The organism is Streptococcus sp. VTCC 12886 (genome assembly GCF_049893425.1).
Taxonomy (GTDB): Bacteria; Bacillota; Bacilli; order Lactobacillales; family Streptococcaceae; genus Streptococcus; species Streptococcus suis_AA.
On sequence record NZ_JBMVJB010000014.1, the window covers coordinates 1 to 55,003 of the forward strand.

The following is a 55,003-nucleotide window of genomic DNA, read 5'->3' on the forward strand; positions in this document are numbered from 1 at the left end:
CCCCGAGCTAGAATAGCGAGGGTTATAATAAGAACAAGTCTGGAAATAACCAGACTTGTTTTTCGCAGTACAGTGTATTAATTTATCCCCGAGTTAGTGTAACGAGGGTTATAGTTAAAACAAGTCCGAAAATATTCGGACTTGTTTTACAATGTCTGGGAGACTGTTTTATCCCCGAGCTAGCCTAGCGAGGGTTATAATATGGTTCTCTTGGTTTTTCCTAGGGAGTTTTCTTTGCCTTGAAATTGATAAAATGATATTCTAAAAAGACTGATCAACTTAAGTATTCTCATGTTGAAAAGTGATGGAGAATGGGATGATAGAGTGGATATTTTTTGATTTGGGTTCGACGCTTTTAGATGAAGAGGCTGCTTATGGTTATTATATAGACAAGTGTGTGAAGAAGTTATAGTCTCTGGATATAGAGGTTTCATCAGATTCTTATAAAAAGAAAATGGTGGAGTATGCTCATAAGTCGCTGGACCCAATTCGTGCAACTTGGCAATATTTTGCATCGACCGAGCCACGTCCTCTATGGACAAATGAGGGTGTGAGCCTGTATCCTGAAACAATAGATGCTCTAGAGAAGTTATCACAAAACTATCAATTGGGGATAATTGCAAATCAATCTGCTACAGTAAAGGCTTTGTTGGAGGAATGGGGAATTGAGTCTTACTTTCAACTTATTATCCTCTCTGAAGAAGTTGGACTATCTAAGCCAGATTCGACTATTTTCAAACTTGCATTGCAAAAAGCAAACACCACAGCAAATAGAATTGTCTATGTTGGGGATAGGTACGATAATGACATTGTACCAGCTAAATCGCTGGGTATGAGGGCTGTTCGCATATTGACAGGAATGGGAAGATTTGCTGTTGAGGATATGGAGTGGAAGAGTGACTGGCAGCTGCATTCAATGCAAGAACTTACGACTATTTTCAAAGAAAAAAGAAAACTAGACTGCACATTCTCAGCCTAGTTTTTACATGTATTAGAACAAGCCTTTAACTTTATCTAAAAGACCGTTAACACCTTCCGAACCTGATAACAAGCCTTTTGCTTGTTCCAGATATTCACCGAATTGGTCTTTATTGTCTTCGATAAATTGTTTTGCACCTTCAAAATCTTTGTTTGCGATTAATTCTTTTACTTGGTTGAAAAGATCAACTGGATTCATGTTGAATGCACCTCCTATGGAACTATTAAACCAAAATGGTCTCAATTTCACAATTAATATGTCTAATTAAAATGTGACGCAAACAGCTTCAGGAACGTAGAAATCATGATATAGTTCTGTTAAACGACCGCTCTCTTTATCTCTCGCAAAGACTGTCGCATTGTCAGAATCTTGATGAACGACAATTAAGTGATTTTCATCAGGACTAAGTGTGAAGTCACGAGGAGTTTTACCATTAGTCGGAACGATTTCAACCAACTCTAAGCTAGCGTCGCCGAGGGTTTTGTATACTGCGATAGAGTCGTTCCCACGGTTTGAACCATAGACAAATTGACCATCTTTCGTGATACGAATAGCAGCAGTACCATTGAAACCAGTATGGTCCTCTGGAAGAGTTGAGATGGTTTGCATCAGTTCAAATTGACCCCAGCCATCATAGATGAGTACTTCAATAGTAGAGTTCAGTTCACAGATGAGGTAGGCAATTTTTGCAGTTGGATGGAAAACGATATGGCGTGGTCCGCTACCCGGTGTAGCTTGATAAGTTGCTACTTTTTCTAATTTTCCTTGATTGTCCACTTTATATGTAACCACTTGGTCACATCCCAAATCACAGGCCACTAGAAATTTATCTGGTGTTAAATCAGAGAAATGAACGTGAGCAGAAGCTTGGTTTTCATGTGGACCAGAGCCCTCGTGCTGAGCAATATCTGCAAGTTCAAGAGAACCATCTGTCAAACGCTTGTAGACCAGCAATTGCCCTTTGTGGTAATTTGAACCAAAGACCAGGTCTTTTTCTTCATCAACGGAAACATAGCAAAGTGGTGCACCTTCAGCTACCACATGATTTAGTGGAGTAAAGTCAGCAGAAAAGGCCGCGATACCACCTTGGCCATTTTCAGACCCTACTGAGTAGAGATGACCAGCTTGGTCAAAAGCTAGATACGTGGGATTTGGTTCTTCCGCAACCAATTCTAAATTGCTAAGTTGTCCTGTTTCAGAGTCAAAATTTGCTTTATAAATTCCTTTTGATTCGCGTTTGGTATAGGTACCGAAATAGATTGTCATGGGCTTCTCCTTTTGGAAATGATTGATAAAATTATACCACTTTTTTCTGATAAAATCGCATAAATTCTGTAGTTGATAATGACAAAATTCTTTTCTACATGATACAATAGTAAAAAAAGAATAGGGGTGGGCAAGTTGGAAGATAAAGATCAAAAATTTAATCTGAGCTGGTTTTTTCGTTGGTTTCTAAATAATCAGGGTGTCACTATATTGTTAATCACTTTACTGTCTTTCTTAACAATCCTTGTATTTAGTAAAATTAGCTTTTTATTCAAACCTGTTGGAAGTTTTTTGGAAATAGTTCTTTTACCAATGATTTTAACTGGTCTTTTGTATTACCTGCTAAATCCAATGGTTGACTGGATGGAGAGACACAAGGTTTCTCGAACAGTTGGTATTTCAATTTTATTCGTTCTTATTGTCTTACTAATTGTTTGGGGGCTAGCTGTTGCAATTCCAAGTATCCAAGAGCAAGCAAGCTCTTTTGTTCAAAATCTACCATCCAATATTCAAAAAATTGAAAGTCGGATTACAGGATTGTTAGAAGACGAGCGATTTGAACAATTTAGACCAACCGCATTGGAAATGCTTGACAAAGTTAATGACCAGATAATCACTTTTGTGCAGAAATTTTCTTCCAGTGCTGTTAACTGGGCAAGTAATTTGATTTCGACTGCATCTCAGATTGTTGTTGCTGTTCTTATCATGCCTTTTATACTCTTTTACCTTTTACGGGATGGACAATACTTGAATAAACATATTACCCAATATTTACCGACTAAGTGGAGGGTGCCTATTGGAACTGTTTTGTCAGATGTGAACAGTCAGTTATCAAATTATGTTCGTGGTCAGGTAACTGTTGCAGTAATTGTAGCATTTATGTTCTCTATTTTATTTTCAATTATTGGTCTAAACTATTCTGTGACTTTAGGAGTGATGGCCGGATTTTTAAATTTGATTCCCTACCTAGGTTCATTTTTGGCAATGATTCCAGCAGTGATTTTGGGGTTAATTGCTGGTCCATTTATGTTGCTAAAAGTATTGATTGTTTTTATGATAGAACAAACCATTGAAGGTCGTTTTGTAACACCTTTGATAATAGGTAGCTCGCTCAATATTCATCCAATTACGATCTTGTTTGTACTCCTGGCTGCAGGCCAAATGTATGGTGTACTTGGGGTGCTTTTAGGGATTCCAATTTATGCTTCTATCAAAGTTTTGGTGAAAGCAATTTTTGAATGGTACAAAGAAAATAGTGCTTTATATTATGAGGAATCTAATGAGGTAAAGAATGAACAATAGTGAAAAAATGGTGGCTTGTATCAGTCAGCAGGATTTAGAGAAAGCCAATAAGTATTTTAAACGAGCATTGGCTGAAGATGATGTTGAGACTTTATTGTCTCTAGCGGAATATTTGGAGGGAATTGGTTTTTTCCCACAGGCTAGTCAAATCTATGCTCAAGTGAAAGATGATTTTCCTGAAGTAGGCCTGAATTTGGCTCAAATTGCCTTTGAAGACGGTTTGGTCGAAGAAGCCTTTGCCTATTTGGAGGAAATTCCAGTGGATAGTCCTGTTTATGTGGAGGCTTTGTTGGTCAAGGCTGATTTATATCAAGCTGAGGGATTATCTGATGTTGCGCGTGAAAAAATGTTGGAAGCAAGTTACTTGTCCGATGAGCCGATTATTCTTTTTGGATTGGCTGAATTGGATATGGAATTGGAATTGTTTGACGAGGCCATTTCTTATTATGCACAGCTAGACAATCGTGACATCTATGAACTAACTGGAGTTTCTACCTATCAGCGAATTGGTATTGCCTATGCCAGTTTAGGGAAATTTGAAGCGGCCATTGAATTTTTGGAAAAAGCTGTTGAGTTGGAATATGATGACCAGACTGTTTTTGAATTGGCTGCTCTGCTATTTGAAAGTGAAGAATACCAGAAGGCAAATCTCTACTTTAAGCAACTGGATACGATTAATCCTGATTTTGATGGCTACGAGTATGCCTATGCTCAGTCACTTCATGCCGAGCATAAGATTGATGAAGCCTTGGCTATGACGGAAAAAGGCCTGGCAAAAAATGATTTTGATGCCAATCTCTTACTTCAAGCTTCTCAGTATGCCTATGAATTACATGATGAGGAAAGAGCAGAAGACTATCTGCTCCGAGCAAAAGAGGTGGCTGAAGATGGGAATGAGCTCGCTTTGCGCTTGTCTAATTTGTATCTTGAGCAGGAACGATTTCAAGAGGTTGTGGCTTTATTTGATGAAGAGGTTGAGAATGTCTTGGCTCGATGGAATATTGCAAAAGCCTACCAGGCATTGGAGCAAGAAGATGCGGCTATTCAATTGTATGATGAATTGGCACTTGATCTAGTTGAAAACCCAGAATTTTTGGCTGATTATATAGAAGTGTTGCGCCAACTTGGTCGTTTGGATGAGGCAAAAGAGCAAGCTAGTCGTTATATCCAATTGGTTCCGGATGATTTGGCCATGCAAGAATTTTTGAATGAAGAGTAGGTTATGCAAGTAAATCGATTATTTCAATATAACACCTTAGGTGCCTTGATGGCGGGGCTCTATGGCGGTTCTTTAACGGTTGGTGAATTGTTGGAACATGGTGATTTGGGGTTGGGAACCCTGGATTCCATTGATGGAGAGCTGATTATTTTAGATGGAAAGGCCTATCAGGCCAAAGGAGCAGGGGAAAAACCAGAAGTGGTTGAAGTTCCTGCTGATATGAAAGTTCCCTATGCGGCTGTTATTTTTCACGAAGCAGAAGTTATTTTCAAACAACGCTTTGAAATGACTAGCGATGAATTGCATCAGCGGATTGAGTCATATTATGATGGTGAAAATCTTTTTCGTTCCATCAAAATAAGAGGGACGTTTTCGCATATGCACGTGCGCATGATTCCAAAATCGGCTTCTGATGTCCGTTTTGCGGAAGTGGCAAGTCGCCAGCCTGAGTATACCGCTGAGAAAATTTCAGGCACCATTGTTGGTATTTGGACACCAGAAATTTTTCACGGGGTCAGTGTGGCTGGCTATCATTTGCATTTTATTTCGGATGATTTGGCCTTCGGTGGTCATGTTATGGACTATGTTATCTCAGAAGGAATGGTTGAAGTGGGGCCAGTAGATCAACTAGACCAACGTTTCCCTGTTCAAGACCGCCAGTATCTTTTCGCTAAGTTCAACGCTAAGGAAGTCAGAGAAGATATTGATAAAGCAGAATAGATCTAGCAATCGAGCCTAAAAAGAGAGAAGTTTCTTATTGGAACTACTCTCTTTTTTATATTTTCTTGCAATTTTACAAAAACTTTACAAAAAATAGGCAATATATTTGATAAAGAACTTGTAAAATGTATTCATAAAGAAAAGGAGTTATCTATGAAACACACATTTCGTTTTGCAAAAATTGCTGCAGTAGGTTTGGCTAGTTTGGGTCTTCTTGCTGCTTGTGGACAATCTTCAACTGATACATCTGATCAACCAATCACGGTAGTTTCGCGTGAAGAAGGTTCAGGAACTCGCGGTGCCTTTATTGAATTGTTTGGAGTAGAAACCAAGGACGCAAATGGTGAAAAAGTTGATAACACAACAAATCAAGCTATTGTAACAAATTCAACAGCTGTTATGTTGCAAACTGTAGCTGGGGACAATACTGCAATTGGTTATGTTTCACTCGGTGCCTTGGATGGAAATAGTAAAACACTTGAGATTGATGGCGTTGCTGCAAGTGTTGATACCATCAAATCTGGTGAATACAAAATTGCCCGTCCTTTCAATATTGTTACACAGGCAAGTGTCTCAGAAACAGCTCAAGACTTTATCAATTTCATTTTAAGTACAGAAGGTCAAGCAGTAGTCGAGAAAGCTGGCTATATTCCAGTTGATGCAAAAGGATCCTACCAAGCAAGTGTTACTTCTGGTAAGGTAACAGTTTCAGGTTCAAGTTCAGTCAACCCAGTGATGGAAAAACTGAAAGAAGCATATCAAAAAGTTAATGCTGGTGTAACTGTTGAAGTTCAGCAAAGTGATTCATCGACAGGTGTTACAAACGCTATCGAAGGTAGTGCAGACATCGGTATGGCTTCACGTGAATTAAAAGATTCTGAAACATCAGCTGGTGTATCAGCAACAGCGATTGCTATCGATGGTATTGCAGTGATTGTGAACAAGGATAATCCAATTAATGGATTAACAAGTCAAGAAGTACAGGACATCTTTACTGGTAAAAAAACTAAGTGGTCAGACTTTACTTCAAACTAAGGGGAGTTTCATGCGTCAATTCAGAGAAACCGGTATGCAAGCAGTCTTTTTTCTAGCTGCCTGCATTTCCGTTTTATCAGTTATTTTTATTTGTGCCTTTCTATTTTCAGCAGGTTTACCAGCTATTCAAGAAATTGGATGGGGCAATTTTCTATTTGGTCTAGAGTGGAGACCTTCTAATCAAATTTTTGGTATTTTGCCAATGATTATTGGGTCTGTTTATGTTACTTTTGGTGCCTTACTGATTGGGGTTCCAATTGGTATCTTAACAGCACTCTTTCTTGCTTTCTTTTGTAAGGAAAAATGGTACCCCATTTTTAAACGAGCAGTTAGCTTGATGGCAGGAATTCCCTCAGTTGTATATGGATTCTTCGGTTTGGTAGTCTTAGTGCCATTTGTTCGGAATAATGTTGGTGGGCATGGTATGGGAGTGTTGACGGCATCAATTCTCTTGGGAATCATGATTTTGCCAACAATTATCAGTGTATCCGAAGCATCGCTACGTGCTGTTCCAGAATCTTATTATCAAGGTGGGCTTGCTTTAGGTGCATCGCATGAACAGAGTATTTTTTTCGTCGTTCTACCAGCAGCACGTAGAGGTATTTTAGCCAGTGTCATTTTAGGTTTAGGTCGTGCTATGGGGGAAACAATGGCTGTCATTATGGTAGCCGGTAACCAAGCGTTGATTCCAACTTCCATTACATCAGGTGTACGGACATTAACAACAAACATTGTAATGGAAATGGGATATTCAACTGATTTACATCGTGAAGCCTTGATTGGTACAGCAGTCATCTTGTTTGTATTTATTTTAATCATCAACTTGGCTTTCTATCTCTTATATAAAAAGGAGGACTAAGTAGTGTCATTTTTTAAGAAACAAGATAGTGATGACCGCTTGTCGCTCTTTTTGAGACTGGTAGTCTATCTATCTGCTAGCCTTGCAGGATTAGCAACCGTATTTATTGTGGGCTATATTTTACTGAAAGGGATTCCTTTTCTTAGACCAGAATTATTTTCCTGGACCTATAATAGTGAAAATGTTTCAATGTTACCAGCCTTACTAAATACGATTTTGATGGCTATTTTAGCCTTGTTGATTGCCCTACCAATTGGTATCGGTGCTTCTGTTTACCTAACGGAATATGCTAAGTCAGGTAATCCACTTGTCACAGTTGTTCGGCTGGCAACAGAAACCTTATCCGGAATCCCCTCTGTTATTTATGGATTGTTTGGAGCGCTCTTCTTTGTAAAATTTTTAAATCTAGGCTTATCGATTATTGCTGGTGCAGCGACGTTAAGTATTATGATTTTACCTTTGATAATGCGTACAACAGAAGAAGCTTTATTATCAGTTGAAGATGGGTATCGTGAAGGTAGTTTCGCACTCGGAGCTGGAAAGTTACGTACAATTTTTCAAGTTGTTCTACCATCAGCCTTGCCTGGTATCTTTTCAGGTGTTGTTTTGGCTTTGGGGCGTGTGATTGGTGAGTCTGCAGCTCTTATCTTCACTGCAGGCACAGTGGCGGAGGTTGCCAAGAGTTTAACAAGTTCAGGACGAACATTGGCTGTACATATGTACTTGATTTCTGGCGAAGGTATTTATGTTAATCAAACCTACGCTACAGCAGTTATTCTCTTGATTCTCGTTATCGTGATGAACCTTTTATCCGAATGGATTGCAAATAAATTAGGAAGAAATAAGCATGAGTAAATTTAGCATTCAGGACTTTGATCTGTACTATGGAGAATTTCAAGCCTTGAAAAATATCAACTTGGATATTCCAAGTAATCAAATCACTGCCTTTATTGGCCCATCTGGTTGTGGTAAGTCAACCCTCTTGAAAAGCCTGAACCGGATGAACGATTTAGTGAAAAATTGCCGTATCACTGGTAAAGTATTATTGGACCAGAAAGATATTTATACGGACATGAAAACAACAGTACTTCGTAAAAAAGTAGGAATGGTTTTCCAGAAACCAAATCCTTTCCCGATGAGCATTTATGATAACGTGGCTTACGGTCCTCGAACTCACGGAATTCACAATAAATTAGAGTTGGATAAAATTGTTGAAAAATCATTGCGTCAAGCAGCTATCTGGGATGAGGTAAAAGATCGTCTTAATAAGTCGGCTTTAGGTTTGTCTGGTGGCCAGCAGCAACGTCTCTGCATTGCGCGTGCGCTTGCTACTGAGCCAGAAGTTTTGTTGATGGATGAACCAACAAGTGCTCTTGACCCAATTTCCACAGCTAAAATTGAGGAATTGGTGCTGGAATTAAAAAAAGATTATACCATTATCATGGTGACACACAACATGCAGCAGGCTTTGAGGGTTTCAGACCAAACAGCTTTCTTCTTGTTGGGAGAAGTTGTGGAATGCAATAAAACCAGCACTCTCTTCAGTATGCCTGAAGATCCACGTACAGAAGATTACATTACAGGGAGGTTTGGATAATGCGGTCACGATTCGAAAGTCAGTTAGAAGATTTGCAAAAAGATATGGTCTTTATGGGGGCCCTCTGCGAAGAGATTATCAATCGTTCACTCGAAGGGCTCAATGGTCCTGAAAGTCTCGATCAAGAGCGTATTCAACAAACCTACCTGCAAATTGAGGAGTTAGAGCGAGATATCGAAGCACGCTGTATCAAATTGCTCTTGCGCCAACAGCCAGTTGCTAGAGACCTACGAACTGTTTCCTCAGCCCTAAAAATGGTGTATGATATGAAACGAATAGGAGCTCAATCCTCTGAAATTGCGGATTTAATCAGCCGTAACACGATTGATTTGGTGGATGAAATTCCTTTGGTTAAAAAAATGGCAGAGCAGGTTACCCAGATGGTTGTTGGTAGTTTGGATGCCTTTGTAAAGGAAAGTGATCGTTTAGCACATGAAGTGATTGAAAAAGACGATACAGTTGACCAATATTTTGGTACAATAAAAGAGAAACTAGCCAATTATTTAGGGAACCATTCTGCAAATGGGGACCAGGCCATTGACTTGTTGATGATTGCTAAGTATCTAGAACGCATTGGAGATCACGCTGTAAATATTGCTAAATGGGTTCATTACGCTATCACAGGTCAATTAGAAGGGTAAAATAAATGATCTACTGTGTTGAAGATGATGATGCCATTCGTGAATTAATGATCTATAGCCTCAAGACCGCTGGTTTTGAGGCTAGAGGTTTTGCTGACGCTGAAGCCTTTTGGCCAGTCATTGAACAAGAATTACCAGACTTGGTTTTATTAGATGTAATGATGCCAGGACAGGATGGAATTTCCATTTTACAGCAACTAAGAAGTCAGTCCTACACACGCGATCTCCCTGTTGTGATGGCAACGGCTAGAGGAACGGAAATCGACAAGGTTCAAAGTCTGGATCTTGGTGCTGATGATTACCTGGTCAAACCCTTTGGAATGATGGAAATGATTTCACGTATTAAGGCTGTTTTACGGAGAAGTCAGCGAAATCAACCATTGGATCTTTGTTACTTTGGCGATATTCAGATGGATGTAGAGCGACATAAAGTATCGGTTAGAAAACGGAAAGTTGAACTGACATTGAAGGAGTTTGAATTGCTCCATATGCTCCTAAAAGCACCCCAGAAAGTATTTAGTCGTCAAGAATTATTGGACAGGGTTTGGGGACAGGACTTTCTCGGTGAAACCCGTACAGTTGATGTGCATGTTGGAACCTTACGTCAGAAACTGGGGAGTGCAGGTGGTTACATAAAGACTGTTAGAGGTGTTGGTTACCAACTGGAGGAAGAGGATGACTAAGAAAATTTTTCGAACAGTTTTGCTGTCTTCGATGTCCATCTCCTTAGGTACCATTATCCTTATCTTAGGCTATTTATATCACTACTTTACAAATTCACAGTTAGATCAATTAAGGCTCCAAACTAGTCTCATTGCACAAGCAGTTGAGGAGGATGGACAGACCTATCTGGATCAAATTGATTTGCAAGATTTGCGTGTTACCTGGATTGCACATGATGGTCAAGTGCTCTATGATTCCGAAAAAGATGTCAAACAATTACACAACCACAGTAATCGTGAAGAAGTGGTGGAAGCACTCGAAACTGGTTATGGTGAGAGTATTCGACAATCAGCCACTTTAACCCAGCGATTGCTCTATACTTCTCAACGCTTAAATGATGGTACAGTGATTCGCTTAGCTATCGCACAGAAAACGATTGTTGTTTTATTATGGAATTTAGCACCATGGGTTAGTCTACTATTTTTGATTTCTGTTTTTGCAGCAATCCTCCTAGCAAGAATAACCTCAAAAAAATTACTTGCACCTTTAGAAGCAATAGATTTGGATAAACCATTAGACAATGAAGTCTATGCGGAACTCCACCCTTTGCTGAAGCGTCTGGATTACCATCAATCACAACTTGCTGAAAAAGAAACCTTATTGCAACAAAAGCAAGATGAGTTTGACACAATTATCTCCAAGATAAAAGAAGGAATGGTTATTGTGGATGCCAAGGGGCATTTGGTTAGTTACAATGGAGCAGCCAGCCAACTACTAGATTTTCAATCTGATGATTTTGGCCAATCCTTGCCTTTCTTTCAACGGAATCTTGGCCTGAAAAGTCTGATGGATACTGTTTTGAATGGGCAAAAAGTGGAGTCCATTTGTGAAATAAAAGATAGTCAGTACAAGGTTATTGCTAGACCTATTTGGACAGACAAACTCCAATCCGGAGCAGTTTTTCTATTTTTTGATGTGACAGAACAATATCATCTTGATAAGTTACGGAGAGAATTCACAGCAACAGTATCACACGAACTGCGGACGCCTTTACATATTTTATCAGGCTATTCTGAAATTCTCAGGGCCAATGTGGTTTCTCCTGAAAATATACAATTATTTTCTGAAAAAATATATCAAGAGTCACAGCGGATGATCCAATTGGTTGAAGATATTCTTCAATTGACGCAACTAGACGAGGGGCGGATAATCAGTAAAGAACCAATCCACTTTAAAGGAGTCATCCAACAGGTGGTTGCTAGTCTACAAGAAAAAGCAGATCAGCGAGGGATCTCAATTCAATTTAATGGGGATGAGGTTGATTTTACAGGCAATCCCGCTCTCTTGCAATCCATTGTGTATAATTTATGTGACAATGCCATCAAATATAATAGAGATGGTGGTCAGGTTACAATTGATCTATATCAAGATCAAGAACACATTAACCTAGAGGTTCGAGATACCGGCATTGGTATTTCGAAAGCTGATCAGGAACGTATTTTTGAACGTTTTTATCGTGTGGATAAAAGTCGTTCAAAACAAGTGGGGGGGACAGGCCTTGGACTTTCAATAGTGAAACATGCCTTACAGGTTCATGGTGCAAGTGTCCAAGTATCTAGTCAACTAGGTCAAGGCACCACAATGACTGTTCACTTTCCAAAAAATGAGTAAAGAAAAGAACCATAAAAATCAATTGATTTTCATGGTTTTTATTTTTTCTTCTGTTGGGGTGACACGGAGGGTTTTCTGACCGCGGTAGGTCACAAAACCTGGCTTGCCACCTGTTGGTTTGTGAAGTTTCTTAGCTTCAATCATATCCACTTGAACCAAGTTAGAATGCCTTGCCTTGGAGAAGTAGGCAGCTAGTTCTGCCGCATCTGTCTTGACTTCGTCACTTGGGTCCAAGTTGTCTGTGATGACCACATGACTGCCTGGAATGTCTTTGGCATGGAACCAGAGTTCGCCCTTTTTAGCTATTTTGAAGGTCAATTCATCATTTTGCAGGTTATTCTTTCCAACCAGAATAATGGTTTTCCCGTCCGTCGCCAAGTAACGCTCAGGTTTCTGACGTTTATGGATTTTCTCACGGTGGCGACGCTTGAGGTAGCCTGTTTCAATCAATTCCTCGCGGATCTCATCAATTTCAGCCAGACTAGCCTGTCCCAGCATGGTGTCAACGGACTCCAGATAGACAATGGTCGCCTTAGTCTCCTCAATCAAGTTGGTTAGGTGCTTGGCCGCTTCCTTGAGTTTCTGGTATTTCTTAAAGTAACGTTGCGCATTCTGGCTAGGAGTAAGTGCTACGTCCAACTCAATTTCCAGCTCCTGGCCCGTATAGTAGTTGTCTAATCGCACGCTCGGCTGGTCGTTGGGTACCTGATGCAGATAGGTGGTCAGGAGCTCACCTTTTTGCCGCACCAACTCCGCTGTCTCCGTATCCGCTAATTCCTGCTCTTGCTTGACCAGCTTCTTGCGATTCTTCTCTAATTCACTGGCCACCCGCTTGATCAGCTCATTGGCCTGTTGGGCCACCCGATCCCGCTCCGCTTTGTCCTGATAGTAGAAGTCCAGCAGACTGCTCAGGCTTTCAAAGTGTGGCTGGTTTTCAGGGCTATTAGCAAATGGCAAAGCAGCATAGGACTTGTCTGTCAGGCTAGGATGTGTAGCCTGGTCAAAAAAGGCACGGAAGTTCTTCAGGCGGTCTGTCTGCAAATGACTGGCCAGTTCAGAAGCCGTATCCCGCCCCAAACCTTGAAAGACCTGTTGGAGATTTTTAGGACTCAGTTCCTGAGTCGATAGGATTTCAAATAATTTCTCGTCAGATACCGTGTAAGGATTGAGAGAATGCTTCTCCGGTGGTCGAATGTAGGTGGAGCCAGGCAAGATAGTTCGGTAGGAATTTTGCGAGAAACCAACGTGCTTGATAGCCTCTATAATCTTCTGTTCAGACTTATCTACCAAGATGATATTGCTATGTTTTCCCATAATTTCTACTATCAAGGTAGCTTGGATATGGTCTCCGATCTCGTCCTTGTTGGATACCGAAAACTCTAAAATCCGATCGTTTTCTAGCTGTTTAATTTCCTCGATAACCGCTCCTTGTAAATACTTCCTTAGAATCATGGTAAAGGTATTAGGCACCTTAGGATTTGTAAATTCTGTTTGAGTAAGTTGGACACGGCCCAAAATGGAATGTGCAGACAGGAGCAATTTATGGCTCTGACGGTTGCTTCGGATGTTCAGAACAATTTCCTGTTCAAAGGGCTGGTTGATTTTCTGAATCCGCCCACCTTCTAAATTGGCCCTTAACTCAGCCGTCATGTGATGTAAAAAAAATCCGTCAAAAGACATGGTTTTCCTCTTTCTAATAGCTATAACTCAGTCTAGTATATCATATTTCATAGATTTTTTGATGAGACTCAGTAGGTAGCCGGAAGAAAAATTTTCAGAAAATTTAATCAAAAGCCTTGACAAAGACTTTTTGATGCCGTATAATTTTTTTAATCAGAAGAAGTAGTAAAGCAGAAGTCTTCAGGGAGCCTGTGGTACTGGGAACAGGTGGCGGAGTTTTATGAAATGGGCTGATGTGTATTTATGTCTATTTTATGACGTCGTTAGTCGGTTTTGCCGTACCACCAGTACTGCCTTCACCCGGCTCCTTAGTCCTAAAATACCCTAAATTCACAAGGATTGTTTGGTGTAACATACTTTGCGTAGACTGTTTTGGCTGAGTACGAGGCAGGTCGACGTAGCTTATACTAGTGGTATATAAAGTTTTCAGCCAAATCAATCACGCAAATGAACTTAAAAAAATGATAGTTCGGTCCGCACACCTTACAGTGCAACTCCTTGTTAGAGGAGATGAGATATGGGAGGATTCTATACAATTCCCATAAGTGAGGTGGCACCGTGTCATTGACGCCCTCGCAGGTTGGTTTTTCCTGCGGGGGCTTTTTCCTTTAGTCATTCAGTTTATCTTTTATTACGTCGACGAATGAGGAAACTTCGTTTCCGTATTTCCAACTTCAAATAATTTCATCATTATTTGAACTCGCTTTGCCGTACTTTAGTACTGCCTGCAGCTCGTTGCCTAGTACTAAAAGCAAACTGAAAGACTATTATCTAAACGAGGTAATCATGATGAAACGATGGCGATGGTGGAATAGTATACTGATGATGTAGGATTTGTTTATTAAAAAGGAGAATTAGACATGATGAAAAATAAGAATTTACTTGCTACAATTATTGCCCTTACTGTGATGGTGGTTGTTGCCTTGTTTTTGACGCAAAAAGAACAGAACAATTCAACGAATAGCACAGAAAAAGTTAAAATTGGGGTTCTCCAATTTGTGACGCATGATTCACTAGACGAAATTTACAAAGGAATCAAAGCAGGACTTGAAGAAGGTGGCTATACAACAACTGAGAATCTCTCCATTGATTTTATGAATGCAGAAGGTGATCAGTCACAGGTTCAAACCATGAGTAAAAAATTGGTGGACAATGGTAATGAGCTATTGATTGGTATTGCGACACCTGCTGCACAGGGATTAGCAAACGCTACGACAGAATTACCTATTATTATGGGGGCTGTAACAGATCCTGTTGGTGCTAACTTGGTAACTGACTTGAAAAATCCTGGTGGAAATATTACAGGAGTATCTGACCAAACACCAGTAGCAGATACAGTTTCTCTCATTAAAGAAATTACACCAGATGCAAAAACAATCGGTGTTCTTTACTCCTCAAACGAAGACAATTCAAAAATTCAAGTTGCTGAATTTAAGGCAGCAGCAGAAGAGGCTGGCTATACAGTTCTTGAATATGCAGTTGCATCAAGCAATGAATTGGCTTCTACTGTAGAGGTGGCAAGCAGCAAGGTAGATGCCCTTTTCACCCCAGTAGATAATACTGTTGCATCTGCATTTTCAACAGTTGTTTCTGTCGCGAATAAAAGCAAAACACCGATTTTCACAAGCGTAGAAGACATGGTCGAAGGCGGTGGTATCGCATCTGTTACCCTCAGTCAATATGACTTGGGTGTCGCAACTGGTAAAATGACTGCAAAAATTCTTGATGGTGCGAATCCAGCGGATACACCTGTACAAATTTTTAATGAAGGAACCGTTGTCGTTAACCAAAAAGTTGCTAAAGAATTAGGAATTACATTGTCTGATGATGTGATCAATCAGGCAAGTAAAGTTATTGAATAAAACAAAGGATAGTTATGATTGTATCAACAGTTTCACAAGCTCTTTTATGGGCTGTACTTGGTTTAGGAATATTCGTCACGTTTAGAATATTGAATTTTCCAGATATGACAACCGAAGGCTCTTTCCCTCTAGGTGGTGCAGTTGCTGTTACCTTGCTCACTCAGGGAGTTCATCCTGTTTTGGCAACTTTGGCAGCTGTTTTGGCAGGGTGCATGGCAGGATTAGTTACGGGCTTGTTATATACCAAGGGGAAAATCCCCACGCTTTTGGCTGGTATATTAGTGATGTCTTCCTGCCACTCTGTTATATTATTCATCATGGGTCGTGCTAATTTGGGCTTGTTGAATACGAATCGTTTACAAGATTTACTTCCTTTTTCTGATCAGGTCAATAGCTTGTTGTTAGGTTTGGGAAGTGTTGCCTTAGTGATTTCAGCTTTGATGTTCTTCCTATATACAAAACTTGGACAAGCTTTTATCGCGACAGGGGACAATCCAGATATGGCGCGTAGTTTTGGTATCTACACCAGCAGAATGGAATTGCTCGGTTTAGTACTTTCAAACGGGATTATTGCTCTTGCTGGAGCCTTAATTGCACAACAGGAAGGCTATGCGGATGTTTCTCGTGGTATTGGTGTCATTGTCGTTGGAATGGCAAGTCTCATCATCGGTGAAGTTCTTTATGGAAATCTAACCATGCTGGAGCGATTATTGGCCATTGCTGTAGGTGCTATCTTTTATCAATTCTTAATTCTCGGTGTTATTTCACTAGGAATCAATACTAGCTACCTTCGTATCTTCTCTGCTATGATTTTGGCAATCTGTCTCATGGTTCCCGAGTTGAAAAACAAAGTGTTGAAAGGAGCTAGTTTGTCAAGATGAAAGCAATTGTAGAATTAAAAAATACTACTAAAGTGGTGACCAATGGATTTAATGAAGAGCGTGTCATCTTAGATAAGGTAAATCTGAGCATCTACCAAGGGGATTTTATTACAATTTTAGGTGGTAATGGAGCTGGAAAGTCAACACTTTTTAATGTCATTGCAGGAACCTTGCCCTTGACCAGTGGTTCGGTTCATATTCTTGGTGAGGATGTAACCAATTGGCCTGCAGAGAAGCGAGCAAAATACTTGGCTCGTGTCTTTCAAGATCCGAAAATGGGAACAGCTCCTCGTATGACGGTGGCTGAAAACCTGCTCATCGCAAAATACCGTGGCGAGGGACGGGGGTTGGTACCACGTAAATTATCTCAACAGATAGAGGAATTTGCTCAACTCTTACCACGAGTTGGAAATGGTTTGGAAAAACATTTGGAAACGCCAGCAGGGCTTTTATCAGGTGGTCAACGTCAGGCATTGAGTCTCTTGATGGCGAGTTTGAAACAACCAGAATTATTGTTATTGGATGAGCATACTGCTGCACTTGACCCCAAAACCAGTCAATCCTTGATGCAGTTAACGGATGAATTGATTGCGACCAAGGGAATGACTGCGCTTATGGTAACTCATCAGATGGAAGATGCGTTGCGTCACGGCAATCGACTGATTGTCATGAAAAATGGACAGATCATTCAGGATCAGACTGCTGAAGAAAAATCTAAGATGAAACTGGAAGATTATTATAAATTGTTTGATTAAGAATCTGTATTCATAGTTCAGTACTTCTAAGTCTAGTAAGTCTAGTTTTAGCAAAAACTATTTCTTAACCCAAAGCCGCATTTCACTTGTGAATACAGGTCCTAAAGTCTGGAGCAATCCAGGCTTTTCTTTTCCTTTGAGTGATCTAAAAAATGAAGTATACTATACTTAAATATAGTCATTTGAATTAGTTTTGATACATCGTCACTTTCGGTTTGCCGTACTCTAGTATTGTCTGCACCTCAGTTCCTTATCTGAAAGCTAATTCATTCGACTATTCATAGAGAGGTGGCGTCATGGAAAACCTTCTTTTTAATAAACTGGCAGAATTAGGAATTGATTACGAGTTTATTGAGCATCCAGCTGCTTTGACCACAGAAGATGCGGACCGCTTTACAAAAGGATTAGAAGGAGTCCGCACCAAGTCTATGTTTCAGACAAACAAAAAGAAAACAGCTTTCTATTTGTTGATCATGGATGACCAGAAACAGTTAGTTATGGAGCACTTTCGTGATTTGGTTGGAGTCAATCGTATTCGGATGGCCTCCAGTAATAGTTTGATGGAAAAGATGTGCTTGACAGCTGGAGTGGCCTCTATTTTTGGTTTGTTGCATAATGTTGAAAAGGATATTCAAGTCTATTTTGACAAAGAAATTTTAGCTCAACCCATACTAACCTTCCATCCAAATGTGAATACCAAAACAATTTTTGTCAAGACTGAGGATGTTTTATGTTTTGTTGAGAAAATTGGTTTTCATGCCCATATCGTTGAATTGCGAGGAAGTATGAAGTAGTTTGTTTTTCAATTTTTGAGAGTATCTATGGATTTGGTTCGCATGGACGTCATCAAATGGTGACAAAAGAGATTTTGTTACAAATTTATTTATAGGAACTTCGTTGATTTTCAGCGGAGTTTTTGTAAATTTTCTTAAAAAAATGTATAATAGAAACGATAGCTATATAGAAATATGGATTTAGAAATAGTTTTGATGATGGATTTTTCAAACTCATTTCATAAAAATTGAAAATTCGGATATAGCAGACTGTAATTCGACTTGGGAATCCCAAGGACCGTTGGTAAGAAAAATAAAATGGACACCTGTGGGATGTCCAAAAGGAGTAAAGATGAGCACAATTAAAATTATGGCTCTTGGTGGTGTTCGGGAAAATGGGAAAAACCTCTATATTACCGAAGTAAATGAGCATATATTTGTTTTGGATGCGGGTGCAAAGTATCCAGAAAATGAACAACTTGGTGTGGATATTGTCGTTCCGAACTTTGAATATTTGGAAGAAAATAAGCACCGTGTAGCAGGAATTTTTTTATCGCATGGGCATGCGGATGCTATTGGGGCGCTGCCATACCTTCTGGAAAAAGTGAAGGTGCCGGTATTTGGTTCGCATTTGACGATTGAATTAGCAAAATTGCTTGTTAAAAATAATAATGCAACGAAAAAATTCAATGATTTTCATGTGATCAATGAGAAGTCTGAAATAGATTTTGGGGATTCGGTTGTTTCTTTCTTTCAAACAACTCACTCCATTCCTGAAAGCTTGGGAGTGGTGATTAAAACGGATCAAGGCAATATTGTATATACAGGTGATTTTAAATTTGACCAGGCGGCAGATAAATTCTACAAGACTGATTTTAGTCGCTTAGCTGAGATTGGTAATGAGGGAGTTTTAGCGCTCTTGTCTGATTCTGCCAATGCAGACAGCAATGAACAGGGTGCAAGTATGCATGAAGCAAGGGAAGAAATTCTTAATACAATTGCCGATTGGGATGGTCGTATCATTGTTGCAGCAGTTGCCAGCAATATTGTCCGTATCCAACAAATTTTTGATGCTGCGGAAAAAACAGGTCGCCGTATTGTCCTAACGGGTCATGACGTGGAGAACATTGTCCGTACAGCAATTCAACTGAAGAAGTTGCATCTTGTCAGTGAAAAACTACTTGTGAAGCCGAAAGACATTGCGAAGTATGAGGACCATGAGCTCATTATTCTTGAAACAGGTCGTATGGGTGAGCCTTTGAATGGCTTGAGAAAAATGGCTATCGGTAGACACAGGTATGTTGAAATCAAAGATGGAGATTTAGTTTATATTGTTACGACTCCAAGTATTTCAAAAGAAGCTATGGTAGCCCGTGTTGAAAACTTAGTGTACAAAGCTGGTGGTGTTGTACAATCCATTGCGAAGAAATTGCGCGTGTCAGGTCACGGGAATTCTAGAGATCTTCAATTGATGATGAATATCATGAAGCCCAAATATCTTTTCCCAATCCAAGGGGAATACCGTCAATTGGAGGCTCATGCAAAAGCTGCTATTGAAATCGGTATGTACCCAGAGAATATTATCATCGTCAAACGCGGTGATGTGATGTCCTTCGAAGATGGAGACTTTGTTCACAATGGTGCCGTACCTTCTGGTGATGTGATGATTGATGGTAATGCAATTGGGGATGTTGGAAATATTGTTCTGCGTGATCGTAAAATTCTCTCTGAAGACGGCATCTTTATTGTAGCAATTACAGTTAATCGTCGTGAAAAGAAAATTATTTCTAAGGCAAAAGTCAATACCCGTGGATTTGTCTATGTCAAGAAGAGTAAAGATATCTTGCGTGAGTCCTCAGAGTTAGTAAATGCAACAGTTGAAAATTACTTTACAAAAGATAGTTTTGACTGGACAGAGTTGAAAACTGCTGTTCGCGATGACCTCACTAAATTCCTATTTGAACAGACTAAACGTCGCCCAGCTATTTTGCCAGTGATTATGGAAGTTAAATGAGATTAATGAATTTGTGAAGAGCCGAGGATAACTCGGGCTCTTTCCAATAAGGAGAAATATATGGCTATTATGAAAATAGAATATCACTCGGAAGTATTGGATATGTCTAGGCAGGTCAATGTCCTTTATCCAGACCGGAATCAGGTTGAAAATCCAGATGATAAAGACATTCCTGTTTTATATCTCCTACATGGAATGGGAGGGAACCATGACTCCTGGCTCAATCGGTCGACAATTGAACGACTGGTTCGCTATACCAATCTCATTGTTGTTATGGTCAATACAGATAAGGGCTGGTATACCAATACTACTTATGGTATGAATTACTATGACGCCTTTGCGATTGAATTGCCTCAGATTTTGAAACGATTCTTCCCAAATATGTCTGATCAGCGCGAAAAGAACTTTATAGCTGGTTTGTCAATGGGTGGTTATGGTGCTTTTAAATTGGCACTGGGGACAAATCGTTTTTCTTATGCAGCATCTTTGTCAGGAGCTCTCCAGTTTGATTTTGACAATCCCGCCTCAGCGTCCTTAGGAAATATGGCCTACTGGCAGGGAGTTTTTGGGGATATTTCTGACACAAAAAATCCAAATAGCTTGCTAGAGATGGTCAAACAATCGGATAAAAAAACAAAGTTCTATGTCTGGTGTGGGGAAGAAGATTTTCTCTTTGATGGCCATCAAAAGGCGATTGTTGCTTTAAAAAAAGCTGGTTTGGATATTGAAGCAAGTGTTGGTCCAGGCAAACACGAATGGTATTATTGGAACCAGCAGATTGAAAAGGTTTTAACCTGGTTACCAATTGATTTTGAATTGGAAGAAAGATTATCTTAGGTTTTAAGAAAAGATTTAGAAAATTTAGCTATACTGAAAACTATTTCTAGGTAGGGGTATAGTTTATGAATGTTATTAAAAGTATTTTTCTGTGGTGTTGGCGAACGATTTGGGGCTTAGTTTGGTTATCAATGGTGGTCATCGTCTGTGGTTTGGGATTGTTGTTCTATTTTCAAAAAGATGTGGCCCCTCAAATGCTTCAAACATTGGCACAAGAAGTTCAATTGATGGTCAATGGACAATCAGAAGTTTCTTTAGAAGAAGGTGTTGATACCATTAAACACCTCACAACTGATACGGTGAATACAGCTCATCATGGCCGTTGGGAAAGTAATACTGCGACCATTTATATCGAAACTCAGAATCCAACGTTTGTTGCTGCCTATCAGACGGCTATTGCAAATTGGAATGCCACGGGTGCCTTCACATTTGTTGTGACGACTGATCCGGGTCAGGCCGATATTATCGCAACTGAGATGAATGATGGAAATACGCAGGCAGCAGGCGAAGCCAGTTCGACAGCGAACTTACTTACGAATTATTATAGTTCAGTAACGGTTCGCTTAAATAGTTATTATTTGTTAAATGAACAATATGGTTATGACATGGACCGGATTGTTCACACAGCTGAACACGAATTGGGACACGCGATTGGTCTAGACCACAAAGAAAATCAAACCTCTGTCATGGAGTCAGCGGGTTCCAATCATGGTATTCAGCAGGCAGACATTGACGCAGTTGTCCAGCTTTATACTACTTATTGACTGATAATTGAATCACAAAATAAATAAATAAAGGAGTCTATCTTAACATGTTTCGCAATTTATTAAAGCGATATCCTGAGCAAGCTCTGCTATTTCTATATAATGCCGGCATTTTTGCATGGCTGAAGACAAGTGGGCAGTCAATTATGAATCAATTGGGTCTATCATCTGACTGGGTGGAAAAAATTCCTGCCCCGGTGCGTGATTTGGCGGGGAACAGCCTTGCTGGAATGGAATCATTATTGAATTCCTCTGCATGGGGATGGTTGATTGTCTCTATGATATTGCTAGTCATCATTCGATTTGTGAAAGGCTTGATTAAGTTTATGATCATGGTCATCATTATTGTTGGTGGTCTTTACCTGCTTTGGCAGAATAAGGAACTACTGAATGGCTTAGGTTAGAAAATGTGAAAATAACGTAAAAAACAGCAACTGAAAAGTCGCTGTTTTTTGCGGAATTTAGAAATAGGATACCGCACTACAATACTAATTTGTGGTACAATATTTTTATGATTATACTAAGCGGAAACAAGATTGAGCGCTCCTTTGCGGGCGAAGTTTTATTTAACAATATCAACATTCAAGTAGATGAACGGGATCGGATTGCCCTTGTCGGAAAAAATGGCGCAGGCAAGTCCACCTTGCTAAAAATCCTCGTCGGAGAAGAAGCAGCAACTAGCGGTGAGATCTCTACCAAACGGAATCTATCCCTTTCTTATCTGGCGCAGGACAGTCGATTCCAGTCGGAAAATACCATTTACGATGAGATGCTCCATGTCTTTGACGACTTGCGGACGACAGAAAAACGTCTACGTGGTATGGAAGAGCAGATGGGCAGTTTGTCTGGTAGTGAACTTGACCAGTTGATGAAGACCTACGATAGCTTGTCAGAAGAATTTCGTCTGGCTGGTGGTTTTAACTATGAGGCAGACATCCGTGCTATTTTGAATGGTTTTAAGTTTGACCAGACCATGTGGGATATGAAAATCTCTGAGCTCTCTGGGGGGCAGAATACTCGTCTTGCACTGGCAAAAATGTTGCTTGAAAGCCCAGAATTATTGGTGCTGGATGAGCCAACCAACCACCTGGACATTGACACGATTGCCTGGCTGGAAAACTACCTAGTGCATTACAAAGGAGCCTTGATTATTGTCAGCCATGACCGCTATTTCTTAGATAAGGTAGCAACTGTCACTCTGGATTTGACCAAGCATTCCTTGGATCGTTATGTGGGGAATTATTCTCAGTTTGTTGAGCTAAAAGAACAGAAGCTGCAGACCGAGTTGCAAAACTATGAGAAACAACAAAAGGAAATTGCCAAGTTAGAAGAATTTGTCCAAAAAAATATCGTTCGAGCTTCGACCACCAAGCGTGCCCAGGCTAGACGCAAGCAGTTGGAAAAAATGAAGAGACTGGACAAGCCAACAACTGGTAAAAAATCTGCTAATATGACCTTCCACTCGGATAAGACTTCTGGCAATATCGTCTTGACAGTGGAAAATGCTGCGGTGGGTTACGATGGAGAAATACTTTCTCAGCCTATTTCCATTGACCAAAGAAAGCTGGATGCCATTGCCATTGTCGGCCCAAATGGAATCGGAAAAACAACCCTGCTCAAATCCATCATCGGAGCTCTGCCATTTATCAAAGGGGAAGCCAAGCTAGGTGCCAATGTGGAAGTGGGCTACTACGACCAGACTCAGTCGGCCCTGACGCCTTCCAACACTGTCTTGGAGGAGCTCTGGTCAGCCTTTCCGACTACACCTGAAGTGGAAATCCGCAATCGCCTTGGAGCTTTCCTTTTCTCAGGTGACGATGTCAAAAAGTCTGTCTCTATGCTATCTGGTGGGGAAAAAGCCCGCCTGCTCCTCGCCAAGCTGTCCATGGAAAACAACAACTTCCTCATCCTTGATGAGCCGACAAACCACTTGGATATTGACAGCAAGGAGGTCCTGGAAAATGCCCTCATCGACTTTGACGGCACCCTGCTTTTTGTCAGCCACGACCGCTATTTCATCAACCGCGTCGCCACCAAGGTGCTGGAAATCTCGGAAACTGGATCCACACTCTATTTGGGCGACTATGATTATTATTTGGAGAAAAAAGCAGAGCTGGAAGCAGAAGCCCATCCTGACCAGATAGAAACGGCTAACCAATCAGCCGGAGCCATGGACTACCAAGCCCAAAAGGAGAATCTAAAAGAGCAACGCAAATTGGCCCGTCGCATCGAGCAAATCGAGGTAGAAATTGAGAATATCGAAAACCTTCTGAGTGAGCTCAACCAAGCCATGCTAGAAACCAATGACATTGGTTCGCTGACCGATTACCAAAAAGAAATCGACCAACTGACAAACCAACAAGAAAGCCTCATGGAAGAATGGGAAGACTTATCCGATCAGTTAGGCTAGATTGACAGGAAATTGACACTAGCCTAATGCCTTGATAGAACAGACTTGCAAGCAGGACTTGCGGAGTTAGCAAGACCACCTTTCGCTAAAAAAGTCCAGAGCAAGCCAACCATTCTTGGAAAACATCGACCGACAAGCTAAGATAAGTATAGAGATTAGCATCACTTCTCGAAGTTGGTGTCAACATCTCAGCGCAGTGGTTGATTGGCAGATTTGTTCGTGTTGCACACTTCAAATCTGACCTAACGAATGTTGCGAACTTTGTTCGCTTTATTCCCAACCTTAAACTGTCCCCCAGACAGTTTAAGCTGTGCGGGGGCGGGAGTAAAACGGTCTGGGGATAGACCGTTTTAGCTCAACAACTAGAAATAAAGACTTGTTGACGAACTCTTTTTCATTTTTCGAGTTCTGTCCCGCTCCCCGAAAAGGAGAAAGAAATGAACTTTGGACAACAAATCAAAGACTTACGCAAGAAGGAAGGCTTGCCCCAAGAACAGTTTGCCCTCAAACTCAATGTGAGACGGCAGGCTGTTTCCAACTGAGAAAATGACAAAAACCTACCCAACTTGGAACTCTTAATTCTCATGTCCTCTGTCTTTTCAATCTCCCTAGATCAACTTATCTTAGGAGGAACTGCCATGAACAACATGACAGAAAAACTAGTCAAGGACGGTCGCGAAGGCCGTCGTACCCAGATGCACCTGACCATTACCATTATCGGAAGCTTTCTCATGGTTTTAGGACTTGTCTGCTTTATCATCAAGGCCAATTCCGTCGAATATGTCGATTCCAATGGCATTCTACACGAAAACTTCTACCTGCTCCCAATTGGCTACTTGCTAGTCATTTACAGGAGCCGTTGCCTCGCTCCTATCAGGACTAGCCCTGCACCTCTTTAGAAAAGAAAATACTTAACATGACCAAACACCCACGTTTTAGCAATAGCGACCAATTTTTCGCCTGTCCACATTGTGGGCAGGCTCTTGGTCTTGACCAGAACATTCTTCGCTGTCCCAACCGTCATACTTTTGACATTGCCAAGCAGGGCTATGTCAATCTGGCCCCTCAAGTCAAGCAGTCTGCCAACTACCACAAGTCTAGCTTTGAAAATCGCCAGGCCTTTTTAGAGGCAGGCTATTACAATCATCTCTATGAGGCTTTGGAGGGAAAAATAGCAGAGCTGGGCTTGCGGTCTGTCTTGGACATCGGCTGTGGAGAGGGCTTTTATTCTCGCAAATTAGCCGAGAAAATGGACTTGGACATTCTTGCTTTTGATATTTCTAAGGATTCCATTCTCTTGGCAGCAAGGACAGACAGCACCAAGTCGGTCAAATGGTTTGTCGGTGACTTGACCAAGTTACCTATTCAAGATCAAGCAATTGAAGGGATTTTGGATATCTTTTCTCCAGCCAATTATCAGGAATTTGCCAGAGTGCTGAAAGCTGGTGGGGCTATTCTCAAACTAGTCCCAGGCCCCAATCACCTCAAGGAGCTCCGCCATTTAGCCAAAGACCAACTCCGCAAGGAGTCCTATGATAACCGTGATATAGTGGAGCATTTTAAGGCTTATGTGGGACAGGTTGAAGAGGTCTTTGTCAGTCGTACCCTGCCGATTTCTGTCGATCATGCTCAAGTATTGGCAGATATGACCCCCCTCTTTTTCCAAGTGGACCAGTCTAGGCTGGATTTAAAGCAGTTGACTGAAATTACCATTGAAGGTGAGCTCTTGGTTGGCTGGAAGTGAACGAAAGGATGATTGTGAAGTTCTATGATAACAGTGGAAGAGATGTTAACTCAATTATCGCCAAATCAAAAGGTCAATTATGACAAGGTTTTTCAGAAAATGGCAGCATCATGGCGGTCATCTGGAATTCGTCCCAAGATTCTCATGCATGTTTGTTGCGCGCCATGTTCTACTTTTACGCTGGAATATTTGACACAATATGTGGATGTTACCATCTATTTTGCCAATTCCAATATTCATCCAAAGGTGGAATACCAACGGCGAGCAGCTGTGACGTGTAAATACATGGGTTTTAGCCAAACGAAACAATCCAAAGGCGGAATACCAACGGCGAGCAGCTGTGACTGCCCAGTTTGTCAATGATTTCAACCAGAAAACAGGTCAAACTGTGGGGTATTTGGAAGCTGACTATAGCCCTCAGGAATTTTTCAAAAAAACCCAGCATCTGGCTAATGAGCCAGAGGGGGGAGACCGTTGCAAGGTATGTTATGATTATCGTTTGGACAAGACTGCTGAAAAGGCGGTTGAGCTTAGTTTTGACTACTTTGGTTCTGCATTGACAATCAGTCCACATAAGAATGCGCAAACCATCAATGCTGTTGGAATTGAGGTACAGAAGCTGTACGATACCCAGTATCTTCCGAGTGATTTCAAGAAAAATGGTGGTTACCAGCGATCGGTTCAGATGTGTGAACAATATGATATTTATCGCCAGTGCTACTGTGGCTGTGTTTATGGGGCACATGCCCAAGGTGTCAATCTTATTCAGGTAAAAAAAGAAGCCTTGGAATTTTTAAAAGAACATAGAGACTACTCCCATATCCCTTTTAAGGTATTGGAGAAGGAGTGAAAATACACCATTTTATTAATGGTTAAAAAGTGCACATTAACTGTGTATTTAATGCATTGTTAATATGAATTTTTTAGTTTTATCCAAAAATAGCTAGTCGGCTCCACACCAGAAGCACAGGCAGAGCTGACAGCTTTTATTGAAAAGTGGAAATAGTTGGTTTTAAATAGTAATCGATAAATTTTTCTTCAATTCAATTTGAGGTAAATTCAAAGAAGTGTTTCTTGCTATGTTCTGATTCTTATGCTAGACTGTCATAGTAGAAAAGGAGTTATGATGAAACAGAGATTATCACTTATTGGTTTATTGCTCGTGATTATTTTGACAGTTGTTCTTTCATTAGCCAATCGTCAAGAGGTTATTGTCCATTATTTGTTCGGTCAATTTCGTATGCCTTTGATTTTGGTAATAATTGGTTCGCTTCTCATTGGAATAGTCATCCAATACTTAATAGGCTTAACCAAAAATCTTTCGTTAAAGAGTGAAATCAAGAATTTGAAAAAAGAGTTAACAGAATTACCTGCACTACAAAACAAAGAAAATACAGACTCACATAAATAGAGTGAATCGAATGTGGCCAGTATATCAGCTTGCATTTGAACATAGTTTGAGGAGAATTCATGTTTACAAAAGAATTTGGTTTGATGTTGTACGTAGAAGACGTTGCTACTGAGAAGGCTTTTTGGAAAGCAGCTGGCTTTACGATTTTGAATGAAGCTGAAATGATGGGCTTTGAAACATTCGACATGAAACCCCATGCTGAAGCATCTACAACTATTACAGTCTATGCAAAAGAATTTATTCGTCAAGTATCGCCTGAAGTCGTTGACATGACACGAAGTGTGTTATTTGAGTCAAATGACATTCAAGCATTGCAAGAGCGAATAGCTGCTTTGACGGATACATGTAGCCCAGTGAATGCTGAGCCATTCCCTAACTTCAATTTTACTAGCCCAAGCAGACACTATTTTGCTGTAAAAGGCTAATCGTGTTCATATGATTTGTGTACAAATACTTCTAGAGTAGAAGGTGGATTCTATCCACTCGCAATTCTAGGAGTATTTTTTTGTTTGGTTAGAAGTTTGAAAATTTCCTGAAAATATCAGAATCATCATTCAATTAAAGTTAATATGAAACTTCGAATGTTCATCATTAAATATTTTTTGTATTTTTATGCAATAAAATATTGACAATTGTATAAAATTGCGATAAACTAGTCAGCATAATTACTATTGGGGGTATGGAATGAAAGTTTCGATTGTTGGTGTTACTGGATATAGTGGACTGGAATTGCTTAGAATATTGAAAAATCATCCGCATGTCGATGTTGTTTCTGTCCATGCCAGTAAAGAAGTTGGCCAAAGAATATCGTATATTTATCCACATGTAACGGATGTTTTCGATCACCTTATCGAGGAGTTTAATGCAGAACGTATCATGGAAATTGCTGATTTAGTATTTTTTGCAACTCCCAGTGGGATTTCCAAAGATTTAGCTACTGTCTTCGTTCAAAATCAATTTCCAGTCATCGATTTGTCAGGGGATCATCGTTTACCTGCGAAAACCTATAAACAATGGTATGGAAAGGAACCAGCTAGTGAGGAAGTGATTGCACAGTTTTCTTACGGACTAACAGAATTTTCTAATTTGACCTCACAAAAATTTGTGGCAAATCCAGGTTGTTATGCGACTGCCACGGAGTTAGCATTGATTCCTTTATTACAGAAGAAAATGGTGGATCCAAGTAGTGTGATTGTTGATGCCAAGAGCGGTTTGAGTGGTGCTGGTAAAGTTCCAACCTCAGCAAGTCATTTTGTTCATATTCAGGGGAATTATGTGACTTATAAACTAAATAAGCACCAGCATATTCCTGAAATTGTTCAAATACTTCAACAATTCGACGAGCGAGTGGAGCATATTCAATTTTCAACGTCACTTTTGCCTCTTTCTCGTGGAATTGTCGCTACTGCATATTTGAAATTGAAAAATGAGTTGAGTGAGGAAGCCTTGTTTGAGATCTATCAAGAGGCATATCAAGATAAACCCTTTGTACGTGTCCGACGACACTTACCTGATTTACATCATGTGATTGGATCCAATTATACAGATATTGGTTTTGCTTACAACCCCACAACAGGAATTTTAACGGTTGTAGCAGTCTTGGATAATTTGATAAAAGGTGCAGCTGGACAAGCTGTTCAAAATATGAATCAATTATTTGGCTTTGAAGAAACAGCTGGTCTGCTCAATTTACCAACGTTTATCTAGAAAGGTTTAAAAATGAAGATTATTGATGGCACGATTGCGAGTCCCGAAGGTTTTACAGCTGATGGAGTCCACGCAGGTTTTAAAAAAGAAAAACTAGATTTTGGCTGGATTGTTTCCAAAGTTCCTGCCAGCGTTGCAGGTGTTTATACAACCAATAAAGTTATAGCAGCCCCGCTACTTGTTACCAAACAATCAATAGCGACTAAGCAACAGATGCAAGCAATTGTAGTAAACTCTGGTGTTGCAAACTCCTGTACTGGTCAAAAAGGCTTTGAAGATGCCTTGTTTATGCAAGAAGCAAGTGCAAACCAACTGGGGATTGAGAAGGATTTAGTTGGGATTGCTTCAACTGGTGTGATTGGGGAATTTTTACCTCGCCAGACTGTTGCATCAGGTTTAAAACAGCTAGACCTAGATGGTCATGCGGAACAGTTTGCTCAAGCTATTTTAACGACAGATACTGGAACCAAAACCATCACAGTTCAAGAAGAGATTTTTGGTTCTACGGTGACCATGTCTGGTGTTGCCAAGGGATCAGGTATGATTCACCCCAATATGGCAACCATGTTAGCCTTCATTACTTGCGATGCATCTATTTCAAGTTCGCTTCTGCAAAAAGCTCTGAGTGAAGAGGTCGAAACGAGTTTTAACCAGATTACAGTGGACGGGGATACTTCTACCAATGACATGGTCTTGGTCCTTGCGAATGGTTGTGCTACGTCCGCAGAAATTCAAGAAGGCTCACAAGAGTATGCGCAGTTTGTTTCCATGTTGCATCTTGTGATGACAGAATTAGCTAAAATGATTGCCAAAGATGGCGAGGGAGCAACCAAATTAATTCAAGTAGATGTGACTGGAGCCACGACTCCACTTGCTGCAAGGATGGTGGCTAAGAGTATAGTAGGCTCAAGTTTAGTCAAAACAGCCATATTTGGTGAGGATGCAAACTGGGGTAGAATTATTGCTGCAATTGGTTATGCAGGTGTTGAGATTGATCCTACCGCAATTGATATTGAGCTATGTGGTATTCCAGTCATGGTAGACTCAAGTCCTTTGTCGTTTGAAAGCCAGCAAATGCAAGAGGTTCTCAAAGGAAACACTATTGACATCCAAGTTCATCTAAAGATGGGATCGGCCAGCGGACGTGCTTGGGGATGCGATTTATCCTATGACTATGTAAAAATTAATGCTTTGTATCGGACCTAATTAGTGAGGTGTAATATGAAAAACAGTATCGTTATAAAAATTGGTGGATTGGCCAGTCAACAACTATCTCAGAGTTGCGTGAAGCAAATCAAACAGTGGCACAAAGAAGGTAAACAGATTGTTGTTGTGCACGGTGGTGGCTTTGCGATTGATAAATTAATGGCAGAGCAACATCTCTCAGTCGAGAAGATTGATGGTCTACGTGTGACGAGCAAAGATGTGATGAAATTAGTGGAATATAGCCAATTTCAAATCGTTGGCCCAAGCATCACCAGTAGCTTAAACAATGCAGGATGCGATAGTATTCAAATCAAATCAAGTCTTGGAAAAATAATCGAGGCTGATTATTTGAATCAAGAAAAGTATGGCTTTGTGGGTCAGATTACAAAGGTCCATACACAGCCATTAGAAGCGATTATGTCAGAAGGTATGATACCAGTGATTGGCTCAATGGGTGTTTGTGATGAACAATTGTTAAATATCAATGCAGACTACGTAGCCACAGCAATAGCGGTTGCCTTAAAAGCAGAACGATTGATATTAATGACAGATGTACCTGGTGTGAAAGAAGATGGTGCAATCCTTCCAACTTTAAATACTACTCAAATTGAAGAAAAAATCCAATCGGGGATTATTACTGGTGGAATGATTCCAAAAATAAAAGGAGCCAGTCAAACGGTTCAAGCGGGGGTTGAGACAGTACTCATCAGTGACAATCTGAGCAGGGGTACCTTGATTTGTCTAGCGTAGGAGGTTCTATGACAAAACTATTTCAAAATTACAAACGTGAATCCATTGAATTTATCAAAGCAGCTGACAATTACTTGGTGGATAAGGAAGGAAATTTCTATCTGGACTTCTCTTCTGGAATTGGGGTCACAAATTTAGGTTTCCATGAGCAAGTCAAGCAAGCAGTCTCGGAGCAATTGGAAGCCATTTGGCATAGTCCAAATCTCTATCAAAATAGTCTCCAAGAACAAGTCGCAGACTTATTGGTTGGGGATGAAGATTATTTGGCATTTTTCTGTAATAGTGGAGCAGAGAGCAATGAAGCTGCCATAAAATTAGCTCGTAAATTCTCAGGTAAATCGGACATTATTACTTTTAAACAATCCTTCCATGGAAGAACCTTTGGTGCGATGTCAGCTACTGGACAGGAAAAAATCCAAATTGGTTTTGGACCACTTGTTGAAGGATTTCACTATGCGATTTACAATGATCTAGAGTCTGTAAAACAATTGGTCACCGAAAACACTGCAGCTGTTATGTTAGAATTGGTTCAAGGTGAGGGGGGAGTCATTCCGGCTGACAAGGATTTTGTTGTGGAATTAGCCCACTATTGTAAAGAGCAAGACCTCCTCCTTATTGTCGATGAAGTACAAACAGGAATTGGGCGAACTGGATCGCTTTTTGCATATCAGCAATACGGTATTTCGCCAGATATCATTACCTTGGCCAAAGGCTTGGCCAATGGTCTACCCGTTGGAGTCATGCTTGGAAAGTCAGCTCTAGGTACGGCCTTTACCTACGGTAGTCATGGTACGACTTTTGGGGGCAATAAACTAGTACTATCCAGTAGTAAGGCAGTGTTGGAAATCCTGACCGAAGATTTTCTTGCCAAAGTTCATGTTAAGGCTAGCTACTTACAAGATCAATTGACAAATCAGCTTGGTAACTTACCAACAGTAGTAGCCATCCGCGGGCTTGGTTTGATGCTGGGAATCCAAGTTACTCGTGATTTGGGCACAATAGTCACACAGGCACGTAAGAATGGTCTAATCGTCTTGACGGCTGGAAGTGATGTGATTCGTCTCTTACCCCCATTAACCATTACAGAAGAGGAGATAGAAAGGGCCGTTTCTATTTTAGCCGAGTGTTTATCTTGAAAATTGTCTGGAAGAATGAGAAAAGAAAACACGAAGTATTTTCAATTATTTTTACAAAACATTGAAATCGTTTTCGCTTTTGTGTTATAATGAATCCATAGGAAACTAAGGAGGTATCTCATGTCTGTTAAAGATTTTATGACTCGAAAGGTTGTTTACATTTCTCCAGATACAACGATTGCTCATGCTGCTGATCTCATGCGTGAACAGGATTTGCACCGTCTGCCTGTCATTGAAAATGATAAATTGGTCGGCTTGGTGACTGAGGGAACTATTGCAGAGGCAAGTCCTTCTAAAGCTACTAGTTTATCTATCTATGAGATGAACTATCTACTCAATAAAACCAAGGTTAAGGATGTCATGATCAAGGATGTGATCACTGTTTCAGCTTATGCCAGTCTTGAAGATGCTACCTATTTGATGTACAAAAATAAAGTGGGTATTCTTCCTGTCGTTGACAATGAGCAATTATATGGTGTGATTACCGATCGCGATATATTTGCTGCATTTTTACAAGTCTCTGGTTACGGTGAAGAAGGAGTTCGTGCTCGTTTCATCGTCGACAATAAAGCTGGGGAATTGGAAAAAATTATTCGTCTGGTTTCGGACAAAGAATATAATATCGTCTCAACTGTACAAATCGCTACTAAATCAGGAAAAGTAGTCATTGAAGTACAAATTGAAGGGAAGGTTGATCTAGAAGAAGTTCGGTCACTCTTTGAAGATGCAGGAATTGTAGTTGACAGCCTTGTTCCAACAGTTGCAAAAAATATCTAAAGGTCAAGATTTTTCTTGGCTTTTTCTTTTTGTATTTTTCTAGTATTTTAGAGGAATGTGATATAATAGTGTATATCATGTATGAGGAGGCTCTATGGGGAACAAATATAGAAATTACCATAGACATGGGAAGAAAAATTCGGGCATTACAATATTATTGGTGTTACTTGCTATCAGTTTTATCATGAGTTTTTGGTATATATTACTGCCACTAGGACTCTTGATTGGCTATGTGTATAAACGAGATGACATCCACAGATTCTTGAATAGTGACCAAATAAAACGAATACAAACCTTGATATTTTCAATTCGTTCTGGCTATGAAAAACACCAAGAGTTGTTAGCAGAAAAGGGAGAGAATCAGTCAGTCCTGCAGTTGCGTAAACGCCTGCTAGGTCAATTGTTCGAACTGGATCAACTGTATCAAAAGGTTGGAAAATACCTTGACGCTTATGCAAGCAAAGAAGCTGTTGACACCTTGCAACTGAAATACCAGTTGAAATTACCAGAAACTAAGGTAGAAAAAGAAACGAGTGAACAGGTTTCACCTAGTGGTGGTAAGGTAATGGATGAAAAAGCAATGATTTCAGAAATTGCGCCAGAGATTTTAGAAACCTATTGCAATATCCAAAGAGACAATCTTGTTATTCTTGAAAAGCTAGAAAATACAAGCGATAAAAAGGAAGAGTTGACAGCTATTCATGAGGCCAATATGCAACGGTTTAACGATATTCTACAAGGATATGTGAAAATAAAACGATCTCCAAAGGATTTTTTCAACGCTGAAGAACGCTTGGCACAGGCAAAATTGGCCATGGAAAGTTTCGATAAGGATTTGGACAATACCATTAAGCAATTTAATGAAGCTGATATGAAAGACTTTGAAGTCAGTCTACGTATGATGAAAAGGGAAGGGGAGTAAAGAAGATGTCAGGATTTAATTTTGATATTGATCAGATTGCAAGCAATAGTTTGAATGTAAAAGATAAGACGACAGAAATCATCCAAGCTACGCCTGCAGGAGATAGTCAAAAAGTATCGTTTTTGGCTCAATTAACGCCAGAGCAACAGACGGGTATTCGTGCAAAAGCACCTCAGTTGGTTGATAATTTCTTGGCTAATCAAAATGCGCTCTTGGATTTTGGTAAGGAAGCAGTAGAAGAAGTCAATGCTACGGTCAATCACATTTTGTCAGAACAAAAGAAGATTGAAATTCCACAGGTAGATGAACTGTTGGCCAATACCAATCGTGAATTGAATGGATTTGTAGCGAAATATAAAGATATTTCCACTTCGGTGGAATTGGAAAAGAAACCTGGTTTCTTCCAACGCTTGTTCAAACAAGCCAAGAATGATTTACAGGAATTCTACTTTGATTCTCAGACAATTGAAAAGAAAATGGATAGCATGGCAGCCAGTGTGGTCAAGCAGGAAGAAGTGTTGGCACGTAATATTGTCTCTGCTGAGCTTTTGATTGAAAATAATACCAAGTCGATAGAGAATTTAGTCGGAGTTATCGCCTTTATTGAAGCGACTGGTCAGGAAGCGGCTGAACGAGCGAAACAAGCACAAGAACAGATTGCGAACCTAGCACCGACTACTGTTGAGTATCAAGTTGCTTCTGAGAAATTGGCGCGCGTGACCGAAGTGGCAAATATCCTTGAACAGCAGCATTCTGAATATATGAGCCGTTTGTATGTTGCTTGGACAACGACTCCCCAAATGCGCAACCTAGTAAAAGTATCGTCAGATATGAAACAGCGCTTAGGAATGTTACGTCGCAATACCATTCCTACAATGAAACTGTCCATCGCACAGTTGGGTATCATGCAACAATCTATCAAGTCAAGTCAAACGGCAGATGCGATTGTCAATGCTAATAATGCGGCACTTCAAATGCTAGCGGATACATCAAAAGAAGCTATTCCAATGATGGAACGTATAGCCCAAAATCCGACCCTTTCAGTAGCATCAGTTACCAAATTAGCAGAAAGTTTGGTTGCCCAAAATAATGGTATCATCGCAGCTATTGATGAAGGACGTCAGAAACGTCGTGAGTTGGAGGCAGCTATCGTACGTTCTGCTGAGACCATCAATGACTCAGTGAAATTACGCGACCAAAAAATTATTGCAGCCTTGTTAGACCAAGGAAAAGAAGCACAAACAGAGGCAGAGCAACCATTGGAAAACCCACAATAAGAACCAAATATCGTTTGTGTGATGACTCAACTTCTAATTAACAATTTGAAGTTAGCCTAGAGAATATAAAACACATAGTACCACATTATACCGAATGTAGTGCCGTGTGTTTTTATTTGTAGTAAAATGGCTGGAAAGAATGATATTGTGCCCAAATGTTTACAAAAGTTACCTCTTTTTGATTGGCTTAGTTATATATACTTGCTATTATAAATTTATAAAGTTGCATTCAGAATTCACTTACATTACATTTAATAATCCATCATTTTTTATAATTGACTAATTACAAGAAGGATATCGTATTTTCGTATGAAATCTGATTTCTTCAATATTTGTCTAGCTATCAGTTGCTCTTTTTTAGCGATTATCTTGTCCATTGACTCATACCTATCTCACGATAAAGAATATTTGAGACCTCTGTCTTACATTGTAATTATATCTCATATCTTTTTCTTAATCGTCACTAAAATATCTGAAAAAAGAAGTAAGTAAGGATTGATTAAAATGAATATTGCACTTATTACCCTATCGCTCGGTGGTTAGGAAGAGCCACAGTATATTTATTTTATAGAAAAGTCTTAGCATAAAGTTAGTAAAAAACACATGAAATCTTTGTTGCTACAAGCATTGATTTCATGTGTTTTTTTTACTAACAATTTTTAACTTATGTTGTTTTATTAATCACGTTGCAGAGGTTGTCTATTCTTATCTAAAGTAAACCCTTCGCCAAGTACCTCATGTGCGTCAGTAATGGTGATAAAGGCATGCGGATCTATTTGATGAATCAGCTCTTTCATTTCTTGTAACTGACTTTTATAGATTACAGAATAAATCATATTGATATTGGTTTTGCTATAAAAGCCTTGCGCCTTTATGAAGGTGATACCACGTTCGATTTTTTGGTCAATCGCTTGCGCAAGCTCTTCTGATTTCTCAGAAACAATCATAACACCCTTGCTACCATATCCACCATCTGCTACCATATCTATCATTTTAGAAGCGATACCAACCATCATAAGTGTGTATAATACCAGACGAATATCTTGGAAAATAAGGACAATCAGTGTTAACACAATGGTATCAATTGCGAAAATAATTTGGCCAATAGAATAGGGGAGGTATTTGTGACCAATACGTGCAACAATATCACTACCACCAGTTGTCCCACCAGAGCGGAAAATAATGCCCAGACCAATTCCAATGAGCAACCCCCCAAGGATGCTTACAAGGATTAGGTCTTCGTGTAAATCAATTGCAAATGGAACCTTTTCAAATAAGGCTAACCAAACGGTTACACTAAGGGTTCCAAGAATGCTCAGATAGAATGTTTTTCGTCCCAGAATTTTCCAACCAATGATGAATAAGGGTATATTGATGACAATGTTCATTACCCAAGGCTGTACCTTAAAAAGATAGTAAACAATCAAACTTAATCCTGTCGCACCGCCTTCAAATAAATGGTTAGGCATGATCAGATAGTTCAAACCAAAGGCAAATAAACCAGCACCGAATACAATCAACAGAATATTTCTGAAACGTAGCATACTTTTTCCCTCTCCTTAGAAATCTATATTGACATTGTACGGTATTTGGTGAAGAAATACAAGTCAATTTTCAAGTGCTTTTTTGGCTAGATTTTGGTAAAATAAAAAGAACCATGAATGAGCAAATCGAAAGGTAGAGACAGTGAAACAAGGAATGTTTATTACATTTGAAGGTCCGGATGGAGCTGGTAAGACTACGGTATTACGTGAATTATTACCAGATTTACAAGAGCTGGGACCTGAAGTGGTGACAACGAGAGAGCCAGGAGGTGTAGCCATTGCAGAGGAGATTCGTAATATAATTCTCAATCCTGCAAATACCGAAATGGATGACAAAACGGAGCTGTTATTGTTTATTGCAGCTCGACGTCAGCATTTAAAAGAGAAGATATTGCCACCATTGGCTCAAGGAAAATTACTATTGATTGACCGTTTTATTGATTCTTCAATTGCATATCAAGGTTTTGGTCGTGGTCTCAATGTGGCTGATATCAACTGGCTCAATCAATTTGCCACTGAGGGATTAAAACCTGATTTGACCCTTTATTTTGATATTGATACAGAAGAAGGATTGGCACGAATTGCCCTCAATGCGGATCGTGATGTGGACCGCTTAGATATGGAAAAGGCAGATATGCATCGTCGAGTACGTCAAGGCTATCTCAGCTTATTGGAACAAGAACCTGAGCGATTTGTAAAAATTGATGCCAGTCAACCGTTGGAAGCAGTCGTTGCGGATGCTCTAGCGGTCATTAAGAAACGGTTTTCGGAAAGAGTATGAATATTCAGGAACTAAAAGATCTTCAACCACTAGTTTATCAGCAATTTGTCACGATTCTAGAACAAGGTCGTTTGGCACATGCTTATCTATTTTCAGGTGATTTTGCGAGCTTTGAAATGGCCCTTTTTCTAAGTCAAGCTTTATTTTGCCAAGAAAAAGTTGGTGTCCTTCCTTGTGGAAAGTGTCGCTCTTGTCGGTTGATTGAATCAAATGATTTTTCGGATGTGACCATTGTGGCGCCTCAAGGTAATTTCATTAAAACAGATACGATACGGGAGTTGGTCAAGAACTTCTCTCAGTCTGGTTTTGAATCTAGCCAGCAAGTATTTATCATACGTGATGCTGAGAAAATGCATGTGAATGCCGCTAATTCTCTGCTCAAAGTTATTGAAGAGCCTCAGTCGACGATCCATATTTTTCTTTTGACCAATCAAGAAGAAGCTGTTCTACCAACCATAAAGAGTCGTACCCAAATTATCTCATTTCCCCAAAATCTTCCATATTTAGAGAGAATTCTAGAGGAAGAAGGCTTATTGAAAACACAAGCGAGTCTTATCGCACGACTGGTTTCTAGTCAAGAGGAGGCGAAAAGGCTGGCTACAAACAAATCGTTTATTGACTTGCTGGATCAAGCGAAAAAGTTTACAGAATTGCTTTTAACTGATTCTAACCGCGCTTATTTACAAGTAGGAGTGCTGGTTTCTTTAGCGGTGGAAAAAGCAGAGCAGGGGCGCTTGTTTGATGTGTTGAGCTTGTTACTTGCAGAAAGATTAACAGAGATGATAGCTCGTGAAAAAATGGACGCAGTCCTGAAAGCCAAGAAAATGTGGCAGGCAAATGTCAGTCTGCAAAACTGTTTAGAATACCTTACCATGTAAAGCGAATCAGTGAAAGGACAGGAATGGATAAAAAAGAACTATTTGATGCACTTGATGATTTTTCACAAAATTTATTGACAACCTTGGCTGATGTGGACGCCATTAAAAAACATCTTCAAAGTGTTATTGATGAAAATACACGATTACGCTTGGAAAATTCTAAGTTGCGTGAGCGTTTGGAGAAAGAAGATAAGATAGGACACAAGCCTTCAAACTTTGGTAAGGAGAATTTGGAGAATATCTATGAGGATGGTTTCCATATCTGTACGTATGAATACGGCAAACGTAGAGATAATGATGAGCCATGTATGTTCTGTATTGAATTATTGAATCGAGATTAGAATGAAACTACAAAAATCATTTAAGGGACAGTCGCCCTTCGGGAGCCTCTATCTGGTCCCCACTCCGATTGGAAACTTGCAGGATATGACCTTTAGAGCCATTCAGACCTTGAAAGAAGTTGATGTCATTGCGTCGGAAGATACCAGGAACACAGGTTTACTTCTCAAACATTTTGAGATTGATACCAAACAGACCTCCTTTCATGAACACAATGCTCATGATAAAATTCCTGTCTTGCTCGATTGGCTCAAATCTGGTCAATCAATTGCTCAAGTATCTGACGCTGGCTTGCCTTCCATATCAGATCCTGGTCACGATTTAGTGCGTGCAGCAATTGAAGAAAATATTCCTGTAATTTCCCTACCAGGTGCTTCTGCAGGGATTACAGCTCTCATCGCATCTGGATTAGCCCCACAACCACATATTTTCTATGGTTTTTTACCGAGGAAAGCAGGACAACAAAAGGAATTTTTTCAAGAAAAAAGAGCCTATCCAGAGACTCAGATTTTCTATGAATCGCCTTACCGTGTGGCTGATACCTTGGAAAATATGTTGTCGGTTTATGGTGATCGTCAGGCTACGATTGTTCGGGAGTTAACCAAGCTGTTTGAAGAATACCAAAGAGGTTCAATCTCAGAACTCCTCGCGTATCTTGAAGAAAACCCGCTTAAGGGAGAATGCATGATAATTGTAGCAGGAGCTGGTGAAGAAGACCGCCCATCAGCTGAAGAAGTGGATTTAAAAGCTGAGATAGAAAAGGAAATTGCAGGAGGTCGGAAACCCAATCAGGCCATCAAAGAAGTAGCCAAACGTTACCAACTAAAAAAACAAGAAGTATACGATATCTATCATGGACTAGGCTGATGCCTAGTTTTTTATTGTATTGATATTTGAATTCGCTTTGATACGTCGTCACTTTCAGCTTGTCATATTTCAACCTAGAACATTCTAGTAAGCTGTATCTCATTTCCTTGTCTGAAAGCTCTTCATTCAACAATGCGTTTTTTAAGCATAAAAAACAAGCCTAAAAACCATTTTTAAAATGAATTCTAGGCTGTTTATGCAGTTGTATGTGGTGTCAAACTCAGCTTAATTTCATCAATAAAAGAGGAAGTAATATCTGTGATATTCTTCTTTTTATTTGTCACGTAACCCAAAGTATGGGTTGGACTATTCTTTAAAGGAATGAGGACAATTTGTTCCTTGATAAAACTATTTACAATTCCGAGACCTGAGGCATAGGCATTGCTTGCACATAGCAGATTCATTACAGTACCTCTGTCATTACTATAAATGATTGTTTGATTTTTATGGATTTCAAGAGGATCCTCATCAAAAGTGATGCCCGATTTATCCTGTCGGAATCGTACTTGCTGATAGCCAACTAAATCTTCCTCAGATATTTCAGATAGTTGAGCTAGCGGGTGCTGTTTCCCTAAAAACACACGTGTAGGAAAATCTCCTAATGAAGTAAATTCTAAATCTTGATTTTGGATGGACCGCTCTAGGATATCTTTATTCTCTTGATTGATAAAGATAATTCCTACATCTGATTCGAAATTTGCAACACTCTCTATGACACGTTTTGTAGTAGTTTCAATTAATTGAAAATCTTGATAGTCCTCTTTATACTGCTCTGCCATTCTGGCCAAGGGGATGGATAAAAAATCATAATGATGAGATGCAACGGTAAAACTCTTCTTAAAAGTACTATTATAGCGGTGTTCAAGTAGGCTGAGCTCACCTAGAATCCTTTTAGCATACTTTAGAAAATCATGTCCCTCCTCAGTGAGGCGAACTCCTTTATTGGACCTCAAAAATAGTTGAACCCCAAGTTGACTCTCTAAAACTTTGATAGAGCTTGACAGATTTGGTTGAGTCACAAACAGTTCTTTTGCTGCTTGGCTAAAAGAACCTGCTTGTGCCACTGCTTCAACATACCGACATTGTTGTAAATTCATGTAGCACCTCCTTTACCATTTCTAGTGTTATTATAGCAAAACTAACCCTGAATTTTCGGTAAAACTCCAATACAAATAAACTATGAAGCGATAGTCTTTATCTATGGGTAAAAAGAAAACCTATGAAAATACAACATTTTTTATCTCAAAAATACATTTTATCGAATAATGGTCATGTAAATCGTTCTAAAATAGATAAAATTCATCGAAAATGACGGTATTATGTCGAACGATATTATTAAAAACTATAGCAATGGATAGTTGGCTTTTATAATAAATTTTTCTTATAGCTAACGATAAAAAATATAGATTTTGCAAGTATAAATTGTGATGGTAAGATAAGAACATGTCAAACCGAAAGGAGAAAATACAATGACAAATAAGCGAGAATTAGTTTTAAAAGCGTTTAAAGGTGACGAGGTTGACCGAGTACCTGTTGGATTTTGGTATCACTTTGCAGAGGAAGATGAATTGCTAAACGGTTTTAATCAACCAGAAATTTTTTCAAAAAATGTTGCTGGACATAAAAAATTTGTGGAGGATATCAATCCTGATTTTGTAAAGATTATGAGCGATGGTTTCTTTTCTTATCCAAATCCATTAATAAAAGAAGGAATTACTTCCATCAAAGAATTAGCGACGATTGAATCAATTGGAGAGAATCATCCGTGGTTCGATCAGCAAGTGGAATTGGTGAAGCAGGTACGATCAAATTTTACAGAGGATATTGTTTCTGTTTATAATATTTTTGCACCATTAACTCATTTGAAGTGGCAAGTTTCCAATAAAACTGACGCTGGTGATGAGCAAGTAGCTTCTTTTTTGAAAGAGTATCCTGAGACATTAAGAGAAGTACTGAAAGTGATTGCACATGACATTGCAACTCTGGCGAAAAAAGTTATAACCGAAGCGGGTGCAGATGGTATTTACTACAGTGCACAAAATATTCAATCAGAGACTATTGAAAGTCAAGATTACATCAGCTATGTTTCTGAAAGTGATTTAATTGTACTTGAGGCGGCAGGTAGTGTTGGTGGAAATAATATTCTTCATATTTGTGGGTATGAGGGGGCAAGAAATGACGTGACGGTCTTTACTGATTATCCAGTACAGGTGGTGAACTGGGCGGTAAAACCAGAAGGAATTTCACTGAAAGATGGGAAACAATTATTCAGTGGGAAAACCGTTTTAGGTGGCTTTGAAAATACAAAAAATAGCTTACTCTATACAGGAAGTAAAGAGGAGATTCAGGCAGAAGCCAAGCGATTAATAGCGGAGAATGGGAAACAGGGTATCATAATTGGAGCAGATTGTACCATTCCAAGTGATATTAGCTCAGAGAGAATTGAATGGGTGCGTGAAGCGGTAGCTCAAGCATAACGATAGTGTATGAAGGAGAGAACAATATGACAAAGAAAAAATGGGTAATTACAGGTGGTGTGGCTTTTGCAGTAATTGCAGCAACAATCATAGGTAGACAATTAATAGGTAAGTCCGAAAGTGCATCGAATACAACATCTAGTAGCACAAGTAATGAAGTCATTACATTAAAAGTAGCACATACACAGAGTTATGCTCCATATGATTTTATTAATGAAAAAGGTGAAAGTGATGGATTTGAAGTTGCAGTACTAAAAGCAATAGATGAGAAACTGGATGCCTATCAATTTGAGTACGTTGGAACGAGTGATGAAGATCTGTTAATTGGTCTTGAATCAGGTAAGTATGATATTGGTACAAAGGGGGCGTGGTATACTGCTGAACGTGCTGAAAAATTCATCATTCCTGAAAATGCAATTGGAGCAAGTATTATTGGATTCACAATTCGTAAAGAAGATAGTTCTAAGTACACAGACATTGACTCTTTTGCAGCAGCAGGTGGAAAATTAGTTCCAATTTCACCGCAGAATGCCCAATACAATGTTATTCAAGAATATAATAAGGATTCATCAACTCCAATCAAGTTGGAAGAAGCTGAAAGTTTTAAGGTTGCGGATGCATATGCCTGGGTATTGGAAGGACGCTATGATGCATTTTTTGATATCAAACTTTCGTTTGAAAAGGCAGTGACAAATGAAGACGGGGCTTACCATCAATATGCAGACAAGCTTACATGGTTCCCGTATAAGGGAATTGAAACCTACCCACTCATTCACAAGTCGTCTACAAACGAGGAATTCGCTAAAGCTTATGATGAGGCGATTCAAGAATTGAAAGAAGATGGAACAATTTCGAAATTGTCAACTGAGTATTTTGGAGAGGATGTCTTCTCATACGTAACGAAGTAATATAAATAACTGAGGGAAAGCTCAGATAGTCTACTGAGATCTTTCCTTTTTGTTACAATTTTGGAGGTGTTTATGGTTTCGTATGACTTATCTTATGTTTTTAAATTTCTGCCTGAAATTCTTTATGCACTTCCATTAACACTATGGATATTAATCGTAACAATTGTGATTGAAAGTTTACTGGGTGCACTTTTAGCATGGGGACAGTTATATGGAGATGAGGTGATTGTCTCCATCTCCAAAGGCTATGTTTTTGTATTGAGATGTACACCACCCATTGTATTACTATTCATGGTATTTTATGGTTTACCAGAGTTCTTAGAATGGTGGTTAGGTTTAGATGTGAACGGATGGTCACGTGCAGTTTTTGTCATAACTGCTATGACACTCTTATATGCTGCCACAATCTCGGAAGTATTTAAATCAGCATACCTAGCTGTACCGAATGGACAGATGGAAGCAGGTTTAAGTATCGGTCTGACAGAATTTCAAACTTTTCAGAGAATTTTACTGCCACAAGCTTTCCGTTTTGCTCTTCCCAATATCAGTAATGCGATTTTGAATTTATTAAAAGATACAGCTTTAGCCTATACAATTGGATTGGCAGATATCATGGGGGCAGGAAATCTCTTGATTGGACGAAATTTAGGAAACTATTCCCTAGAAACCTACACAGCAGTAGCCGTGGTATATTGGACTTTAGCATTACTTTTAGCACTCGGTAATCAATTCCTTGAAAATGCTTTGGAAACAGGTAGATAGAAGGAGTTAAATATGGATATTCAATACATCATTTCTACGTTTTTGAAGACGCTTGCAGGTGTTCCAGTCACTCTGGGAATCATGCTTGTTTCCATTATACTTAGTTTCTTTCCGGCTCTTTTTTTAGCTTTGGGACGTCACTATAAGGTTAAAGGGGTAACTAGTTTTTCAATTATTTATCTTGCATTTATTCGCTCAACACCACAAATATTATTGATATTATTTTTTTACAGTCTTTTTCCAAGTTTATTGAACAATCTTTTCAAGGGAACTGGGATTAATGTATTTAATATTCCTCCTATAGCATATGCGTTTGTCATATTTAGTCTGATGACCATTGGAAGCCTATCAGAAATAATTCGCTCAGCCATTCTAACAGTTGATAAAGGTCAATTAGAAGCTGCTCAAGCCATTGGATTAAAAAACAGTCAAGCCTACATTCGGATTATTTTTCCTCAAGCTTTACGCTCAGCCCTTCCCAATTTATGTAATTTAGTCATCAATCTTGTGAAAGGAACGTCATTGGTTTTTGTCATGACGGTAAAAGATATTACAGCTATCGCAAAAGTAGAGGCAGCTTATGGTTATCAATATTTTGAATCGTATCTTGTTATTTTCTTAATGTATATTCTTATTTGTGGCCTCATTCAATTTCTATTCAACAAACTTGAAAATTATGTAAAACTTGTATAGGAGAATTTATGTTAGAAGTTAAAAATATTGAGAAATCCTTTGGCGATAAAAAGGTTTTGGACGGTGTTAGTTTAAAGGTTGATCAGGGAGATGTCGTTGTCATTCTCGGTCCATCTGGTTCTGGAAAGACTACCTTTTTGAGGACGCTTAACCACTTGGAGAAGCCTGACGCAGGGCAATTGACTCTGGATGGAAAAAACTATGATTTGGCCAAAATCAGCCGAAAAGAAGTATTAGAAATTCGTCAAAAAACAGCCTTTGTTTTTCAAAATTATAATCTGTTTGCCAATAAAACAGCTATTGAAAATATCTTAGAAGGATTAGTGATTGCAAGGAAAATTCCAAAAGCTGAAGCCTTAGAAATTGCGGAAAAAGCCCTAGCGAAAGTTGGTTTATCGGACAAACGAGATGCCTATCCGAGTCAGCTTTCAGGTGGGCAGCAGCAACGGATAGGCATTGCGCGTGCTATTGCGGTAAAACCACATGTCATCCTGTTTGATGAGCCAACTTCTGCGTTAGACCCAGAGTTAATTGGTGACGTCTTGTCGGTCATGAAAGAATTGGCACAGGAAGGGATTACGATGGTAGTGGTTACGCATGAAATGAGTTTTGCTAGAGATGTCGCCAATCACGTCATCTTTATGGAAGGAGGCCATATTATCGAAGAGGGCGAGCCCAAACAGTTTTTCGCTCGACCGAAAGAAGAACGTACCAAGCAATTTTTAACAAGAATCATACCAGAATTAAATATTGACCCAGTCATCTAAAATGATTAGCAGTGCTAGTCATTTTTTTCATCCTGAAAAATTGTGTTTTCTCATTGTTTGTTAATGTATGGTGTATAAATTTGCATTTTTATGAACTATGTGGGAGAATATAAAAGAAAAAACATCTAAATCGGGATAAATAGTCTAGTTTTATAAGTATATCAGGCCTAAAACCGAATATTTTTTATGAAATTAAAACATTTTATTGGATTGTCTGAATATTTGTGATATAATCAACAGACTAACATATTGGAGGGATTTTATGACAATCTACAACTTTTCTGCAGGTCCTGCAGTATTGCCAAAACCAGTACTTGAACGCGCCCAAGCTGAATTCTTGGACTACAATGGTTCGGGAATGAGTGTTTTGGAGATGTCGCATCGCTCCAAGGACTTTGATAATATTATAAAGAGTGCTGAGGCAACACTTCGTGAATTGATGGCGATTCCTGATAACTATAAAGTTATTTTCTTGCAAGGGGGAGCATCATTAGAATTCACAATGATTCCGCTCAACTTCGCTCAAGGCAAAAAAGCTTACTATCTTGCAGGTGGTTCATGGGGAAAAAAAGCGTATACAGAGGCAGTGAAGTTGTCTAAAACTATTGCCTTTGAACCAATTTTGCTTGGTTCAACTGAAGATATTACCTATGCAGAATTGCCAACTTTCGATAAAAATGATATTGATCCAAGTGCAGCCTATGTGCATTTGACAACTAATAACACTATTGAAGGAACAGCAGTATATGATATTCCTGACACCAATGGTGTGCCAGTGATTGCTGACATGTCTTCAAATATTTTAGCAGCTCGCTATAATGTTGAAGATTTTGCCATGATTTATGCTGGGGCCCAAAAGAATATTGGCCCTGCAGGTGTGACTGTGGTGATTGTTCGTGAGGATTTCCTCAATGATCAGCCAATGCTTTCAAGCATGTTGGACTACCGTATTCAAGCTGAAAATGAGTCTCTATATAATACTCCGCCAGCATACTCTATCTATATTTCTAAACTCGTCTTTGATTGGGTGAAAGAAATTGGTGGTGTTGATGAGATGGAAAAAATCAACCGTGAAAAATCTGGTTTGCTTTATGACTATATCGACCAGTCTGATTTCTACAGAAATCCTGTTCGCAAAAAAGAAGAGCGATCAGTAGCCAATATTCCTTTTGTTTCACCAAGTGAAGAATTGGATGCAAAATTTGTCAAAGAAGCAACTGCAGCTGGATTTAAGAATATCAAAGGTCACCGTTCAGTTGGCGGAATGCGGGCATCATTATACAATGCCTTCCCACGTCAAGGAGTGGTTGATTTAATCGAATTCATGAAGAAATTTGCTGCGGAGAATGCTTAGTGGAAATTAGATTAGCGCATCCAAACGAGATAAAGGCTATTGTCAATGTTCTTGAAGAAGCTAGGGCTTTTCTAGCATCTTCTGGTATTCATCAATGGCAGGGAGAGTATCCCAATAAAGACAATGTCTTTGACGATATCCTTTCCGGACGTGGGTATGTTGGTTTAGTGGACGGAAAAGTGGCTGTTTATGCAGCGGTTAACCGTGGCCAGGAAGAAGAGTATGAGGCAATTTACGATGGAAAATGGCACTATAACAATCCTGTCTATACCACTTTCCATAGAGTAGCAACTTCGAATGAGTTTCGTGGTCAGGGAGTTATTCAAACTTTTTTGCAAGGCTTAATTGAGGGGCAAAAAGGACCAGATTTCCGCTGTGATACTCATGAGCAAAATAAGGTAATGCAACATATATTACAAAAACTGGGCTATGTCTATTGTGGAAAGGTTCCAATAGATGGAGAACGGTTAGCCTATCAAAAAATCAAACACAAGAACGAACGGAGTCTTTATCAAGAGATTGATGAAGACGACCGTTGGTTACTTGGAAAAAATTAATGAAATATAGAAAGAAAAGGCGGTAGCTATTCCGCCTTTTTAGGTAAAAACAAATGATATTTAGCGTACGTACTTTTAATAATATCAACCAAGTTGGCCTGAAAGAATTGGGCAATAAATTCCAGATTGATGGAGATCATGCAAACAATCCTGATGCCTTTATTATTCGTTCTGAAAACTTGCATGGATTTGATTTTCCTGAAAACCTTAAAGCGATTGCTCGTGCAGGTGCTGGAACAAACAATATTCCAATTGAAGAAGCAACTGAGAAGGGAATTGTGGTTTTCAACACTCCAGGAGCCAATGCTAATGCGGTCAAAGAAGCAGTTATTGCTTCCATTCTCTTGTCAGCTCGTGACTATATCGGTGCGACTGCATGGGCTAACACCCTTTCAGGAGACGATGTGCCAAAGCAAGTTGAAGCAGGTAAGAAACAATTTGCAGGAACAGAGATTTCAGGAAAAACCTTGGGTGTCATCGGCTTGGGTGCAATTGGTGCCCGTATTGCTAATGATGCACGTCGTTTGGGAATGAATGTTCTTGGTTATGATCCCTATGTGTCTGTTGAAACAGCTTGGACGATTTCAAGCCATGTCAAACGTGTGGATGATTTAAAGGAAATTTTCACCAACGCCGATTACATTACTGTTCATGTACCATTGACAGATAAGACTCGCGGACTTTTCAATTCAGATAGTTTTGGACAGATGAAAAAAGGAACAACCCTCATTAATTTTGCTCGTGGCGAATTGGTTGTCAATGCAGACCTTTTCGAGGCAATTGAAGCAGGAGTGATTAAGAAGTATATTACCGACTTCGGTACCGAGGAGCTTCTCAACAAAGAAAACATTATCGTCTTTCCACACGTTGGTGGATCAACAGAAGAGGCTGAACTGAATTGTGCTATTGCTGCTGGTCAGACCATTCGTCGTTTTATGGAAACTGGTGAAATCATTAATTCAGTTAACTTCCCGAATGTGAAACAGTTCTTGGATGCACCGTACCGTATTACCTTGATCAATAAAAATGTGCCAAATATTGTTGCAAGTATTACATCGGCTGTATCTGAATTGGGGATTAACATCGATAACATCATTAACCGATCTAAAGGTGATTACGCCTATACATTGTTGGATTTAGATGAATCTGATGAAACAAAAATTGCTAAATTGGTCGAAAAATTCAAGGCGACAGATGCGATTATAAAAGTGCGTGTAATTAAACATAAATAATGCTATATAAGCAAATCTATAAGAGTCCCTTAGGCTCAATTTCCCTAATTGCTAGTGATAAAGGCTTGATAGGCGCATGGTTTGAGGGACAGAAGTATTATGAAAAAGGAGTGACGGAAGAGGTATCAGTCACTTCTCATCATGTCTTAGAGCAAGCATGTGACTTGTTAACAAGCTATTTTTCTGGGGAAAATCCAGATTTTAGTCCCTTGCCACTTGATCTAAAAGGGACAGCATTTCAGTTAAAAGTTTGGAAGATATTGCAAGAAATTCCTGCAGGTCAAACGACTACTTATGGGCAAATTGCCAAGGAACTTGGTATTCAATCAGGTCAGGCGATTGGTGGCATGGTTGGTCGTAATCCCCTATCCATTATTATTCCATGCCATAGAGTATTGAGTGGGGATGGAAAATTGACAGGTTATGCTGGCGGTCTGGACAGGAAAATCTGGCTCTTGCAACATGAAATTCCAGGATTTGAGGTTAAGAAATGATTTTATTTTATGAATACCCAAAATGTTCTACTTGTCGTGCAGCTAAGGCTGAGTTAATCAAATTAGGTGTGGAATTCGAATCGATTGATATCAAAACGACCCCACCAAGTGCAAGTCAATTGAAAGACTGGATGGAGGCGACAGGATTTGAATTGAAAAAATACTTCAATACCTCCGGAAATAGCTATCGCGAGTTAGGTTTGAAGGATAAATTTGACAGTCTGACTTTAGAAGATGCACTTGGTTTATTAGCAAATGATGGTATGCTTATCAAACGCCCTTTGTTGATCAAAGACGGTAAAATTCTACAGATTGGTTACCGAACCAAATATGAAAATCTCGACCTTTGAAAGATCGAGATTTTTTTTATAATGCGTATTCGACGGAAATGTATTCGTGCTTCTTCTTTAGTAAATAGAGCATTTGCTGCTTATCTTCCAGCAGTTTTCTCACAATTTCATGTTGAACATTGTGCAGGTTAATCTTTACTCTTATATTCATTCCCTGCTTGAAAATATGTATTTCAATATTGCCCGTATGGTCATCTAAATAGGTTTCTAAAATTTGATAAATGGAATCGTGAATTTCGGGTGCTTGTATGGTTCCATTTGCTAATTCTTTAAAGGAAACAACCAGCCCATCCCATGGTTCTTTTAAGGAAATGAGAGCTAGTACCACAGTTAGGAAAAAGTCCCCTGTGTAATGTAAAAAACCGAGTGGGCTGCTGATTGGGATGAAGTGAAGGAGAATGACAGCCAAACCGATGGCTCCTGAAATAAGTCCATCAACTAAATTTCCCTTAGACTCTGCTTGGATAATGATGGACATGTGGTTTAATCTTGCACTCATGTGGCGATTATAGAAATAGAGTCCCATACAAACAAGGAACATGGTTATTGTGTAGGGAACAACTGGTCCAGTGGTCATTGTATGACCAATCCCGTTGACGAAATAGGCAAATGCAGTAGCACTTGTTTCTAATACTGCAAATAATAATAATAGCAGGGTTGCGAGTGATTTCATAATGGCATATAGAGGTTCTAAAAAGTAGAGTCCCTGTGGAAAAGTAGTTGTTTTCCGATGGCTATTTTTTGAAATATAAAAGGCCACCATGGAGGAAACAAAAGCAATGAGTGAAAAGACACCATCTAAGAGCAGTGCATTTAATCCTGTCATAATGTACACAGCCAGACCCGCTGTTCCGCTCAATCCATTTACGATTTAGGACACGATAAGAGATTTTCTTTCGATTTTTTTATGATTCATAACTCCTCCTTTACTAGTTTATATATATATTATACCATACTTTGCAATCGTTTACAAATCTGTAGATTTTAAAAACCTAGCTTTTGCTAGGTTTGTAAGGGGATTAAATGTTAATTTCCATCACAATTGGTGTATGGTCTTGACGAGCACCAGAATCAATCATGTACGATTTGGTAACCTTATCAGCTACTCGGTCACTAACTAGCCAGTAATCAATTCTCCAGCCAGTATTGTTAATTTTACTGGTGCGGCTACGTTGTGCCCACCAAGTATAGGCGTTAAGAACATCACCATGCAAATGACGGAAGGTATCTGTAAAACCAAGGGCTAATAGATTTGTAAAGCCTTGACGTTCTTCATCTGTAAAACCTGGGGACTGACGATTGCTTGCTGGATTTGCAAGGTCGATTTCCTTATGCGCAACGTTGTAATCGCCTGTTGCGAGAACAGGTTTTTGGCGATCTAGTTGTGAAAGGTAGGCAGCATATTGGAGGTCCCAAATTTGGCGGTCAGCCAATCTCTTCAAACCATCGCCTGCATTTGGTGTATAGACCTGTGTAACAAAAAAGTCATCAAACTCAAGCGTGATGATGCGCCCCTCAGCATCCATGGTGGTTGGTGCCCCAATCTCAGGGAATGTTATGGTAGGAGTGAGGTGGTTCTTATAGAGAAAGAGTGTTCCTGCATAACCTTTGCGAGCGGGCTCCACTGATGAGCGCCAAGTATTGAAATAGTCAGGGAAATAGGATTTTAATATTTCGAGATGCTTCTTAGTAGGTCCCTTATCAGACAGCTTGGTTTCCTGAATTGCAATGATGTCAGCATCCTCTGCTACAAGAGTTTCGATGACGGCGCGTGACAGCAATGCACGAGGAGATTCAGCTGTAAGAGCGGCATTTAGGGAATCAATGTTCCAAGAAATGAGTTTCATATGGTTCCTTTTCTAGTTTATTCTGACTAATATTATATCAAAAATACTGATTCCGAGCGAATAGGGAGTTTGGAAATATGTTTTAGTTACTTGTATGCAAATACCAAAACTATGTTATAATATAACTAATAAATTAATGTTTGTAGAGGTATATATGAAAAGAATATTGATTGGTTTTGTCTGGCTTGCTCTCATTTTGGAAATCCTAGTTTACTATTGGTTTCAGCTACCAGCTTTCAATTTTCTGAGTTTAGAATTTTGGTTTTTCATTCTTCAGTCTTTTGGCTTGCTGTGGATTGTACTCGTAATCACTAGCAAAATTAGTCCGATCCGGAAAGTTACCAAGATTTCAGGTCGTAATCGTCAAGTGGAGTCTTACCAATTTTCGCCGGGGAAATTACCGACTTATCTCAGTTGGTTGGGCCGTGTTTGGGTTGTAGTTGTTTTGCTGATTATAGTTCTAGGGGTCATCAATTCTCGTATTTTTCGTGCGAAAGATTATGCTTCAGTAGTGACTGTGGAAGAAGCGGATTTTAAGACAGATTTTCCTGAGACAGATATTTCAAAATTAGCACTTTTAGATCGTGCGTCGGCTGAAAAGATTGGTGATACCTATCTGGGTACCATCGATAAGGTTTCACAGTTTGGTATTTCGAATGATTACCGCCAAATTACAATTGGACAGCAACCGTTTCGTGTGTCTCCATTGGAGTATAAGAGTTTTTGGAAATGGCTGAGCAATCACCAAGATGGTATTGGCTACTATGTAAAAGTTAATCAGACGACAGGTAAGGCAGAACTTGCCAAGTTGAACGAAGCCATGCATTACTCTGATTCTGAGTTCTTACTTAATGATACTTTGCGACATCTTCGTCTCCAGTACCCAACAATTATTTTTGGTAAGCCTTCGTTTGAAGTGGATGACAAAGGGAATCCCTACTATATTGCAACGATATACGAGCCAAAATTTGGACTGTCCTCACATGATCCAATTGGTGCTATTGTGTTAGATGCAGCTACAGGAGAAAGTAAGAAGTATCGTCTTGAAGAGATTCCTGAATGGGTGGACCGAGTTTATTCTGCTGAAAATGTTATCAGTCGTGTTGATGATCATTACACCTACCAGAATGGTTTTTGGAATACCATTTTCAGCCAAACAGGTGTGAAAAACACCACGGATAGTTATAATTATATTTCCATTGGTTCAGATATTTATCTCTATACCGGTATTACCTCAGCGACAGCGGATTCATCAAACCTTGGTTTTATCCTTGTCAATATGCGTACTCGTGAAATTACTAACTATAAATTGGCTTCGGCAACAGAGTCAGCTGCTCAAGAGTCAGCAGAGGGGGAAGTGCAGGAGAAAGGCTACAAAGCAACCGCTCCAAGTTTAGTCAAATTGGCGGATACGGCTTACTATTTGGTATCCCTAAAAGATGATGCAGGTTTGGTTAAATCTTACGCATTGGTAGATGCAGAGGATTACCAACAAGTCACAGTGAACAATGATGTGGCCAGCCTAATTTCACAAGTTACTGGTAGGGATGCTTCTAGTCTAGTTGGACTTGCAACTACGACAAATGGAGATTCGAGTCAACCTACTGAAGAGGTAACGGGCAAGGTGGAAGCAGTTGCCAGCCAAATGATCGGTGGTTCAACGGTATATTATATCCAATCGGAAGGCAAGATTTATAAAGTTAAAGCTACTGAAGACAGTACAGACCAGTTGCCATTTATCAAGGTAGGCGATCAATTTACTGGTCAATTGGATAAAAAGAATTACTTGCAACAGGTTGTCATCAATCCTGAATAAGAAGAAGTGGAAGTTTGTCTGATGATGTCAGACGATCTTTCACTTTTTATATTTTCGTGCGAAATGCTGGTTTTTATTGTATAATAGAGCGTTGTGGTTTTTTCTAGTGATACTCAATGAAAACGTGTATCTAGGATGATAACTTATCAACAATCTATGGTTTAGGAGTTGTTTATGAATCTGTTGAGGAAAAAACAGGTAGGGGAGCGTAGTAGTCAAATGCGGCGTCACTTGGGTTTGGTTGATTTGATCTTCTTAGGGATTGGTTCAATGGTGGGAACAGGTATTTTTACAGTGACGGGTTTGGCTGCTGCCCAATATGCTGGTCCTGCCTTAATTATTTCTATCGTCATAGCAGCAATTGCAGTTGGTTTGACAGCATTATTCTATGCTGAATTTGCTTCACGAATACCTACGAACGGCGGAGCTTATGGGTATCTCTACACGGTTTTCGGAGAATTTCCTGCTTGGATTGCTGGTTGGCTGACCATTATGGAGTTCTTGACAGCTGTTTCGAGTGTTGCATCGGGATGGGGTGCATATTTGAAAGGACTCTTAGCTCATTTTGGTATTTCAATGCCAACTGCATTGAATGGTACCTTTGACCCTTCTGCGGGTACTTATGTAGACCTGTTACCAGTTCTGGTCTTGTTTTTCGTAATAGGGGTTGTTTTACTAAATTCTAAGGCGGCACTTCGTTTTAATTCAGCCTTAGTTATCTTAAAATTCTCTGCCTTGGTCTTGTTTGTGATTGCTGGTATGTTCTTTATCAAACCGTCCAATTGGGCTGATTTTGCGCCCTTTGGGTTTGGAGCGATTTACGGTGGCCAAGCAGGTATAATGGCAGGAGCTTCTCTCATGTTCTTTGCCTTTCTTGGCTTTGAATCCATTTCGCTAGCTATAGATGAGGTAAAAACACCTGAAAAGAATGTGCCAAAGGGAATCGTCTTATCCCTCTTCATTGTCACAATATTGTACATTATAGTGACATTAGTCTTAACAGGAATGGTGCATTATTCTAAGTTGAATGTGGCAGATGCGGTTGCTTTTGCTTTGCGAGAGGTTGGTTTAGCTTGGGCAGCAAGCTATATTTCCGTTGTGGCCATTCTGACCTTGATTACAGTATGCATCTCGATGACTTATGCTCTTTCACGGATGGTGTATTCGATTAGTCGCGATGGATTATTGCCAAAATCCTTGAGTCAATTGACCAAAACCAGTAAGGTTCCTAAGAATGCGACGATACTGGTTGGAATATTTGCGGCGATCTGTGCGGGTATTTTCCCCTTAGCAACCATTGCTTCCTTTCTGAATATTTGTACCTTAGCCTATTTGATGATGTTAGCAGTCGGAATCATTCGTCTTAGACAAATAGATGGGTTGCCAAAAGAAGGTCAGTTTAAAACACCGCTGGTACCCTTATTGCCAATTTTATCAATTCTGATTTGTCTTTCCTTTATGTTCCAATACAGTCTTGATACTTGGTTAGCTTTTGGAGTTGCCTTAGTAATTGGTATGTTCATTTATTTCTTCTATGGCTATGGTCATTCTGAAGCAAAATAATGTTTATCTCTTCTTTATTTGAAGGGATTTTTTCTACAATTTTTTTATAGAAATACTAGAAAGTTAAAAAATAAGATAGTATAATATATTTAATGAGAGACACAAATATGGAAGGAGAAGTGCGAGGTCAAATCGAGATATTCGTGCTAAAGCAACAGCCATTCGTGAAAGTACGGATGGGATGATGACCTTATTTTTAGCACCTGTTCTCATTATGGTCCTATCAGATATTTTAGATCGGATGTGGGGACAGGCAGGTATTGTTTTATGGGGAAATACTTTTGTGAAAAATGGTGTGACACGCACTATTCATTATATTTCACTTGGTCCGTCATCACTCTTTGATTTCTTAGTACAATGCTTGCTTGTAACAGCTTGTTTTCAATTGATTAGGGTGGTCCGTAATGAGAAAAGTATCGTTTCGTTCAAAGATTGCTTTTCTCTGCTTGATGGTGCTTTCTCCTGGGGCAATGGCAGAGCTGGCTTCTCATCAGCCTGATGAATTGATGGCTAGAGGAGCGATTCTATTTATAGTTGGCATCGTCTTGTATTTTCTTGTTTACTATGCCTATTCTCAGACTGTTTTTGTCCTGTTTGATCATTTAGATAATGCAAGTTACACCAACCCACTGAATGTATTAAGAGAGAGTCGTCTCTTAATGAAAGGAAACTATTGGCAACGAATTCGTCTAGATCTATCATTTCTAGGCTGGTTTGTCGGAGAATTGGTAACTTTACATTTGTTGTCTATTTTTGTTCAACCATATTACCATATAGCTAGGACAATTTTTTACGAAGCCATAAAAGTAAAAATAAAGACTGTTAGCGAGTGATGAACCGCACCCCAAAAGTTAGACAGAAAAAATCTAACTTTTGGGGTGCTATTTTTATGAAATTGAGCTATGAAGACAAAATC

Annotated in this window: 55 protein-coding genes and 2 pseudogenes; 50 read left to right on the plus strand and 7 right to left on the minus strand. The window is 39.5% G+C overall.

The genetic code is table 11. From position 1 onward, the window contains the following. Positions 1 to 454 precede the first annotated feature (454 nt). On the plus strand, positions 455 to 979 hold the full coding sequence (locus tag ACPC57_RS05640; protein WP_434066480.1) for an HAD family hydrolase: 525 nt from the start codon (positions 455 to 457) through the stop codon (positions 977 to 979). A gap of 12 nt (positions 980 to 991) precedes the next feature. On the opposite strand, the gene ACPC57_RS05645 is transcribed toward ACPC57_RS05640, so the two are convergent. After that, positions 992 to 1,177: a hypothetical protein gene (locus ACPC57_RS05645; protein ID WP_130554457.1), complete on the minus strand. Its 186-nt coding sequence runs from the start codon at positions 1,175 to 1,177 to the stop codon at positions 992 to 994. 66 nt (positions 1,178 to 1,243) lie between these two features. Further along, entirely contained in the window at positions 1,244 to 2,245 is a 1,002-nt protein-coding gene (locus ACPC57_RS05650; protein WP_217373980.1) for a lactonase family protein, read from the minus strand. A gap of 135 nt (positions 2,246 to 2,380) precedes the next feature. On the opposite strand from ACPC57_RS05650, the gene ACPC57_RS05655 reads away from it, so the two are divergent. From ACPC57_RS05655 to ACPC57_RS05700, 10 genes are all read left to right on the plus strand, one after another. Then, on the plus strand, positions 2,381 to 3,547 hold the full coding sequence (locus ACPC57_RS05655; RefSeq protein ID WP_434065523.1) for an AI-2E family transporter: 1,167 nt from the start codon (positions 2,381 to 2,383) through the stop codon (positions 3,545 to 3,547). Next, on the plus strand, positions 3,537 to 4,766 hold the full coding sequence (locus tag ACPC57_RS05660) for a hypothetical protein (RefSeq protein WP_434066481.1): 1,230 nt from the start codon (positions 3,537 to 3,539) through the stop codon (positions 4,764 to 4,766). Before ACPC57_RS05655 ends, ACPC57_RS05660 begins: the two co-directional genes overlap by 11 nt. A 3-nt stretch (positions 4,767 to 4,769) precedes the next feature. Beyond that, positions 4,770 to 5,486, plus strand: a complete 717-nt coding sequence (budA, locus tag ACPC57_RS05665; RefSeq protein WP_434066482.1) for an acetolactate decarboxylase — start codon at positions 4,770 to 4,772, stop codon at positions 5,484 to 5,486. 153 nt (positions 5,487 to 5,639) lie between these two features. Beyond that, on the plus strand, positions 5,640 to 6,521 hold the full coding sequence (locus tag ACPC57_RS05670) for a substrate-binding domain-containing protein (protein WP_289648641.1): 882 nt from the start codon (positions 5,640 to 5,642) through the stop codon (positions 6,519 to 6,521). A 10-nt stretch (positions 6,522 to 6,531) separates the two neighbouring features. Continuing rightward, entirely contained in the window at positions 6,532 to 7,380 is an 849-nt protein-coding gene (gene pstC, locus ACPC57_RS05675; RefSeq protein ID WP_274512936.1) for a phosphate ABC transporter permease subunit PstC, read from the plus strand. A 3-nt stretch (positions 7,381 to 7,383) separates the two neighbouring features. Beyond that, the gene (gene pstA, locus ACPC57_RS05680) at positions 7,384 to 8,235 is read left to right on the plus strand and encodes a phosphate ABC transporter permease PstA (RefSeq protein WP_172035787.1); all 852 of its coding nucleotides are present in this window, start codon (positions 7,384 to 7,386) and stop codon (positions 8,233 to 8,235) included. Then, positions 8,228 to 8,977 (plus strand): phosphate ABC transporter ATP-binding protein PstB, encoded by a 750-nt coding sequence (gene pstB / locus ACPC57_RS05685; protein ID WP_277843852.1) that lies wholly within the window; start codon positions 8,228 to 8,230, stop codon positions 8,975 to 8,977. The genes pstA and pstB overlap by 8 nt, the downstream gene beginning before the upstream one ends. Then, positions 8,974 to 9,618, plus strand: a complete 645-nt coding sequence (gene phoU / locus ACPC57_RS05690; protein ID WP_277837117.1) for a phosphate signaling complex protein PhoU — start codon at positions 8,974 to 8,976, stop codon at positions 9,616 to 9,618. The genes pstB and phoU overlap by 4 nt, the downstream gene beginning before the upstream one ends. A gap of 5 nt (positions 9,619 to 9,623) precedes the next feature. Next, the gene (locus tag ACPC57_RS05695; protein ID WP_217373972.1) at positions 9,624 to 10,301 is read left to right on the plus strand and encodes a winged helix-turn-helix domain-containing protein; all 678 of its coding nucleotides are present in this window, start codon (positions 9,624 to 9,626) and stop codon (positions 10,299 to 10,301) included. Continuing rightward, positions 10,294 to 11,952, plus strand: a complete 1,659-nt coding sequence (locus ACPC57_RS05700; protein ID WP_434066483.1) for a sensor histidine kinase — start codon at positions 10,294 to 10,296, stop codon at positions 11,950 to 11,952. Before ACPC57_RS05695 ends, ACPC57_RS05700 begins: the two co-directional genes overlap by 8 nt. Before the next feature lie 18 nt (positions 11,953 to 11,970). On the opposite strand, the gene ACPC57_RS05705 is transcribed toward ACPC57_RS05700, so the two are convergent. Then, the gene (locus ACPC57_RS05705; RefSeq protein WP_434066484.1) at positions 11,971 to 13,632 is read right to left on the minus strand and encodes an Rqc2 family fibronectin-binding protein; all 1,662 of its coding nucleotides are present in this window, start codon (positions 13,630 to 13,632) and stop codon (positions 11,971 to 11,973) included. 863 nt (positions 13,633 to 14,495) lie between these two features. Between ACPC57_RS05705 and trpX the strand changes: the two genes are divergently transcribed. From trpX to ACPC57_RS05810, 21 genes and pseudogenes are all read left to right on the plus strand, one after another. Beyond that, positions 14,496 to 15,494 (plus strand): tryptophan ABC transporter substrate-binding protein, encoded by a 999-nt coding sequence (trpX, locus tag ACPC57_RS05710; RefSeq protein WP_274504936.1) that lies wholly within the window; start codon positions 14,496 to 14,498, stop codon positions 15,492 to 15,494. A gap of 14 nt (positions 15,495 to 15,508) precedes the next feature. Next, positions 15,509 to 16,375: an ABC transporter permease gene (locus ACPC57_RS05715; protein ID WP_434065526.1), complete on the plus strand. Its 867-nt coding sequence runs from the start codon at positions 15,509 to 15,511 to the stop codon at positions 16,373 to 16,375. Next, positions 16,372 to 17,130 carry an ABC transporter ATP-binding protein gene (locus ACPC57_RS05720; RefSeq protein WP_274504080.1) on the plus strand — a complete coding sequence of 253 codons (759 nt, stop codon included), beginning with the start codon at positions 16,372 to 16,374 and terminating at the stop codon, positions 17,128 to 17,130. Before ACPC57_RS05715 ends, ACPC57_RS05720 begins: the two co-directional genes overlap by 4 nt. 296 nt (positions 17,131 to 17,426) lie before the next feature. Beyond that, positions 17,427 to 17,924, plus strand: a complete 498-nt coding sequence (locus ACPC57_RS05725; RefSeq protein ID WP_434065527.1) for a prolyl-tRNA synthetase associated domain-containing protein — start codon at positions 17,427 to 17,429, stop codon at positions 17,922 to 17,924. 331 nt (positions 17,925 to 18,255) lie between these two features. Beyond that, on the plus strand, positions 18,256 to 19,917 hold the full coding sequence (locus ACPC57_RS05730) for a ribonuclease J (RefSeq protein ID WP_434065528.1): 1,662 nt from the start codon (positions 18,256 to 18,258) through the stop codon (positions 19,915 to 19,917). Positions 19,918 to 19,977: 60 nt separating this feature from the next. Then, positions 19,978 to 20,754 (plus strand): alpha/beta hydrolase, encoded by a 777-nt coding sequence (locus ACPC57_RS05735; protein WP_171988791.1) that lies wholly within the window; start codon positions 19,978 to 19,980, stop codon positions 20,752 to 20,754. 65 nt (positions 20,755 to 20,819) lie between these two features. After that, positions 20,820 to 21,518: a M57 family metalloprotease gene (locus ACPC57_RS05740; protein WP_434066485.1), complete on the plus strand. Its 699-nt coding sequence runs from the start codon at positions 20,820 to 20,822 to the stop codon at positions 21,516 to 21,518. Positions 21,519 to 21,565: 47 nt separating this feature from the next. Beyond that, a complete protein-coding gene (locus ACPC57_RS05745; protein ID WP_171988789.1) occupies positions 21,566 to 21,922 on the plus strand; it encodes a hypothetical protein in 357 nt (118 codons plus the stop codon). Positions 21,923 to 22,029: 107 nt separating this feature from the next. Continuing rightward, complete coding sequence (locus ACPC57_RS05750) at positions 22,030 to 23,928, plus strand: ABC-F family ATP-binding cassette domain-containing protein (RefSeq protein ID WP_434066486.1); 1,899 nt, start codon at positions 22,030 to 22,032, stop codon at positions 23,926 to 23,928. Positions 23,929 to 24,365: 437 nt separating this feature from the next. Next, positions 24,366 to 24,843 (plus strand): annotated as a pseudogene (locus tag ACPC57_RS05755) (DUF3955 domain-containing protein). A gap of 1 nt (position 24,844) precedes the next feature. Continuing rightward, the gene (locus ACPC57_RS05760) at positions 24,845 to 25,672 is read left to right on the plus strand and encodes a putative RNA methyltransferase (protein ID WP_434065531.1); all 828 of its coding nucleotides are present in this window, start codon (positions 24,845 to 24,847) and stop codon (positions 25,670 to 25,672) included. 24 nt (positions 25,673 to 25,696) lie between these two features. Next, positions 25,697 to 26,522 (plus strand): annotated as a pseudogene (locus ACPC57_RS05765) (epoxyqueuosine reductase QueH). 276 nt (positions 26,523 to 26,798) lie between these two features. Beyond that, positions 26,799 to 27,083 (plus strand): LapA family protein, encoded by a 285-nt coding sequence (locus ACPC57_RS05770; RefSeq protein ID WP_165390458.1) that lies wholly within the window; start codon positions 26,799 to 26,801, stop codon positions 27,081 to 27,083. Between the two features lie 59 nt (positions 27,084 to 27,142). Then, positions 27,143 to 27,508: a glyoxalase gene (locus tag ACPC57_RS05775; protein WP_434066487.1), complete on the plus strand. Its 366-nt coding sequence runs from the start codon at positions 27,143 to 27,145 to the stop codon at positions 27,506 to 27,508. A gap of 259 nt (positions 27,509 to 27,767) precedes the next feature. Beyond that, the gene (gene argC / locus ACPC57_RS05780) at positions 27,768 to 28,790 is read left to right on the plus strand and encodes an N-acetyl-gamma-glutamyl-phosphate reductase (RefSeq protein WP_434066488.1); all 1,023 of its coding nucleotides are present in this window, start codon (positions 27,768 to 27,770) and stop codon (positions 28,788 to 28,790) included. A gap of 12 nt (positions 28,791 to 28,802) precedes the next feature. After that, the gene (argJ, locus tag ACPC57_RS05785) at positions 28,803 to 29,996 is read left to right on the plus strand and encodes a bifunctional glutamate N-acetyltransferase/amino-acid acetyltransferase ArgJ (protein WP_434066489.1); all 1,194 of its coding nucleotides are present in this window, start codon (positions 28,803 to 28,805) and stop codon (positions 29,994 to 29,996) included. Between the two features lie 15 nt (positions 29,997 to 30,011). Continuing rightward, positions 30,012 to 30,746, plus strand: coding sequence for an acetylglutamate kinase (gene argB, locus ACPC57_RS05790; RefSeq protein WP_434066490.1), 735 nt, complete (start codon positions 30,012 to 30,014; stop codon positions 30,744 to 30,746). Positions 30,747 to 30,754: 8 nt separating this feature from the next. Then, positions 30,755 to 31,882: an acetylornithine transaminase gene (locus ACPC57_RS05795; RefSeq protein ID WP_434066491.1), complete on the plus strand. Its 1,128-nt coding sequence runs from the start codon at positions 30,755 to 30,757 to the stop codon at positions 31,880 to 31,882. Between the two features lie 120 nt (positions 31,883 to 32,002). After that, positions 32,003 to 32,659, plus strand: a complete 657-nt coding sequence (locus tag ACPC57_RS05800; protein ID WP_130554486.1) for a CBS domain-containing protein — start codon at positions 32,003 to 32,005, stop codon at positions 32,657 to 32,659. 94 nt (positions 32,660 to 32,753) lie between these two features. Beyond that, positions 32,754 to 33,581, plus strand: a complete 828-nt coding sequence (locus tag ACPC57_RS05805; RefSeq protein ID WP_434065535.1) for a hypothetical protein — start codon at positions 32,754 to 32,756, stop codon at positions 33,579 to 33,581. Positions 33,582 to 33,586: 5 nt separating this feature from the next. After that, the gene (locus ACPC57_RS05810) at positions 33,587 to 34,858 is read left to right on the plus strand and encodes a toxic anion resistance protein (RefSeq protein ID WP_434065536.1); all 1,272 of its coding nucleotides are present in this window, start codon (positions 33,587 to 33,589) and stop codon (positions 34,856 to 34,858) included. A 677-nt stretch (positions 34,859 to 35,535) separates the two neighbouring features. On the opposite strand, the gene ACPC57_RS05815 is transcribed toward ACPC57_RS05810, so the two are convergent. Beyond that, the gene (locus ACPC57_RS05815) at positions 35,536 to 36,402 is read right to left on the minus strand and encodes a YitT family protein (RefSeq protein ID WP_434065537.1); all 867 of its coding nucleotides are present in this window, start codon (positions 36,400 to 36,402) and stop codon (positions 35,536 to 35,538) included. Positions 36,403 to 36,544: 142 nt separating this feature from the next. Between ACPC57_RS05815 and tmk the strand changes: the two genes are divergently transcribed. Genes tmk through rsmI form a run of 4 tightly spaced genes read left to right on the plus strand, consistent with a single transcriptional unit; the run spans position 36,545 to position 39,267 of the window. Continuing rightward, on the plus strand, positions 36,545 to 37,183 hold the full coding sequence (gene tmk, locus ACPC57_RS05820) for a dTMP kinase (RefSeq protein WP_434066492.1): 639 nt from the start codon (positions 36,545 to 36,547) through the stop codon (positions 37,181 to 37,183). Then, a complete protein-coding gene (locus ACPC57_RS05825) occupies positions 37,180 to 38,061 on the plus strand; it encodes a DNA polymerase III subunit delta' (protein WP_274504071.1) in 882 nt (293 codons plus the stop codon). Before tmk ends, ACPC57_RS05825 begins: the two co-directional genes overlap by 4 nt. 23 nt (positions 38,062 to 38,084) lie before the next feature. Further along, positions 38,085 to 38,402: a DNA replication initiation control protein YabA gene (gene yabA, locus ACPC57_RS05830; RefSeq protein WP_024391897.1), complete on the plus strand. Its 318-nt coding sequence runs from the start codon at positions 38,085 to 38,087 to the stop codon at positions 38,400 to 38,402. A 1-nt stretch (position 38,403) separates the two neighbouring features. Next, positions 38,404 to 39,267, plus strand: coding sequence for a 16S rRNA (cytidine(1402)-2'-O)-methyltransferase (gene rsmI / locus ACPC57_RS05835; protein ID WP_130554492.1), 864 nt, complete (start codon positions 38,404 to 38,406; stop codon positions 39,265 to 39,267). Between the two features lie 194 nt (positions 39,268 to 39,461). Here the strand turns inward: rsmI and ACPC57_RS05840 are convergent, their stop codons facing one another. Further along, the gene (locus tag ACPC57_RS05840; protein ID WP_217373947.1) at positions 39,462 to 40,364 is read right to left on the minus strand and encodes a LysR family transcriptional regulator; all 903 of its coding nucleotides are present in this window, start codon (positions 40,362 to 40,364) and stop codon (positions 39,462 to 39,464) included. A 372-nt stretch (positions 40,365 to 40,736) separates the two neighbouring features. Between ACPC57_RS05840 and ACPC57_RS05845 the strand changes: the two genes are divergently transcribed. From ACPC57_RS05845 to ACPC57_RS05890, 10 genes are all read left to right on the plus strand, one after another. Further along, positions 40,737 to 41,744 carry a uroporphyrinogen decarboxylase family protein gene (locus tag ACPC57_RS05845; protein ID WP_434066493.1) on the plus strand — a complete coding sequence of 336 codons (1,008 nt, stop codon included), beginning with the start codon at positions 40,737 to 40,739 and terminating at the stop codon, positions 41,742 to 41,744. A 26-nt stretch (positions 41,745 to 41,770) separates the two neighbouring features. Further along, a complete protein-coding gene (locus tag ACPC57_RS05850) occupies positions 41,771 to 42,652 on the plus strand; it encodes a transporter substrate-binding domain-containing protein (protein WP_130554494.1) in 882 nt (293 codons plus the stop codon). 72 nt (positions 42,653 to 42,724) lie between these two features. Further along, positions 42,725 to 43,414 carry an amino acid ABC transporter permease gene (locus tag ACPC57_RS05855; RefSeq protein WP_434066494.1) on the plus strand — a complete coding sequence of 230 codons (690 nt, stop codon included), beginning with the start codon at positions 42,725 to 42,727 and terminating at the stop codon, positions 43,412 to 43,414. Between the two features lie 12 nt (positions 43,415 to 43,426). Then, positions 43,427 to 44,107 (plus strand): amino acid ABC transporter permease, encoded by a 681-nt coding sequence (locus ACPC57_RS05860; RefSeq protein WP_434066495.1) that lies wholly within the window; start codon positions 43,427 to 43,429, stop codon positions 44,105 to 44,107. 8 nt (positions 44,108 to 44,115) lie between these two features. Continuing rightward, positions 44,116 to 44,874: an amino acid ABC transporter ATP-binding protein gene (locus ACPC57_RS05865; protein ID WP_434066496.1), complete on the plus strand. Its 759-nt coding sequence runs from the start codon at positions 44,116 to 44,118 to the stop codon at positions 44,872 to 44,874. A 262-nt stretch (positions 44,875 to 45,136) separates the two neighbouring features. Further along, entirely contained in the window at positions 45,137 to 46,228 is a 1,092-nt protein-coding gene (gene serC / locus ACPC57_RS05870) for a 3-phosphoserine/phosphohydroxythreonine transaminase (RefSeq protein ID WP_217373942.1), read from the plus strand. Further along, the gene (locus ACPC57_RS05875) at positions 46,228 to 46,785 is read left to right on the plus strand and encodes a GNAT family N-acetyltransferase (RefSeq protein ID WP_217373941.1); all 558 of its coding nucleotides are present in this window, start codon (positions 46,228 to 46,230) and stop codon (positions 46,783 to 46,785) included. Before serC ends, ACPC57_RS05875 begins: the two co-directional genes overlap by 1 nt. A gap of 53 nt (positions 46,786 to 46,838) precedes the next feature. After that, the gene (locus ACPC57_RS05880) at positions 46,839 to 48,017 is read left to right on the plus strand and encodes a phosphoglycerate dehydrogenase (RefSeq protein ID WP_217373940.1); all 1,179 of its coding nucleotides are present in this window, start codon (positions 46,839 to 46,841) and stop codon (positions 48,015 to 48,017) included. Further along, the gene (locus ACPC57_RS05885; RefSeq protein ID WP_434066501.1) at positions 48,014 to 48,511 is read left to right on the plus strand and encodes a methylated-DNA--[protein]-cysteine S-methyltransferase; all 498 of its coding nucleotides are present in this window, start codon (positions 48,014 to 48,016) and stop codon (positions 48,509 to 48,511) included. Before ACPC57_RS05880 ends, ACPC57_RS05885 begins: the two co-directional genes overlap by 4 nt. Continuing rightward, the gene (locus ACPC57_RS05890) at positions 48,508 to 48,861 is read left to right on the plus strand and encodes an arsenate reductase family protein (protein ID WP_434065541.1); all 354 of its coding nucleotides are present in this window, start codon (positions 48,508 to 48,510) and stop codon (positions 48,859 to 48,861) included. The genes ACPC57_RS05885 and ACPC57_RS05890 overlap by 4 nt, the downstream gene beginning before the upstream one ends. 16 nt (positions 48,862 to 48,877) lie before the next feature. Here ACPC57_RS05890 and ACPC57_RS05895 read toward each other — a convergent pair whose 3' ends face one another. Next, positions 48,878 to 49,732, minus strand: coding sequence for a cation transporter (locus tag ACPC57_RS05895; protein ID WP_434066502.1), 855 nt, complete (start codon positions 49,730 to 49,732; stop codon positions 48,878 to 48,880). 148 nt (positions 49,733 to 49,880) lie between these two features. Beyond that, positions 49,881 to 50,708, minus strand: a complete 828-nt coding sequence (locus ACPC57_RS05900; protein ID WP_274504036.1) for an exodeoxyribonuclease III — start codon at positions 50,706 to 50,708, stop codon at positions 49,881 to 49,883. 154 nt (positions 50,709 to 50,862) lie between these two features. Between ACPC57_RS05900 and ACPC57_RS05905 the strand changes: the two genes are divergently transcribed. The 4 genes from ACPC57_RS05905 (at position 50,863) to ACPC57_RS05920 (ending at position 54,920) form a co-directional block, all read left to right on the plus strand. After that, positions 50,863 to 52,524 carry a hypothetical protein gene (locus ACPC57_RS05905; RefSeq protein WP_434066497.1) on the plus strand — a complete coding sequence of 554 codons (1,662 nt, stop codon included), beginning with the start codon at positions 50,863 to 50,865 and terminating at the stop codon, positions 52,522 to 52,524. Between the two features lie 174 nt (positions 52,525 to 52,698). Continuing rightward, positions 52,699 to 54,087 carry an amino acid permease gene (locus tag ACPC57_RS05910; protein ID WP_434066498.1) on the plus strand — a complete coding sequence of 463 codons (1,389 nt, stop codon included), beginning with the start codon at positions 52,699 to 52,701 and terminating at the stop codon, positions 54,085 to 54,087. Positions 54,088 to 54,271: 184 nt separating this feature from the next. Then, on the plus strand, positions 54,272 to 54,586 hold the full coding sequence (locus tag ACPC57_RS05915; RefSeq protein WP_434066499.1) for a hypothetical protein: 315 nt from the start codon (positions 54,272 to 54,274) through the stop codon (positions 54,584 to 54,586). Further along, the gene (locus ACPC57_RS05920) at positions 54,492 to 54,920 is read left to right on the plus strand and encodes a DUF975 family protein (protein WP_434066500.1); all 429 of its coding nucleotides are present in this window, start codon (positions 54,492 to 54,494) and stop codon (positions 54,918 to 54,920) included. Before ACPC57_RS05915 ends, ACPC57_RS05920 begins: the two co-directional genes overlap by 95 nt. Positions 54,921 to 55,003 lie beyond the last annotated feature (83 nt).

Bases quoted from the DNA above. Each gene is read 5' to 3' on its own strand.
- ACPC57_RS05640 (WP_434066480.1), top strand. From the start codon at position 455: ATGGTGGAGTATGCTCATAAGTCGCTGGACCCAATTCGTGCAACTTGG.
- ACPC57_RS05645 (WP_130554457.1), bottom strand. From the start codon at position 1,177: ATGAATCCAGTTGATCTTTTCAACCAAGTAAAAGAATTAATCGCAAAC.
- ACPC57_RS05650 (WP_217373980.1), bottom strand. From the start codon at position 2,245: ATGACAATCTATTTCGGTACCTATACCAAACGCGAATCAAAAGGAATT.
- ACPC57_RS05660 (WP_434066481.1), top strand. From the start codon at position 3,537: ATGAACAATAGTGAAAAAATGGTGGCTTGTATCAGTCAGCAGGATTTA.
- budA (WP_434066482.1), top strand. From the start codon at position 4,770: ATGCAAGTAAATCGATTATTTCAATATAACACCTTAGGTGCCTTGATG.
- ACPC57_RS05670 (WP_289648641.1), top strand. From the start codon at position 5,640: ATGAAACACACATTTCGTTTTGCAAAAATTGCTGCAGTAGGTTTGGCT.
- pstC (WP_274512936.1), top strand. From the start codon at position 6,532: ATGCGTCAATTCAGAGAAACCGGTATGCAAGCAGTCTTTTTTCTAGCT.
- pstB (WP_277843852.1), top strand. From the start codon at position 8,228: ATGAGTAAATTTAGCATTCAGGACTTTGATCTGTACTATGGAGAATTT.
- ACPC57_RS05695 (WP_217373972.1), top strand. From the start codon at position 9,624: ATGATCTACTGTGTTGAAGATGATGATGCCATTCGTGAATTAATGATC.
- ACPC57_RS05700 (WP_434066483.1), top strand. From the start codon at position 10,294: ATGACTAAGAAAATTTTTCGAACAGTTTTGCTGTCTTCGATGTCCATC.
- ACPC57_RS05705 (WP_434066484.1), bottom strand. From the start codon at position 13,632: ATGTCTTTTGACGGATTTTTTTTACATCACATGACGGCTGAGTTAAGG.
- trpX (WP_274504936.1), top strand. From the start codon at position 14,496: ATGAAAAATAAGAATTTACTTGCTACAATTATTGCCCTTACTGTGATG.
- ACPC57_RS05715 (WP_434065526.1), top strand. From the start codon at position 15,509: ATGATTGTATCAACAGTTTCACAAGCTCTTTTATGGGCTGTACTTGGT.
- ACPC57_RS05720 (WP_274504080.1), top strand. From the start codon at position 16,372: ATGAAAGCAATTGTAGAATTAAAAAATACTACTAAAGTGGTGACCAAT.
- ACPC57_RS05725 (WP_434065527.1), top strand. From the start codon at position 17,427: ATGGAAAACCTTCTTTTTAATAAACTGGCAGAATTAGGAATTGATTAC.
- ACPC57_RS05730 (WP_434065528.1), top strand. From the start codon at position 18,256: ATGAGCACAATTAAAATTATGGCTCTTGGTGGTGTTCGGGAAAATGGG.
- ACPC57_RS05735 (WP_171988791.1), top strand. From the start codon at position 19,978: ATGGCTATTATGAAAATAGAATATCACTCGGAAGTATTGGATATGTCT.
- ACPC57_RS05740 (WP_434066485.1), top strand. From the start codon at position 20,820: ATGAATGTTATTAAAAGTATTTTTCTGTGGTGTTGGCGAACGATTTGG.
- ACPC57_RS05745 (WP_171988789.1), top strand. From the start codon at position 21,566: ATGTTTCGCAATTTATTAAAGCGATATCCTGAGCAAGCTCTGCTATTT.
- ACPC57_RS05750 (WP_434066486.1), top strand. From the start codon at position 22,030: ATGATTATACTAAGCGGAAACAAGATTGAGCGCTCCTTTGCGGGCGAA.
- ACPC57_RS05760 (WP_434065531.1), top strand. From the start codon at position 24,845: ATGACCAAACACCCACGTTTTAGCAATAGCGACCAATTTTTCGCCTGT.
- ACPC57_RS05770 (WP_165390458.1), top strand. From the start codon at position 26,799: ATGAAACAGAGATTATCACTTATTGGTTTATTGCTCGTGATTATTTTG.
- ACPC57_RS05775 (WP_434066487.1), top strand. From the start codon at position 27,143: ATGTTTACAAAAGAATTTGGTTTGATGTTGTACGTAGAAGACGTTGCT.
- argC (WP_434066488.1), top strand. From the start codon at position 27,768: ATGAAAGTTTCGATTGTTGGTGTTACTGGATATAGTGGACTGGAATTG.
- argJ (WP_434066489.1), top strand. From the start codon at position 28,803: ATGAAGATTATTGATGGCACGATTGCGAGTCCCGAAGGTTTTACAGCT.
- argB (WP_434066490.1), top strand. From the start codon at position 30,012: ATGAAAAACAGTATCGTTATAAAAATTGGTGGATTGGCCAGTCAACAA.
- ACPC57_RS05795 (WP_434066491.1), top strand. From the start codon at position 30,755: ATGACAAAACTATTTCAAAATTACAAACGTGAATCCATTGAATTTATC.
- ACPC57_RS05800 (WP_130554486.1), top strand. From the start codon at position 32,003: ATGTCTGTTAAAGATTTTATGACTCGAAAGGTTGTTTACATTTCTCCA.
- ACPC57_RS05805 (WP_434065535.1), top strand. From the start codon at position 32,754: ATGGGGAACAAATATAGAAATTACCATAGACATGGGAAGAAAAATTCG.
- ACPC57_RS05810 (WP_434065536.1), top strand. From the start codon at position 33,587: ATGTCAGGATTTAATTTTGATATTGATCAGATTGCAAGCAATAGTTTG.
- ACPC57_RS05815 (WP_434065537.1), bottom strand. From the start codon at position 36,402: ATGCTACGTTTCAGAAATATTCTGTTGATTGTATTCGGTGCTGGTTTA.
- ACPC57_RS05825 (WP_274504071.1), top strand. From the start codon at position 37,180: ATGAATATTCAGGAACTAAAAGATCTTCAACCACTAGTTTATCAGCAA.
- yabA (WP_024391897.1), top strand. From the start codon at position 38,085: ATGGATAAAAAAGAACTATTTGATGCACTTGATGATTTTTCACAAAAT.
- rsmI (WP_130554492.1), top strand. From the start codon at position 38,404: ATGAAACTACAAAAATCATTTAAGGGACAGTCGCCCTTCGGGAGCCTC.
- ACPC57_RS05840 (WP_217373947.1), bottom strand. From the start codon at position 40,364: ATGAATTTACAACAATGTCGGTATGTTGAAGCAGTGGCACAAGCAGGT.
- ACPC57_RS05845 (WP_434066493.1), top strand. From the start codon at position 40,737: ATGACAAATAAGCGAGAATTAGTTTTAAAAGCGTTTAAAGGTGACGAG.
- ACPC57_RS05850 (WP_130554494.1), top strand. From the start codon at position 41,771: ATGACAAAGAAAAAATGGGTAATTACAGGTGGTGTGGCTTTTGCAGTA.
- ACPC57_RS05855 (WP_434066494.1), top strand. From the start codon at position 42,725: ATGGTTTCGTATGACTTATCTTATGTTTTTAAATTTCTGCCTGAAATT.
- ACPC57_RS05860 (WP_434066495.1), top strand. From the start codon at position 43,427: ATGGATATTCAATACATCATTTCTACGTTTTTGAAGACGCTTGCAGGT.
- ACPC57_RS05865 (WP_434066496.1), top strand. From the start codon at position 44,116: ATGTTAGAAGTTAAAAATATTGAGAAATCCTTTGGCGATAAAAAGGTT.
- serC (WP_217373942.1), top strand. From the start codon at position 45,137: ATGACAATCTACAACTTTTCTGCAGGTCCTGCAGTATTGCCAAAACCA.
- ACPC57_RS05880 (WP_217373940.1), top strand. From the start codon at position 46,839: ATGATATTTAGCGTACGTACTTTTAATAATATCAACCAAGTTGGCCTG.
- ACPC57_RS05890 (WP_434065541.1), top strand. From the start codon at position 48,508: ATGATTTTATTTTATGAATACCCAAAATGTTCTACTTGTCGTGCAGCT.
- ACPC57_RS05900 (WP_274504036.1), bottom strand. From the start codon at position 50,708: ATGAAACTCATTTCTTGGAACATTGATTCCCTAAATGCCGCTCTTACA.
- ACPC57_RS05905 (WP_434066497.1), top strand. From the start codon at position 50,863: ATGAAAAGAATATTGATTGGTTTTGTCTGGCTTGCTCTCATTTTGGAA.
- ACPC57_RS05910 (WP_434066498.1), top strand. From the start codon at position 52,699: ATGAATCTGTTGAGGAAAAAACAGGTAGGGGAGCGTAGTAGTCAAATG.
- ACPC57_RS05915 (WP_434066499.1), top strand. From the start codon at position 54,272: ATGACCTTATTTTTAGCACCTGTTCTCATTATGGTCCTATCAGATATT.
- ACPC57_RS05920 (WP_434066500.1), top strand. From the start codon at position 54,492: ATGAGAAAAGTATCGTTTCGTTCAAAGATTGCTTTTCTCTGCTTGATG.